The organism is Kitasatospora sp. NPDC057518, assembly GCF_042802075.1.
GTDB lineage: Bacteria > Actinomycetota > Actinomycetes > Streptomycetales > Streptomycetaceae > Kitasatospora.
Genome location: NZ_JBHVEU010000013.1, coordinates 1 through 47,015 on the forward strand (window position 1 = coordinate 1; position 47,015 = coordinate 47,015).

Annotated in this window: 10 protein-coding genes and 1 pseudogene; 8 read left to right on the forward strand and 3 right to left on the reverse strand. The window is 77.0% G+C overall.

The genetic code is table 11. The features are described from left to right. The first annotated feature begins 234 nt into the window (after positions 1 to 234). The 6 genes from ACFU7Z_RS02615 (at position 235) to ACFU7Z_RS02640 (ending at position 42,075) form a co-directional block, all read left to right on the forward strand. Positions 235 to 1,602 (forward strand): serine hydrolase domain-containing protein, encoded by a 1,368-nt coding sequence (locus ACFU7Z_RS02615; RefSeq protein ID WP_380738281.1) that lies wholly within the window; start codon positions 235 to 237, stop codon positions 1,600 to 1,602. Positions 1,603 to 1,729: 127 nt separating this feature from the next. Continuing rightward, on the forward strand, positions 1,730 to 19,114 hold the full coding sequence (locus tag ACFU7Z_RS02620; RefSeq protein ID WP_380775500.1) for a non-ribosomal peptide synthase/polyketide synthase: 17,385 nt from the start codon (positions 1,730 to 1,732) through the stop codon (positions 19,112 to 19,114). A gap of 13 nt (positions 19,115 to 19,127) precedes the next feature. Then, complete coding sequence (locus tag ACFU7Z_RS02625; protein ID WP_380775501.1) at positions 19,128 to 39,014, forward strand: non-ribosomal peptide synthase/polyketide synthase; 19,887 nt, start codon at positions 19,128 to 19,130, stop codon at positions 39,012 to 39,014. Positions 39,015 to 39,123: 109 nt separating this feature from the next. Continuing rightward, on the forward strand, positions 39,124 to 39,327 hold the full coding sequence (locus tag ACFU7Z_RS02630; protein WP_049649584.1) for an MbtH family NRPS accessory protein: 204 nt from the start codon (positions 39,124 to 39,126) through the stop codon (positions 39,325 to 39,327). A 93-nt stretch (positions 39,328 to 39,420) separates the two neighbouring features. Beyond that, a complete protein-coding gene (locus ACFU7Z_RS02635) occupies positions 39,421 to 39,933 on the forward strand; it encodes a GNAT family N-acetyltransferase (protein WP_375873067.1) in 513 nt (170 codons plus the stop codon). An 81-nt stretch (positions 39,934 to 40,014) separates the two neighbouring features. Continuing rightward, complete coding sequence (locus ACFU7Z_RS02640) at positions 40,015 to 42,075, forward strand: DUF2264 domain-containing protein (protein WP_380775503.1); 2,061 nt, start codon at positions 40,015 to 40,017, stop codon at positions 42,073 to 42,075. Positions 42,076 to 42,112: 37 nt separating this feature from the next. Here the strand turns inward: ACFU7Z_RS02640 and pip are convergent, their stop codons facing one another. Both pip and ACFU7Z_RS02650 read right to left on the reverse strand, forming a co-directional pair. After that, the gene (gene pip, locus ACFU7Z_RS02645) at positions 42,113 to 43,072 is read right to left on the reverse strand and encodes a prolyl aminopeptidase (protein ID WP_380775505.1); all 960 of its coding nucleotides are present in this window, start codon (positions 43,070 to 43,072) and stop codon (positions 42,113 to 42,115) included. Between the two features lie 89 nt (positions 43,073 to 43,161). Beyond that, positions 43,162 to 43,605 carry a hypothetical protein gene (locus ACFU7Z_RS02650; RefSeq protein ID WP_380775507.1) on the reverse strand — a complete coding sequence of 148 codons (444 nt, stop codon included), beginning with the start codon at positions 43,603 to 43,605 and terminating at the stop codon, positions 43,162 to 43,164. A 363-nt stretch (positions 43,606 to 43,968) separates the two neighbouring features. Between ACFU7Z_RS02650 and ACFU7Z_RS02655 the strand changes: the two genes are divergently transcribed. Further along, positions 43,969 to 45,024, forward strand: coding sequence for a hypothetical protein (locus tag ACFU7Z_RS02655; RefSeq protein ID WP_380775508.1), 1,056 nt, complete (start codon positions 43,969 to 43,971; stop codon positions 45,022 to 45,024). A 321-nt stretch (positions 45,025 to 45,345) separates the two neighbouring features. Here ACFU7Z_RS02655 and ACFU7Z_RS02660 read toward each other — a convergent pair whose 3' ends face one another. After that, positions 45,346 to 46,536: an alpha/beta hydrolase family protein gene (locus tag ACFU7Z_RS02660; protein WP_380775510.1), complete on the reverse strand. Its 1,191-nt coding sequence runs from the start codon at positions 46,534 to 46,536 to the stop codon at positions 45,346 to 45,348. Between the two features lie 167 nt (positions 46,537 to 46,703). Here ACFU7Z_RS02660 and ACFU7Z_RS02665 point away from each other — a divergent pair. Beyond that, positions 46,704 to 47,015 (forward strand): annotated as a pseudogene (locus ACFU7Z_RS02665) (two-component sensor histidine kinase); the annotation flags it as partial.

Genomic DNA, 47,015 nt, shown 5'->3' on the forward strand with positions numbered 1-47,015 from the left:
CGCCCTCCCGGTCCTGCGGACCGCCGCTCTCGCTGCCGCGGGCGTCCGGGGATTCCCGTTCCCGGGGCCGGACGGCCTCCGCCGGCCGGGCCGACGCCGATTCCCCCCGTTCCCGCGCGTCCTGAAGCAGGCGACGACGGCCGGGAATTCCCGCTGTGCCGCCTCCCAATCCGCGATTCCACCGCGGGCGCCCGGCGCGCCCGCACCCGAGAACCAGTCAACGGGAGTTCCGCCATGCCGTACGCCAGTCCGGCGCCCGCCCGCGAGCGGTCGCCGCTCCTCCTGCGCGGCGAGCTGCAGCACCGGCTCGACACGCTCGCTCGCGCCCACCGGGTGCCCGGCGCCCAACTGGTGCTGGACACCGGCCCGGAGGCCGTCGTCCTGCACACCGGGGTGGCCGACACCGGCACCGGGGCACCGTTCACCGAGGACACCGCCGTTCCGGTCGGATCGCTCACCAAGCCCTACACGGCCGCCCTGGTGATGCTGCTCGCCGACGACGGTGACCTCGACCTCGACGAGCCGGTCGCCGAGCACCTTCCGGAGTTCCGGCAGCTGCCTGAAGTAACGATTCGTCACCTGCTGAGCCACACCGGCGGACTGCCCACCGGACCGGACTCCGACGCCGCCGCCCGCACCACCGCGACCCGCTACCTGTCCGCCGTCTGCACCGCCCCGGACGCGCTGTTCCCGCCCGGGACGGACTTCTCCTACTCCAACGCCGGCTACGTCGCCGCCGGGCGCCTGGTCGAGACGGTGACCGGGATGCCCTGGCACGAGGCGGTGCGCGCCCTGCTGCTCGAACCCTTCGGCACCGGGCCGGTGTTCGTCGACACCGCCGCCCCCGGGCGACCGGTCGCCGCCGGGCACGCGCTCAACGCCGCGACCGGCCTGCCCCGGGCCGTCCGGCAGAACCTGGCCCCGCTGGAGGCCCCGGCCGGCGCCCTGCTGGCCAGCGCCGCGGACCTCGCCGCGCTCGGCGCCGCCCTGGTCGGCCGCGCCAAGGTGCTGCCCCCGGACACCGCCGAGCTGATGCGCCGCCCGGAGCCCGGTGCCCGGCCGGGAGCGCTCGCCGACGGTTGGGGCGCCGGCGCGGCGCTCTACCGGCAGGACGGGCGGCTCTGGTGCGGCCACGACGGCAACGCCATGGGCACCTCCTGCCACCTGCGGGCCGACCCGGACAGCGGCCTCGTGGTCGCCTTCACCGGCAACGCCGGCGCCGCCACCGCCCTCTGGCGCGAACTCGCGGCCGACCTGGAGGAGTTGGCCGGAGTGCGGGTGCCCGCGGGGATCGAACCGGTCGGCGCGGGCGGACCGGTGCTGCTCGCCGCCCCGGCGACCCTGGCCGAGTGCGCGGGCGACTACCGCAACGGCGCCATCCGCTACCGGGTCGAGCCGGCCGGCGCCGGACCGGCCACCCTCTCGGTCGACGGCGACCTCCCGATCCCGCTGCGCTGCTACGCCGACCTCTCCTACGACCTGATCGCCCCCGACACCGGGCGCCCCGAACCCGGCGGGCGCTTCCACCGGGACCCGGCCACCGGCCGGATCGACCGGGTGCAGGTCTCCGGGCGCACCGCCCGCCGGGCCGCCGCCGACTGAGCCGACCGGCCCGGCCGCCGTACGCCCACCCCTGCACCGACACCCCGCACCGTTCCCCGGGTCCGAGGGCCGGCCACCGCCTGCCCCGCCGCCCTCGTCGTCGCCCCCCTCGGAAGGACCTTCCGCCATGGCCGACCGGCCTGCCCAGCCCGTGCGCCCGACCGCCCCGCCGCAGGCGCCGGCCGGTGGCACCACCGCACCGTCGGCGGCGCCCCGGACCCTGGACGCCCTGTTCGCCGCCCAGGCGGCCCGCACGCCGCACGCACCGGCGCTGACCGACGGGCGGCGCAGCTGGACCTACCGCGACCTGGCCGACCGCGTCGAGCGGCTGGCCCGCGACCTGCGCCGGCGCGGCGCCGGGCCGGAGCGGACGGTGGCCCTGGTCCTGCCGCGCTCCATGGAGCTGGTCGCCGCCGAGCTGGCCGTCGTCCGGGCGGGCGCCGCCTTCCTGCCCGTCGACCCGGGCTACCCCGCCGAGCGGCGGGCGCTGATGCTCGCCGACGCCGCCCCCGCGCTCGTCCTGGACGACCCGGCCGCCGTCCGCGCGGTCCTGGAGACGGAGCGCCCCGAGGACCGGGACCACACCGACCTCCCGGCCGCCGACGGCACCGACCACCCCGCGTACGTGATCTACACCTCGGGCTCCACCGGGACGCCCAAGGGCGTGGTCGTCACCCACCGGGGGATCGCGGGCTTCACGGCGGCGGCCGTCGAGAACTACGCGGTCGGGCCGGGGGACCGGGTGCTCCAGTTCTCCTCGCCCAGCTTCGACGCCTCCGTCCTGGAACTGTTCGTCTCCGTCCTCACCGGCGCCACCCTGGTGATCCCCCCGGACGGCCCCTGGCTCGGCGAGGAGCTCGCCGCCGTCCTGGACGGGCAGCGCATCACCCACACCCTGATCCCGCCCGCCGCCCTGGCCACCGTCCCGGCCGGCGCGGGCCGCCACCTGCGCACCCTGATCGTCGGGGCCGAGGCCTGCTCCGCCGAGCTGGTCGACCGCTGGGCGCCCGGCCGGCGCATGGTCAACTCCTACGGCCCGACCGAGGCCACCATCGTCGCCACCTGGACCGGCCCGCTCACCGCCGGCACCGGCGCGCCCACCATCGGCGGCGCCCTGCCGCACGCCCGGGTGTACGTGCTCGACGAGGCCATGCGGCCCCAGCCGGCCGGCACCGACGGCGAGCTGTACCTCGGCGGCGAGGGCGTCGCCCGCGGCTACCTCGGCCGCCCCGGCCTGACCGCCGCCCGCTTCGTCGCCGACCCCTTCGGCCCGCCCGGCGCCCGGCTCTACCGCACCGGCGACCGGGCCCGGTTCACCGCCGACGGGGAGCTGGAGTTCCTCGGCCGGCTCGACCGGCAGGTCAAGGTCCGCGGCTTCCGGATCGAGCCGGGCGAGATCGAGGCCGCGCTGCGCGCCCACCCCGCCGTCGACCAGGCCGTCGTCGTGGTCCGCGAGGACGAACCGGGCCACACCCGGCTGGTCGGCTACGCCACGCCCGCCGACCCGGAACTGCCCCCGGACCCGGTCGCGCTGCGCACCGCCCTGGCCGCCGCGCTGCCCGCCCACCTGGTGCCCGCCGTCGTCGTCGTGCTGCCCGCCTTCCCGCTCACCCCGCAGCTCAAGATCGACCAGCGGGCGCTGCCCGCGCCCGCCCGGCAGGGCGCCGCCGGCGGGCTCGCCCCGCGCACCGAACGGGAGCGCGCCCTGGCCGCCGTCTGGGCCGAGGTCCTCGGCCTCGACGCGGTGGGGGCCGAGGACGACTTCTTCGACCTCGGCGGCGACTCCGTCCTCGCCGCCCGCACCCTGGCCCGGATCACTGAGCGCCTCGGCGTCCGGCTCACCCTGCGGGACGTGTTCACCGCCCGCACCGTCGCCGCCCTCGCCCCGCTGCTCGACCGGCCGGCCGCCGCCGCGCCCACCGGGCCCGTCCCGCCCGCCCCGCGCGGGGAGCCGCTGCCGCTCTCCAGCGCCCAGCGCCGGCTCTGGTTCCTGGAGGACCTCGCCACCGGCGGCACCGGCAACCACACCGGCGTCGCCCTGCGGCTGCGCGGCGACCTCGACCGGGAGGCCCTCGGCCGGGCCCTGCGGCGGCTCACCGCCCGGCACGACGCGCTGCGCACCACCGTCACCGCCGTCGACGGGCGGCTCGAGCAGCACGTCGCCGAGCGGGCCGACCTGCCGCTGCGCACCGAGGACCTCGGCGCCCTGCCCGCCGGAGAGCGCGCCGAGGCGGCCGACCGCCTGCTCGCCGAGGAGCTGGAGCGGCCCTACGACCTGGCGCGGGGCCCGCTCAGCCGGGCGCTGCTGGTCCGGCTCGCCGCCGACGAGCACCTGCTGCTGCTGGCGCAGCACCACATCGTCACCGACGGCTGGTCGGTGGGCGTCCTCACCCGCGAACTGGCCGCCCTCCTGCGGGCGGAGGCCACCGGCGAACCCGACGGCCTGCCCGCCCCCGCCCTCCAGTACCCCGACTACGCCCACTGGGAGCAGCACCGCCCGGCCGACCACGCCCCCGAACTCGCCTACTGGAAGCGCGCCCTGGCCGGCCTGCCCACCCTGCGGCTGCCCACCGACCGCCCCCGGCCCGCCGAGCGCGCCGGCCGCGGCGCGGCGCACCGCCACCACCTCCCGGCCGAGCTGGTCGACCGGCTGCGCCACCTCGCCGCCGGCCGCGGCACCACCGTGTTCACCCTGTTCGCCGGGGCGTCCGCGCTGCTGCTCTCGCGCCACTCCGGCCAGCGGGACGTGGCCCTCGGCACCGTCGTCAACGGGCGGGAGCGGCGCGAGCTGGAGGAGGTGACCGGCTTCTTCGTCAACACCGTGGTGCTGCGCGGCGACGTGGACGAGCGGGCCACCGTCGACCGCTTCGTGGAGTCCATGCGCACCACCCTGCTGGACGCCTTCGCCCACGCCGAGGTGCCCTTCGACCGGGTGGTCGAGGAACTGGCCCCGCCCCGCGACCCCAGCCGCACCCCGCTGGTCCAGGTCGCCGTCGTCCAGCAGACCCCCGCCGCCCCGGCGCCCGCCGGCGGGCTGCGCTTCACCGACCACCCGCTGCCCCGCCCGGCCGCCCGCTTCGACCTGGTGCTGGAGTTCACCCCCGACGAGGCCGACGGCGGCTGCACGCTGACGGTCGAGTACGACACCGACCTGTTCGACCGGCGGACGGTGACCGCGCTGGCCGCCCACCTGCACCGGCTGCTGGCCGGGATGGCGGACGGGCCGCGGCGCACCCTCGCCGAACTGCCGATGATCCCCGAGGAGGAGCAGCGCGCGCTGCTCGCCTCCCGGAAGCCGCCGCGGGAGCTCCCGGGCACCGACCCGGCCCGGCCGGCCGGGTGGAGCCGGGTCCACGTCCTCGACCGCGCTCGGCGCCCCCAACCCGTCGGGGTGCCCGGCGAGTTGTACCTCGCGGGCTACCTCCCGGACCAGCCGGACGAGCGGCTCGTCCCCGACCCGTACGGCGCGCCGGGGGAGGCGATGTACGGCACCGGGGATCTGGTGCGGTGGACCGCCGACGGCGGGCTGGAGCACCTCGGCCGGGTCGAGGAGCGGGCGAAGCCCCGCGGCGGGGAGACCGACCCGGCCCCCGCCCCCGCCGCGGCCGCCCCCCGCCACGTCGCCCCCCGGACCCCCGCCGAACGCGCGCTGGCCGGCATCTGGGCCGAGGTGCTGCGGCTGGAGCGGGTCGGCGCCGACGACAACTTCTTCGACCTCGGCGGCGACTCCATCCTCGGCATCCAGGTGGTGGCCCGCTCCCGGCAGGCCGGGCTGGCGGTGACGTCCCGGGACCTCTACCGCCACCAGACGGTCGCCGCGCTCGCCCTGGCCGCGGAGGACGCCGAGGCGCCCGCCGCGCCCGCGCCGGTGGCCGCCACCGGGGAGGCCGCGTTGACCCCGATCCAGCGCTGGTGGTTCGAGCGGGCCGCCGGCCGGGCCGGCCACTTCGCCCAGGCCGTTTCCCTGCTGCTGCCCGGCGACCTCGACCGGGCGGCCCTGGAGGAGGCCCTGAACGACCTGGTCGCCCACCACGACGCGCTGCGCTCCGCCTTCACCGCCCCGGACGGCGCGGGCGCGGTGCGCTGGCGGATCCAGGAGCCGACGGCCCGCACCACCCTGGCCCGGTACACCGGCCCCGACCAGGACACCCCGCACTTCGGCCCGTACGACCTGGCCGGCGGCGCCCCGCTGCTGCGCGCCGTCCTGCACGAGCGCGCCGGCGGCCGGCCCCCGGTCCTGCACCTGGCCGTCCACCACCTGGTGGTCGACGGGGTCTCCTGGCGGGTCCTGCTGGAGGACCTCGACACCGCGTACCGGGCCCGCCGCGAGGGCCGGGACGGCGCGGCCGCCCTCCCGGCGAAGTCCTCGCCGCTGCGGCAGTGGGCCGAGCGGCTGAGCGCCTTCGCCGCCGCGGGCGGCTTCGAGGACGAGTCCGCGTACTGGGCCGGGGTCGTGCCCGGGCAGTCCGACGACGATCCCGGGAAGCCCGTCGCCGAGCCGTTCCCCGCCGAGCTGGACGGCCCCGACAGCTACGCCACCGAACGCTCCGTCACCGTCCGGCTGAGCCCCGCCGACACCGCCGCCCTGCTGCGCGCCCTGCCCGACACCTACCGCACCCAGGCCAACGACGTGCTGCTGAGCGCGCTGGGCCGGGCGCTGTGCGGGGCGAGCGGGCTGGAGCGGGTCGTGGTGGACGTCGAGGGCCACGGGCGCGAGGAGCTGTTCGCCGACCTCGACCTCGGCCGTACGGTCGGCTGGTTCACCACCCGCCACCCCGTCGCCCTGGCCGTCCCCGCCGGAGCCGGCTGGGACGCCGTCCTCAAGCAGGTCAAGGAGCAGCTGCGCGCCGTCCCCCGGCGCGGCCTCGGCTTCGAGGCGCTGCGCCACCTCGGCCGCCCCGGCACCGCGCCCGAGGTTCCGGCCGCCCGGATCAGCTTCAACTACCTGGGCCGCATCGCCCTGCCGGACGACCCGGACGGGCTGTTCCGCGGCACCTTCCGGCCGCTGGAGCTGGACGCCGACCCGGCGGTCGAGCGCCCCCACCCGCTGGAGGTGGTCGGCCGACTGGACGGCGACGCGCTGGAGTTCACCTGGTTCCACTCCGCCGCCGTCCACGGCAGTGCCACCGTCGAGGCGCTGGCCCGGCGCTTCGCCGAGGAGCTGGCCGACCTCGCCCGCCACGCGACCACCCCCGGCGCCGCCGGGCGCACCCCGTCCGACTTCCCGCTCGCCCGGCTCGACCAGCCGGCGGTGGACCTGATCACCGGCGCCGACCCGGGCGCGGTGGAGGACGTCCTGCCGCTCACCCCGACCCAGTCCGGCATGCTCTTCCACGGCCTCGCCGAGGAGGACAGCGGCGCCTACTTCCAGCAGCTGGACTTCGTCCTCGACGGGGTGCCCGACCCGGCCCGCCTCGCCGAGGCCTGGCAGTGGGTCACCGACCGCACCGCGGTGCTGCGCGCCCACGTCCGCTGGCAGGAGGTGCCCGAGCCGCTGCTGGTGGTGCACCGCCGGGTGGCCGTGCCGGTCAGCCACCTGGACTGGCGCGCGCTGCCCGAGGAGGAGCGCCGCACCCGGCTGGCCGAGCTGCTGGACCGCGACCGGGCCCGCGGCCTCGACCTCGCGCGGGCCCCGCTCCAGCGGCTGCTGCTGATCCGCCTCTCGGAGAGCCGGGTGCGGGTGCTCTGGTCGTTCCACCACCTGGTGCTGGACGGCTGGAGCCTGTTCCAGGTGCTCTCGGACGTCTTCGCGGTGCACGCCGCCCTGGCCGCCCCCGGAGCGGAAGTCCCGTACGGCACCGTGCCGGAGCGCCGGCCCTACCGCGATTACCTGGCCTGGCTGGGCGGCCGCGACCACGCCGAGGCCGAACGGCACTGGCGCACCCGCCTCGCCGGGCTGGTGGAGGCGACGCCGCTGCCGTACGACCGCGAGCCGGTGCAGAGCCACCGCGCGGAGTCCACCCGGGCGGTGCCGTTCACCCTGCCCGCCGCCGCGACCAGGGCGCTGGAGGACCTCGCGCGCGGCTCCGGGCTGACCCTCAACACCCTGGTCCAGGGCGCCTGGGCGGTGCTGCTGGGCCGCCAGGCCGGGCGCGCCGAGGTGGTGTACGGCACCACCTCCTCCGGGCGCCCGCCCGAGCTGCCCGGCGTCGAGTCGATGACCGGCCTGTTCATCACCACCCTGCCGACCCGCACCACGGTGCCCGCCGAGGGCACCCTGCTGGACTGGCTCCAGGCCCTCCAGCGGGAGCAGAGCGAGGACCGGCGGTACGGCTTCGTCCCGCTCACCCGGATGCGGGCCGGCACCGGACTGCCCGAGCAGACCGGCCTGTTCGACAGCCTGGTGGTCTTCGAGAACTACCCGGTCGACGAGGACGCGGCCGACGCCCACGGCCTGCGGCTGCGCGACCTGGACGGCATCGAGACCACCAACTACCCGCTCGCCCTGCTCGCCTACCCCGGCCCGGAGCTGTCCCTGCGGCTCTGCTACGACCCGCGGCTGTTCGACGAGTCCACCGTGCGGCGGCTGGCCGGCCGGCTCACCGCCGCGCTGACCGGCCTGCCCGCCGGCGCCCACCGCCCGCCCGCGCGGCTGCCGCTGCTGACCGCCGAGGAGCGGCACCGCGTCCTGGTCGACTGGAACGCCACCGCCGCCGAGCAGCCCGCGGCCGACATCGCCGAGCTGTTCGCCGAGCAGGTGCTCCGCACCCCCGGGGCGGTCGCCCTGGAGGCCGGCGAAGAGCACCTGACCTACCGCGAACTGGACGCCAGGGCCGCCGAGTTGGCCGGACGGCTGGCCGCGCACGCGGTCCGGGTGGAGCAGCCGGTCGGGGTGCTGATGGAGCGCTCCGTCGAGCTGGTCGTCGCCCAGCTGGCACTGGTCCGCACCGGCGGCGTCTTCGTGCCGCTGGACGGCCGGGCGCCGCGCGAGCGGCTGCACCGGATGCTGGCCGAGGCGGGCGCCGAGCTGCTGCTCACCGACGCCCGCTGGGCGGACACCGCCGCCGAGCTGCGCCCCGCCGAGCGGGTGCTGCGCGTCGACCGGCCGGACCGTACCGGGGCGCCGGCCGCGCCCCCGGCGGCCGTCCACCCCGACAACGTCCAGTACCTGATGTTCACCTCGGGCTCCACCGGCACCCCCAAGGGCGTCGCGGTGCGCCGCCGGGACGTCGCCGCGCTCGCCCTGGACCGCGCCTTCACCGGCCACGACCGGGTGCTGGTGCACTCCCCGCACGCCTTCGACGCCGCCACCTACGAGCTGTGGGTGCCGCTGCTGCGCGGCGGCACCGCCGTCCTCGCCCCGCCGGAGGACCTGGACGCCGCCGCCGTCCGGCACGCCGTCACCGAACGGGGCGTGACCTGCCTGTGGCTGACGGCCGGGCTGTTCCGGTTGCTCGCCCAGGAGGACCCGGGCTGCCTGCGCGGCGCCCGCGAGGTGTGGACCGGCGGCGAGGCGGTGCCCGGCGCCGCCGTTCGCAAGGTCCTGGCGGCCTGCCCCGGCCTCACCGTGGTCGACGGCTACGGGCCGACCGAGACCACCACCTTCGCCACCCGCCGGGCCTTCCGCGAGGGCGACGAGCTGCCCGCCACGCTGCCGATCGGCCGCCCGCTGGACAACACCCGGGTGTACGTCCTGGACGCTGCGCTCCAGCCCCAACCGCCGGGCATCACCGGTGAGCTGTACATCGCCGGGGCCGGGCTCGCGCGCGGCTACGCGGGCCGCCCCGGCGAGACCGCCGCCCGCTACCTCGCCGACCCCTTCGGCCCGCCCGGCGCCCGGATGTACCGCACCGGCGACACCGTCCGGTGGAGCGCGGACGGCGAACTGCACTTCGTCGGCCGCGCCGACGACCAGATAAAGATCCGCGGCTTCCGGATCGAACCCGCCGAGATCGAGGCCCGGCTCACCGCCCACCCGGCCGTCGCCGAGGCCGTGGTCTCGCTCCACCAGGACGCCGGACGCAAGCGCCTCGCCGCCCACCTGGTGCCGGCCGAGGGCGCCGAGCCGCCCGCCGCCGAGTTGCGCGCCCACCTGGCCGCCGACCTGCCCGACTACATGCTGCCCGCGGCCTTCGTCACGCTGCCCGAACTCCCGCTCACCGCCAACGGCAAGGTGGACCGCCGCCGGCTGCCCGCCCCCGACTGGTCGGCGGCGGGCGGCGACCGCCCCCACCGCGCCCCCGGCACCGACCGCGAGCGCCTGCTCGCCGCGATCTGGGCCGAGCTGCTCGGGGTCGAACGGGTCGGGCTGGACGACGACTTCTTCCTGCTCGGCGGCGACTCCATCCTGAGCATCCAGGTGGTCTCCCGGGCCCGCGCCGCCGGCCTCGCGCTCTCCCCGCGCGACCTGTTCCGGCACCCCACCGTCGCCGCCCTGGCCGCGGCCGCCGGCAGCGCCGTCACCGTCGCGGGCACCGAACCGGTCGGCGGCGAGGTCGGCCTGACGCCGATCCAGCACTGGTTCCTCGACCCGAACCCGCCGTACGCCCACCACTTCGACCAGTCCCTGGTGGTGGAGGCCCCCGGCGCCGTCGACCCCCGGGCCCTGCGCCGCGCCCTGGCCGCCCTGTGGGCCCACCACGACGCGCTGCGCTCCCGCTTCACCCGCGCCGAGGACGGCACCTGGCGGCAGCACTGCGCCCCCGCCGAGGAGGCCGCGCCCGAGCTGCTGGAGGTCCACGGCCACGGCGCCGAGGAGGCGGTGACCGCGGCCGCCCACGCCTCCTTCCGGCCGGCCGACGGCCCGCTGCTCACCGCCCGCCTGTTCAGCGGCGACGCGGACCGCCCCGACCGGCTGCTGCTGGCCGTCCACCACCTGGTGGTCGACGGCGTCTCCTGGCGGGTGCTGCTGGAGGACCTGGAGACCGCCTACCGGCAGGCCGTCGAGGGCCGCCCGCTGCGGCTGCCCGCCCGCACCAGTTCCGTCCGGGAGTGGGCCCGCCGCCTGGCCGCGCACACCGAAGCCGGCGGCTTCGACGGGCAGCGCGACCACTGGGCGGCCGCCGCCCGGGCCTGCGCCACCCCGCTGCCGGTGGACGGCGACGGTACCAACACCGCCGCCGACCTGCGCGAGGTGACCGTCCGGCTGGACCGCGACCGCACCGACGCCCTGCTGCGGCAGGTCCCCGCGGTCTACCGCACCCGGATCGACGACGTGCTGCTCACCGCGCTCGGCCGGGTGCTCGCCGACTGGACCGGGCGCGGCACCGTCGCCGTCGGCCTGGAGGGCCACGGCCGCGAGGACCGGCTGTTCGACGGCCTCGACCTGTCCCGCACGGTCGGCTGGCTCACCTCGCTCTTCCCCGTCGCCCTCGACGTCCCGGCGGGGGACTGGGGCACCGCCCTGAAGGCCGTCAAGGAGCAGCTGCGGGCGGTGCCCGACCGCGGCCTCGGGTACGGCGCGCTGCGCCACCTCGCCCGGGACGCGGCGCTCGCCGACGCGCCCGCCCCCGGCATCGCCTTCAACTACCTGGGCCGCTTCGACTGGTCCGCCGACGGCGCCGCCCTGGTCCGCGCCGTCCCCGGCGGCCTCGGCGGCGCGGAGGCGCCCGGCACCGAGCGCCCCCACCTGCTGGACGTGGTCGCCCGGGTCGAGGACGGCGAGCTGGAGATCGGCTGGTACTACAGCGCCGGCCGGCACCGCGCCGACACCGTCACCGGGCTCGCCCACGCCATGCTGGGCGCCCTGGAGGAGATCGTCGCCCACTGCGCCGAGCCCGGCTCGGGCGGCCGCACCCCCGCCGACTTCCCGCTCGCCCGGCTCGACCAGGCGGCGGTGGACCGGATCGCCGGGGACGGCCGAACGGTCGCCGACGTCTACCCGCTGACCCCGATGCAGGCCGGGATGCTCTTCCACAGCCTGCTCGACCCGGACGGCGACACCTACGTCAACCAGGTCCAGCTGGTGCTGGACGGGGTCACCGACCCGCACGCGCTGGCCGAGGCCTGGCAGCGGACCGCCGACGCCAACGCGATCCTGCGCACCCGGCTCAGCTGGCAGGACGGCGCCGAACCGCTCCAGGTCGTCCAGCACCGGGCCGCCGTCCCGGTCGCCCACCACGACTGGACCGGCCGCCCCGCCGAACAGGTCGAGCGGGACACCGCCCGGCTGCTCGCCGAGGACCGGGCGGCCGGCATCGACCTCGGCGGCGCGCCGCTGCTGCGCCTCGCCCTGATCCGGCTGACACCGACCCGGGTCCGGGTGGTGTGGACCTTCCACCACGTGCTGCTCGACGGCTGGAGCGCCGCCCAGGTCTTCGACGAGGTGTGCGAGCGCTACGCCGCCCTGACCGCCGGACGCGCCCCCGCTCCGGCCGAACGGGCGCCCTACGCCGACTACCTGCGCTGGCTGGCCGGCCAGGACGGGGCGGAGGCCGAGCGGTACTGGCGCGACACCCTGGCCGGCTTCCCCGCCCCCACCGAACTGCCCCGGGACCGCCGCCCGGCCGGCGCCCACCGCGCCTCCTCCTCGGCCTCGGTGCGGGTCGCCCTCGGCGCCGAGCTGTCCGAGCGGCTGCGCGACACCGCCCGGCAGGCCGGGCTGACCGTCAACACCGTGCTCCAGGGCGCCTGGGCGCTGCTGCTCTCCCGCTACGGCGGCGGGGACGACGTGGTGTTCGGCACCATCGTCTCCGGCCGGCCCGCCGAACTCCCCGGCGTCACCTCGATGGTGGGGCTGTTCATCAACGCCCTGCCGACCCGGGTGCGGATCGACCCCCGGCGCCCGCTGCGGGAGCTGCTGCGGGAGGTCCAGGACCACCAGTCCGAGGCCCGCCGGCACGACGCCGTCTCGCTGGCCCAGCTCCAGGGCTGGAGCGAACTGCCCGGCGGCACCGCCCTGTTCGACAGCCTGGTGGTCTTCGAGAACTACCCCTTCGACGCCCAGTCGCTGACCCGGCACGGCCTCGGCGTGGAGACCGAGCAGGTGCTGGAGCCGACCAGCTACCCGCTCAGCGTGGTGGTGGCGCCCGGCGAGTCCATCGAGGTCGGCCTGGACCACGACCCGGCCCTCTTCGACACCGCCACCGTCGAGGGGCTCGGCGCGGGCCTGCGCACCCTGCTCGCCGGGATGGCGGCCGGCCTCGACCGGCCGGTGGGCGAACTGCCGCTGCTGGACCCGGCCGAGGGGCGCGCACTGGTGGCCCGCCTCGGCGGGGCGTTCACCGAGGCACCGGACGGCACCCTGCCCGAGGCCTTCGCCCGGCAGGCCGCCCGCACCCCCGACGCCCCGGCGGTCCGCTCCGGCGACGAGCAGCTGACCTACCGCGAGCTCGACGAGCGCTCCAACCGGCTGGCCCGGCTGCTGATCGCGGCCGGGGCCGGCCCCGAGCGCTTCGTCGCGCTCGCGCTGCCCCGCACCGTCGAACTCGCCGTGGCACTGCTCGCGGTGCTCAAGAGCGGCGCCGCGTACCTGCCCGTCGACCCCGGCTACCCGGCCGAGCGGATCGCCTACCTCTTCGAGGACGTCCGGCCCGACGCCGTCGTCACCGGCACGGCGACCGCCGGCCGGCTGCCCGACGGCCCGTCCACCCGGATCGTGCTGGACGACCCCGCCTGCCGCGAGCGCCTGGCCGCCGCCCGCGCCGACGCCGTCCGCGACGAGGAGCGGCACGGCGCCCTGCGCCCGGAGCACCCCGCGTACGTCATCCACACCTCCGGCTCGACCGGCCGCCCCAAGGGCGTCGTGGTCGCCCACAGCTCGGTGCTCGCCCTGACCGACTGGGCCGCCGCCGAGTTCGCCGACGGCGGCCTGGCCCACGTGCTCGCCGCCACCTCGCTCAACTTCGACGTGTCGGTGTTCGAGATCTTCGCGCCGCTGCTCTCCGGCGGCCGCGTGGAACTCCTGCGCGACCTGCTGGCCCTGGCCGAGCGCCCCGGCCCCTGGCGGGCCGGCCTGCTCAGCGCGGTGCCCTCGGCCCTCGGCGGACTGCTCGCCGACGGCGCCGTGCACCTCGCGGCGGACACCGTGGTGCTGGCCGGCGAGGCACTGCCCGCCCGCACCGTCCGGCAGGTCCGCGAGGCCGTCCCCGGCTGCCGGGTGCTGAACGTCTACGGCCCCACCGAGGCCACCGTCTACGCCACCGCCCACACCTGCGACCCCGCCGACCCGGACCGCGACCCGCCGATCGGCCGCCCGGTCGGCGGCGCCCGGGCCTACGTCCTGGACGAGCGGCTGCGCCCGGTGCCCGTCGGCGCGCCCGGGGAGCTGTACCTGGCCGGCACCGGCGTGGCCCGCGGCTACCTGCGCCGCCCCGGCCTGACCGCCGCCCGCTTCCTGCCCGACCCGTACGGCCCGCCCGGCGCCCGGATGTACCGCACCGGCGACCGGGTGCGCTGGAGCGCCGACGGCGGCCTCGACTACCTCGGCCGCGCCGACGACCAGGTCAAGGTGCGCGGCTTCCGGATCGAACTCGGCGAGGTCGAGGCCGCGCTGGCCCGCCACCCCCGGGTGACGGCGGCCGCCGCCCGGGTGGTCGACCAGGACGGCCACAAGCGGCTGGTGGGCTACGCGGTGCCGCGCGACGGCGCCCTGCCCGACCAGGCCGAGTGGCGGGCCTTCCTCGGCGACACCCTCCCCGGCCACCTGGTGCCCGCCCTGGTGGTGCCGCTGGAGCGGCTGCCGCTCGGCGCGACCGGCAAGCTGGACCGGCGCGCCCTGCCCGAGCCGGTGTGGGCCGCGCCCGCGACGGAGGCCGGCCGGCCCCCGCGCACCGACACCGAGCGCGCCCTCGCCGCCATCTGGCGCGAGGTGCTCGGGGTGCCCGAGGTCAGCGCGGACGACAACTACTTCGCCCTCGGCGGGGACTCCATCCTCGGCATCCAGATCGTCTCGGCGGCCCGCCGGGACGGCCTGGCGCTGACCCCCCGGCACCTGTTCGCCCACCAGACCCTGGCCGAACTCGCCCGCGCCGCCGAGGGCTCACCGCGCCCCGAGCCCGCCGCCGACCAGGGCGCGGTGGTCGGCGAGGCCCCGCTCACCCCCGTCCAGCACTGGCTGCTGGACACCCTGGACGGCGACCCGGCCCGGCTCACCCAGTCCGTCTCCTTCACCCTCGCCCCGGACACCGACGAGGAAAGCCTGCGGGCCGCGCTGGCCGCCGTCCTGGACCACCACGACGCGCTGCGGCTGCGCTACGAACCGCTCGCCGACGGCCGGTGGCGCCAGCACAGCACCGCCCCCGGCCAGGCCCCCGAACTGCGTCCGCACGAGCTGCCCGCCGCCGAGGGTGAGCAGCGCGCGACCGTCCTGCGGGACCTCGGCGAGCGGCTGGCCGAGGGCTTCGACCTGGCCGCCGGACCGCTGCTGCGGGCCGCGCTCTGCCGCTTCGCCGAAGACCCCCGCCCGGTGCTGCTGCTGGCCGCGCACCACCTGGTGGTGGACGCGGTGTCCTGGCGGATCCTGCTGGAGGACCTGGAGCGCGCCCACAACGCGCTGGGCGCGGGCGAGCGGCCCGACCTCGGCGCCAAGAGCACCTCCTTCCGGGCCTGGGCCGAACGGCTCGCCGCGCACACCGCGGCCGGCGGCTTCGACGCGGAACTCCCGTACTGGCAGGGCCTGGTGGACGGCGACCTGCCGGTGGACCTGGACGGCGCCAATACGGCGGAGAGCGAGGAGTCGCTGACCTTCGCCCTGGACGCCGAGTCCACCCGCCGGCTGCTCCAGGACGTCCCGGAGGCCTACCGCACCCGGGTCAACGACGTCCTGCTCTGCGCCCTCGGCCGGGTGCTGGCCCGCTGGACCGGACGCGGCCGGGTGCTGGTCGCCCTGGAGGGCCACGGCCGCGAGGAGCCCTTCGACGGCGTCGACCTCTCCCGCACCGTCGGCTGGTTCACCACGATGTACCCCGTCGCCCTGGACGTGCCCCCGGACGCCGACCCCGGCACCGCCCTGAAGGCCGTCAAGGAGAGCCTGCGCGCCGTCCCCGGCGGCGGCCTCGGCCACGGCGCCCTGCGCCACCTCAAGCCGGAGCCGGGCCTGGCGCTGCCGCGGATCGGCTTCAACTACCTGGGCCGGCAGGACTGGAGCGCCACCCCCGGCGGCCTACTGCACGCCCCGGCCGGCCCGCTCACCGGCGGCATGGACCGCACCGCCCGCCGCCCCCACCTGCTGGACGTGCTCGGCCTGGTCGCCGAGGGCCGGCTCTCCTTCACCTGGTCCTACTCCCGCGCGGTGCACCACAGCGGGACGGTCGCCCGGCTGGCCGCCGAACTGCTGGACGAGCTGCGGGAGCTCGTCCGCCACTGCGCCGAACCCGGCGCCGGCGGCCGCACCCCATCCGACTTCCCGCTGGCCGGCCTCGACCAGGCCGGCGTCGACCGGCTGGCCGGCACCGGACGGGAGGTGACGGAGATCCAGCCGCTCACCCCCACCCAGACCGGCATGGTGGTGCACGGCCTGGACGAGGCCGAACACGGCCTCTACGTCGAGCAGATCACCTTCGTCCTGGACGGCGCCCGCGACCCGGGCCTGCTGGCCGCCGCCTGGCAGCACGTCGTCGACCGCACCCCGGTGCTGCGCACCTCGGTGGTGCTGCGCGACGTGCCGGTGCCGCTCCAGGTGGTCCACCGCCAGGCGGTGCTGCCGGTCACCGAGCACGACTGGAGCGAGCTGGGCGAGGCCGAGCGCGCCGCCCGGCTGGAGGAACTGCTCGCCGAGCAGCGGGCCCGCCCGCTGGTCCTGGACCGGCCCCCGCTGCTGCGGCTCGACCTGGTCCGGCTCGGCCCGGACCAGGTCCGGGTGGTCTGGGCCTTCCACCACGTGCTGCTGGACGGCTGGAGCGTCTTCCACGTCCTCGCCGACGTGCTGGCCGCCCACGCCGCCCTCGCCCGGGGCGAGCGCCCCGAGCTGCCCGAGCGCCGCCCCTTCGCCGAGTACGTCCGCTGGCTCGCCGCCCGCGACACCGGTGCCGCCGTCGAGCACTGGCGCGGCGTGCTGGCCGACCTCGCCGCCCCCACCCCGCTGCCCTACGACCGCCGGCCCGCTCAGGGCGACACCGCCCGCTCCGGCGACTGGCTCTCGCACCGGCTGGACGAGGCCGCGACCGCGCGGCTCCAGGAGTTCGCCCGCCGCCACCGCCTCACCCTCAACACCGTGGTGCAGGGCGCCTGGGCGCTGCTGCTGTCGCGCTGGAGCGGGGAGCAGCGGGTCTGCTTCGGCACCACCGTCTCCGGCCGGCCCGCCGACCTGGCCGGCTCCGACGGGATCGTCGGCCTGTTCATCACCACCCTGCCCGCCCGGGTCGCCGTCGACGGCCGGCAGCCCTGCGCCGACTGGCTGCGCACCCTCCAGGAGGAGCAGGCCGAGGACCGCCGCTTCGACCACCTGCCGCTGGCCAGGATGCACGGGCTGAGTCAGGTCCCGCCGGGCACCGAGCTGTTCGACAGCCTGGTGGTCTTCGAGAACTACCCGGTCGGCGACGCCACGGCCGGCGCGTACGGCCTGCTGGTACGCGACCTGGACGCCCGGGAGGCCACCAACTACCCGCTCACCGTGGTCGTCTCGCCCGGCGAGCGGCTCGCCGTGGAACTCGGCCACGACCCGCGCTTCCTCGACCGGCGGACCGCCGGGCGGCTCGCCGACCAGCTGCTGCACACCCTGAACGCGCTGGCCGCCTCGGACGGCGCCACCCCGCTGGACGGGCTCGACCTGCTGCCGCCCGGTGAACGGGAGCGGCTGCTGCACGGCCCCGCCCGCCCGGCGCTCGCCCCGGTGCCCCCGGCGACCCTGCCCGCCCTGGTCGAGGCCGCCGCGGACCGGTGGCCGGAGGCCGTCGCGCTGAGCGCGGACGGCCTGGAGCTGACCTACGCCGAGGCCGAGGCGCACGCGAACCGCCTCGCCCACCGGCTGATCGCGCGCGGCGCCGGCCCCGGGGAGACCGTCGCCCTGCTGCTGCCCCGCTCGGCGGACACCGTGCTCGCCGAACTGGCGGTGGCGAAGACCGGCGCCGCCTTCCTGCCCGTCGACCCGCACTACCCCGAGGAGCGGATCGGGGCGATGCTGCGCGACGCGGCGCCCGCGCTGACCCTGGACGCCAAGGAGGTCGCCGAGCTGCTCGCCGCCGACCCCGACGGCGCCCCCGGCCACCGCCCCACCGACGCCGACCGCACCCGCCCGCTCGACCCGGACGACCCCGCCTACGTCATCTTCACCTCCGGCTCCACCGGCACCCCGAAGGGCGTCGTGGTCACCCACCGGGGCCTCGCCGCCTTCGCCGCCGCCGAGGCCGCCCACTACCAGGTGGCCCCGGGGGACCGGGTGCTGGCCTTCGCGACCCCCAGCTTCGACGCCTCCGTGCTCGAACTGTGCCTGGCCCTGCCGCACGGCGCCCGGCTGGTGGTGCCCGAGCCCGGACCGCTGCTCGGCGCCCACCTGGCCGGACTGCTCCGGGCGGAGCGGATCACCCACACCCTGCTGCCGCCCGCCGCCCTCGCCACCCTGCCGGCCGACACCCCCGGCAGCCTGCCCGCGCTGAAGACCCTGATCGTCGGCGCGGAGGCCTGCGGCCCCGACCTGGTCGCCCGCTGGGCCCCGCACCACCGGATGGTCAACTCCTACGGCCCCACCGAGGCCACCGTCGTCGCCACCTGGTCCGCGCCGCTCACCGCCGACGGCGCCGCCCCGCCGATCGGCCGCCCGCTGCCCGGCACCGGCGCGTACGTCCTGGACGCCCGGCTGCGGCCGGTGCCCGACGGCGTCCCCGGCGAACTGTGGCTGAGCGGACCTGCCCTGGCCCGCGGCTACCTCGGCCGCCCCGGGCTGACCGCCGCCCGCTTCACCGCCGACCCGTACGGGCCGCCCGGCGGCCGGATGTACCGCACCGGCGACCTGGTGCGCCGAGACCGCCACGGCGAACTGCACTACCTGGGCCGCACCGACCACCAGCTCAAGCTGCGCGGCCACCGGATCGAGGCGGGCGAGGTGGAGGCCGTGCTGGCGCGCCACCCGGCCGTCCTGGACGCGGTGGTGAGCATCCGGGAGGACGAGCCCGGACTGCCCCGGCTGGTCGCCCACCTGCTGGCCGCCCCTGGCGCCGAACCGCCGACCGCCGCCGAACTGCGCGCCCTGGCCGCCCGCGCCCTGCCCGGCCCGATGGTCCCCACGGCCTTCGCGGTGCTGGAGCGCTTCCCGCTCACCGCGAGCGGCAAGACCGACCGCGCGGCCCTGCCCGCCCCCGACCCGGCCGAGGCCGAGCCGGCCGGACGGGTGGCCCCGCGCACCCCCACCGAGGAGGCGGTGGCGGAGATCTGGGCCGAGGCCCTGCGCACCGCCGTCGGCGCCACCGACGACTTCTTCCAGCTGGGCGGCGACTCCATGCGCGCCCTGCTGATCGCCTCCCGGGCCAACGACGCCTTCGGCGTCACGCTCACCCCCCGCGACGTGCTGGTCTCCCGCACCGTGGCCGCCCTGGCCGACCTGGTGGAGGACCTGGTGCTCAGCGAACTCGAAGCCGCCGCGCTGGACGGCCCCGACGAACCCGCCGCCCCCGGCAGCCCCGACGATGACGAACGGTGAGGACCCGACGACCATGACGCCTTCGACGCCTCCGACGCCCTCGAAGCGGGACCGCGCCGCGGCCCTGCCCGCCGACCTGCGCGAAGCCCTGCGCCGGCGGCTGGCCGGCCGGTCCGGCGGCGACGGGGCCGCCGCCGAGCGGGCCATCCCGCGCGCCGACCGCGGCCGTCCGCTGCCGCCGTCCTTCGTCCAGCAGCGGCTCTGGTTCCTCGACCGGCTGCGCCCCGGGGACCCGCGCTACAACAGCGCCGTCGCCCTGCGCTTCACCGGCGAGCTGGACCGCACCGCGCTCGCCGCGGCGCTGACCGCCGTGGTGGCGCGCCACGAGGCGCTGCGCACCACCTTCGCGGAGAGCGACGGCCGGCCGGTGCCGACCGTCCGGGAGCCCGGGCCGGTGGAGCTGCCGGTCCGCGAACCGGCCGAGGGCGAGAGCCTGGACGCCGTCCTGCTCCAGGAGTACTCCCGGCCCTTCGACCTCGAACGGGGGCCGCTGCTGCGCGCCCTGCTGGTCGCCGAGACGCCGCACGCCCACGTCCTGCAGCTGACCGCCCACCACATCGTCACCGACGGCTGGTCGATGGGCGTCGTCCTGGACGAACTGTGCACCGCCTACGAGGCCCTGGTCCGTGGCGCCGACCCCGCACTGCCCGAAGTCGCCGCCCAGTACCCGGACTTCGCGGCCTGGCAGCGCGAGCAGCTCGCCGGCGACCGGCTGGAGCGGCAGCTCGCCCACTGGCGGGAGAAGCTGGCCGGCGCCGTGCCGTCCGACCTGCCGCTGGACCACCCGCGGCGCGGCGAGGAGGCCGGCCCCGGCGGCCTGCACACCTTCACCGTCCCCGCGCCGCTCACCGCCCGGCTGCGCGCCCTCGCGACCGAGCAGCACGGCACCCTCAACACCGCGCTGGTGGCCGGCACCCAGGCGCTGCTCGCCCGCTGGTCCGGCCAGCAGGACGTCACCGTCGGCTCGCTGATGGCCGGGCGCACCCGCACCGAGCTGGAACGGGCCGTCGGCTGCTTCGTCAACACGGTGGTGCTGCGCACCCGGGTGGCGCCCGACGCCTCCTTCCGCGAGCTGCTCGCCGCCGCCACCGAGACCGGCAACGACGCCCTCGCGCACGGCGACACGCCCTTCGAACGGATCGTCGAGGCGGTCGGCGCGCCCCGCGAGGCCGGCCGCAACCCGCTGTTCGACGTCCTGGTGCTGCTGCACCCCGCCCCGCCCACCGCCGGGGACCGGCCCGGACTCGCCACCGCCCCGGTCACCGTGCCCCGGCAGGCCGCCACCTTCGACCTCAGCGTGGAGTTCGTCCCCGACGGCGAGGCGCTCACCGGCGTCCTGGAGTACCGCGCCGACCTCTTCGACGCCCCCACCGCGGGCCGGATGGCCGAGCAGCTGCTGCGCCTGCTGGAGGGCGCCGCCGCCGAACCGGACCGCCCGCTCGCCACCCTGCCGCTGCTCTCCGCGCGGGAGACCGAGCAGGTCACCCGGGGCTGGAACGCCACCGAGCTGCCCGTCGAGGCCGTCAGCCTGCCGGAGCTGCTCCGGCGCCGGGCCGAACGGACCCCGCACGCCCTGGCCCTGGTCGCGGGGGAGGAGCGCCTCGACTACGCCGAACTGGACGCCCGCGCCGAACGGCTCGCCCGCCGGCTGGCCACCACCGGCGCCGGCCCCGAACGGCTGGTCGCGCTGCGACTGCCGCGCACCGCCGACCTGGTGGTGGCCGTCCTCGCGGTCTGGAAGGTCGGCGCCGGCTACCTGCCGCTCGACCCGGCGCTGCCCTGGGAGCGGGTCGTCTACGTGCTCGAGGACGCCGGGCCGGCCCTGTTCCTGGACGAGGACACCCTGCGCGACCTGCTGGGCAACGACGACCCGGTCGACGTCGTCCTTCCCACGCCGGACCTCGCGACCCCCGCGTACGTGCTCTACACCTCCGGCTCCACCGGTCGCCCCAAGGGCGTCAGCGTCCCGCACCGCGCCCTGGCCCACCTGCTCGCCGCCCACCGGGCCGGCTTCGTCGCCGACGCGGGCGGCGGCCCGCTGAACGTCGCCCTGACCGCCTCCTTCTCCTTCGACACCTCGCTGGAGGGCCTGCTGCTGCTCGCGGACGGCCACCCGCTGCACCTCGTCGACGAGACCACCCGGATGGACCCGGCCGCCCTGGTCGAGTACGTCGTCCGCCACCGGATCGACTTCCTCGACCTCACCCCCTCCTACCTGCGCCAACTGCTGCCCGCCGGGCTGCTCGACGACCCCCGCCACCGCCCCCGGGTGCTGATGCTCGGCGGCGAGGCGGTCGCCCCCCGGCTCTGGCGCGAGCTCGCCGCCCGCCCGGAGACGGCCGCCTACAACTACTACGGCCCCACCGAGTGCACCGTCGACGCCATCGCCTGCCGGATCGACGGCGGGGACCGGCCGCTGATCGGCCGCCCGCTGCCCAACGTCCGCGCCTACGTCCTGGACGGCCGGCTCCAGCCCGTGCCGCCCGGGGTCAGCGGTGAGCTCCACCTGGCCGGCGAGCAGGTCGCCCGCGGCTACGACGGCCGCCCCGGCCTGACCGCCGCCCGCTTCACCGCCGACCCGTACGGCCCGCCCGGCACCCGGATGTACCGCACCGGCGACCTGGCCCGCTGGACGGCCGACGGGCGCCTGGAGTACCTCGGCCGCGCCGACGACCAGGTCAAGGTGCGCGGCCACCGGATCGAACCCGGCGAGATCGAGGCGGCCCTGCTCGACCTGCCCGAGGTCCGCGCCGCCGCCGTGGCCGCCGTCCCCGACGCCCACGGCCACCACCGGCTGGCCGCCTACCTGGTCTTCGCCGACGGCGCCGCCCGCCCCGCCGCCGCCCTGCGCGCCGCCCTGCGCCGGGTGCTGCCCGACCACCTGGTGCCGTCCTCCTTCACCGTGCTCGACGCCCTGCCGCTCGGCACCAGCGGCAAGCTCGACCGCCGCGCCCTGCCCGCCCCCGAAACCGACGTCCGGGAAGGGGAGTTCACCGCCCCGCGCACCCCCGAGGAGGAGACCCTCGCCGCCATCTGGGCCGAGGTGCTGGGCGTGCCCAGGGTCGGCGTCACCGACAACTTCTTCGAACTCGGCGGCGACTCGATCCTGAGCATCCAGGCCGTCTCCCGGGCCCGTGCGGCGGGCCTGCGGATCGGCTCCCAGGACGTCTTCCGCCACCAGACCGTCGCCGACCTGGCCGCCGCGGCCCGCACCGCCGAGCCGCCGGCCGCCCCCGCGCCGCGCCACCACCAGGACGGGCCCGCCCCGCTGACCCCCGTCCAGGAGTGGTTCTTCGCCGCCCACGGCCCGCTGCGGCACTTCACCATGTCGATGCTGCTCGACCTGCCGTACGGGCTGGACGAAGCCGCGCTGGACCGGGCACTGGGCGCGCTGGTGGCCGCCCACCCGGCGCTGCGCACCTGCTTCACCCGCACCGGGGACGGCTGGCGGCAGGAGCCGGCCGCGGACGCCGGAGCGCTGCTGACCGCCCTCGACCCGGCCACCGACCCCGCCGGCGACCGGGAGGCGGAACGGGAGGCGGCCGCCGAGGCCGCCCGCGCCGAGCTGGACCCGGCCACCGGGGCGCTGCTGCGCGCCGTCCTGTTCCGGCCCGCCGACGGTGCCCGGCCCCAACTCCTCCTGACCGCCCACCACCTGGCCGTCGACAGCGTGTCCTGGCGGGTCCTGCTCGCCGACCTGGCACAGGCCTACCGGCAGGCCGCCGAGGGCCGCACCCCCGACCCGGCGCCCGAGCCCACCGCCTTCACCGACTGGGCCCACCGGCTCGCCGAACTCGTCCGGACCGGCGGCCTGGACGCGGACCTGCCGTACTGGACCGCCGAGACCGCCGCCCCCGCCGGGCCGCTGCCCGTCGACCTGCCCGGCACCCCCACCGCCGGCTCGGTGCGCACCCTGCGCCACCGGCTCGACCGGGCCACCACCGAGGCGCTGCTGCGGAAGGTCCCCGAGGCCTACCGGACCCAGGTCAACGACGTGCTGCTCAGCGCGCTGGGCCGGGCCCTCGCCGACTGGACCGGCACCGGGCGGGTCGCCGTCGCCCTGGAGGGCCACGGCCGCGAGGACCTCTTCGACGGCCTCGACCTCTCCCGCACCGTCGGCTGGTTCACCACCCAGTACCCCGTCACCCTGGACCTGCCGGAAGGGACGGACTGGGCCGCCACCCTCAAGCGGGTCAAGGAGCGGCTGCGCGCCGTGCCCCGCCGGGGCCTGGGCTACGAGGCCCTCGCCCGGCTCGGCTCGGCCGCCGCGCTGAGGGACCGTCCGCTGCCGCAGGTCTGCTTCAACTACCACGGCCAGTGGACCGCCCCCGAGGGCGGCGACTTCGCCCCCGCCGGGCAGGCCCCCGGCCGCGACCTCGCCCCCGACGAGCCGCTGGACCACCTGCTCGACGTCTCCGCCGTCGTCGCCGACGGCGAGCTGGAACTCACCTGGCACTACAGCGACCGGGTGCACCGGGAGGAGACCGTCCGGGCCCTGGCCGAGGCCACCGCCGCCGCGCTCACCGGCATCGTCGAGCACTGCGCGAGCCCCGGCGCCGGCGGCCGCACCCCCTCCGACTTCCCGCTGGCCGGCCTCGACCAGGCCGCGCTGGACCGGCTGGTCGGCGACGGCCGGGACGTGACGGACCTGCTGCCGCTCACCCCGCTCCAGGAGGGCATGCTCTTCCACCGCCTGGTCGGCGGCGAGGACGACGTCTACCTCGACCAGGCCGCCCTGCTGCTGGAGGGCGTCGCCGACCCGCACGCCCTCGCCCTGGCCTGGCAGCGGGTCGCCGACCGTACGCCCGCGCTGCGCACCTCCGTGGTCTGGGAGGGCGTGCCCGCCCCGCTCCAGGTGGTGCGCCGGGGCGTCCGGCTGCCGGTGACCCACCTCGACCTGCGGGCCGTCGACCCGGCCGAGCGCGCCGAACGGCTGGAGCGGCTGAAGGCCGAGGACCTCGCCCTCGGCCTGGACATCGCCACCGCCCCGCTCACCCGGCTCACCCTGGTCCGGCTGCCCGAGGCCCGGGTCCAGCTGCTGTGGACCTCCCACCACCTGGTCCTGGACGGCTGGAGCCTCGCCCAGGTGCTCACCGACGTGTTCGCCGAGTACGCGGCGCTCACCACCGGCGCCGCCCCCGCCCCGGCGGTGCGCCGGCCCTTCGCCGACTACGTGCACTGGCTGGCCGGGCAGGACGCCGGGGCCGCCCGGGCCCACTGGCGGTCCGTCCTGGACGGCTTCGCCACCGCCACCCCGCTGCCCGCCGACCGGGCGCGGCGCGAGGCCCACCGGGCCCGCTCGGCGGGCAGCCTCAGCGCCGCCCTGTCCGAGCAGGTCTCCGAGCAACTCGCCCGCACCGCACGGCAGTCCGGGCTTACCCTCGGCACCGTGGTGCAGGGCGCCTGGGCGCTGCTGCTGTCCCGCTACAGCGGCGAGCCGGACGTGCTGTTCGGCACCACCGTCTCCGGCCGGCCCGAGGAGCTGCCCGGCGTCGAGTCGATGATCGGCATGTTCATCAACACCCTGCCCACCCGGGTCCGGGTGGACGGCGAGCGCACCGCCGCCGACTGGCTGCGGGAGCTCCAGGCGGACCAGGCCGAGGCCCGCCGGCACTCGGCGGTCTCGCTCGCCGAACTCACCGGCTTCAGCGACGTCCCCTCTGGCAGCGCGCTGTTCGACAGCATCGTCGCCTTCGAGAACTACCCCTTCGACGACGCCCGCGCCGCCGGCACCGGGGTGCGCCTGGCCGAGGTCTCCTCCCGGGACGCCACCAGCTTCCCGCTGGTGCTGCGCGCCTACCAGGGCGGGCAGGTCGGCTTCGACCTCGCCTACGACCCGGAGCTGTTCGACGCCGCGACGGTGGACGCCCTCGCCGGGCGGCTGCGGCTGCTGCTCACCGAGCTGGCCGCCGGGCTGGACCGCCCGCTGCGCGCGCTGGCCTGGACCACCGAGGAGGAGCGCCGCCGGCTGCTGGTCGACTGGAACGGCACCGCGCAGGGCCGGCCCGCGCGCACCCTGGTCGACCTGTTCGAGGAGCGGGCCGCCCGCACCCCGCGGGCCGAGGCCGTCACCTGCGGCGGGGAGCACCTCGACTACGCCGAGCTGGACGCCCGGGCCGACCGGCTCGCCCACCGGCTGGCCGGGTTCGGCGCCGCCCGCGAGCGGTACGTCGCCCTGGCGCTGCCCCGCACCGCCGACCTCGTGGTGGCCGTCCTCGCCGTCCTCAAGACCGGCGCGGCCTACCTGCCGCTCGACCCGGGCCTGCCCGCCGAACGCCGCGCCGAACTGCTGCGCGACGCCGCCCCGGTGGCCCTGGTCACCCTGGAGCCCCCGGCGGATCCGACCGGCGTCGAGGTCCCCGTCCTCGCCCTGGCCGACCCCGCGGTGCGCGCCGACCTGGCCCGCCGCCCGGCCGGCCCGCTCGGCGCCGGGCACCGCCCGCTGCCCGACAGCCCCGCCTACGCCATCTTCACCTCCGGCTCCACCGGCCGCCCCAAGGGCGTCGTGGTGCCGCACGCCAACGTGGTCCGGCTGTTCGAGCAGACCCGCGAGCTGTTCGGCTTCGGCGCCGAGGACGTCTGGACGCTCTTCCACTCCTACACCTTCGACTTCTCGGTCTGGGAGCTGTGGGGCCCGCTGCTGCACGGCGGCCGGCTCGTCGTGGTGCCCGAGGACACCGCCCGCTCCCCGGAGGACTTCCTGCGGCTGCTCGCCGACGAGCGGGTCACCGTCCTCAACCAGACCCCGTCCGCGTTCCACCAGCTGGCCCGCGCCGACGCCGAACTCCCGGACATATCAGCCCGCTTGGCGTTGCGCACGGTGGTCTTCGGCGGCGAGGCGCTGGACGTCACCCGGCTCGCCGACTGGTACCGGCGCCACCCCGAGGACGCGCCGCGCCTGGTGAACATGTACGGCATCACCGAGACCACCGTGCACGTCACCCACACCGCGCTGGACCCGGCGACCGCCACCGCCGGCGGCCCCGGCCCGATCGGCACCGGCATCGCCGACCTGCGGCTGTACGTGCTCGACGGCGACCTCGCCCCGGTGCCCCCGGGCGCCGTCGGCGAACTGTACGTGGCGGGCGAGGGGCTGGCCCGCGGCTACCTCAACCGGCCCGGCCTGACCGCCGGCCGCTTCCTCGCCGACCCCTTCGGCGCCCCCGGCACCCGGATGTACCGCACCGGCGACCGGGCCCGCTGGCAGGCCGACGGCACCCTGCGCTACCTGGGCCGCGCCGACCAGCAGGTCAAGATCCGCGGCTACCGGATCGAACCCGGCGAGATCGAGGCCGCCCTCCAGACCCACCCGGGCGTCGCCCTGGCCACCGTCGGCGTCCACGAGGACGCCACCGGCACCCGCCGGCTGGTCGCCCACCTCGTCGGGGAGGACCCGGCCCGGCCGCCCGGCGCCGCCGAGCTGCGCGCCCACCTGGAACGCCTGCTCCCCGCCTACCTGGTGCCCGCCGCCTACGTCCCGCTGGCCGCCCTGCCGCTCACCCCCAACGGCAAGCTCGACCGGCGCGCCCTGCCGGTGCCCGGCCCGGACGGCTTCGCGGCCGGCCGCGAGCGCACCGCGCCCCGCACCCCCGCCGAGCGGCTGGTCGCCGAGGCCTGGGCGGAGGTCCTGGACACCGGCGCGGTCGGCGCCGAGGACGACTTCTTCGCCCTCGGCGGGGACTCCATCCTCGCCGTACGGGTCACCGCCCGGCTGCGCGCCGCCTTCGGCGCCGCCGACCTCTCGCCCCGGGTGCTGTTCACCCACCCCGTGCTCGCCGACCTGGCCGAGGCGCTCGGCGCACCCCGCCCCGGCGCCGCACCGGCCGTCATCCCCGCCGCCGACCCGGCGGCCGAGGCGCCGCTCTCCTACGCCCAGCAGCGGCTCTGGTTCCTCGACCGCTTCGAGCCCGGCAGCACCGAGTACACCTCGCTGTCCGTGCTGCGGCTGCGCGGCGCCCTCGACCGGGCCGCCCTGGGCGCCGCCCTGGACGCCCTGGTCGAGCGGCACGAGGCGCTGCGCACCACGTACGCCGAACGGGACGGCCGGGCCCGGCAGGTGGTGCGCCCGCCGCACCCCGTCGAGCTGCCCTGCGCGGACGTCCCGGCGGCGGAGCTGGACGCCCACCTGGAGCGGATCGCCACCGCCCCCTTCGACCTCGCCGAAGGCCCCGTGCTCCGCGCCCACCTGGCCCGGACGGCCGCCGAGGAGCACGTCCTCGCCCTGGCGGTGCACCACATCGCCACCGACGGCTGGTCGATGGGCGTACTCGGCCGCGACCTCGGCGAGCTGTACGCCGCCGCCCTCGAACGGCGGAGCCCGCGGCTGCCCGCGCTGCCCGTCCGGTACACCGACTACGCGGCCTGGCAGCGCACCCGCACCGCCGCCGCCGAGGCCGACCTCGACCACTGGCGCCGGGCCCTGGACGGCCTGGCCCCGCTGGAACTGCCCACCGACCGGCCGCGCCCCGCGGTGCGCACCCGGGAGGGCGCGCTGACGACCTTCACGCTTCCCGCCGAGCTCACCGCCCGGCTGCGCGAGCGCGGCCGCGAGGCCGACGGCACCCTCTACACCGTCCTGCTGGCCGCCTGCCAGGTGCTGCTGGCCCGCTGGTCCGGGCAGCGCGACGTCGCCGTCGGCACCGTCACCTCCGGCCGCGAGCAGGGCGAACTCCACGACGTGGTCGGCATGTTCGTCAACACCCTGGTGCTGCGCGGCGACGTCCGCCCCGAACTGACCTTCCACGAGCTGCTGACCGCCGCCCAGCACACCGTGCTGGACGCCCTGGCCCACCAGGAGGTGCCCTTCGAACGGCTGGTGGACGCCCTCCAGCCGGAGCGCGACACCAGCCGCACCCCGCTGTTCCAGGTGATGGTGGCACTGCACAACCTCGGCGCCGAGACGCCCCCGCTGCCCGGCCTGACGGTCGAACCCGTCACCCCGCCGGTCCGCAGCGCCGCCTTCGACCTCTCCTTCGACTTCGCCGAGCACGACGGCGGCCTGACCGGCTACCTGGAGTACAGCACCGGGCTGTTCGACGCGCGGACCGCCGAGCAGCTGGCCGACCGGCTGACCACCCTGCTGGCGGCCGTCGCCGAGGCGCCCGGGACGGCCGTCGGCGAGCTGCCGCTGATGAGCGGGGACGAGCGGCGGCAGGTGCTGCGCCAGGGCCGGGGCGAGCCGCTGCCCGGGCCGGACACCACCTTCACCGCCCTGTTCGAGGAGCAGGCCGCCCGCACCCCGGACGCCACCGCGCTGGTCGCCCGGGACGCCACGCTGGACTACGCCGCCCTCAACGCCCGGGCCAACCGGCTCGCCCGCCACCTGACGGCCCTCGGCGCCGGCCCGGAGCAGGTGGTCGCCGTCCGGCTGCCGCGCACCTCCGACCTGGTGGTGGCGCTGTTCGCGGTGCTCAAGGCCGGGGCCGTCCTCCAGTTCGTCGACCCGGACCTGCCCGAGGAGCGGGCCGCCCTGCTGCTGGCGGACACCCGGCCGCGCACGGTGCTGACCGAGCGGGACCTGCGCGAGGTGCCCTGGGACGCCCTGCCCGGCCACGACCTGACCGACGCCGAGCGGACCGCCCCGCTCCTGCCGGGGAACGCCGCTTACCTGATCCACACCTCCGGCTCCACCGGCCGCCCCAAGGGCGTGGTCGTCGAGCACCGCCAGCTGGTCAACCTCTGCCGCGACCACCGGGAGGGGATGCTCGCCCCGCACACCGCCGACGGCGCCCGGCTGAAGGTCGCCCTCAGCGCCTCCCTCTCCTTCGACACCAGCTGGGAGGGCCCGCTGCTGCTGGTCTCCGGCCAGGAGCTCCACCTGATCGACGAGGACGTCCGGCTGGACCCGCAGGCCTTCTGCGCCAGGATCGTCGAGCAGCGGCTCGACGTCGTCAACGTCACCCCCTCCTACCTGCGCGAACTCACCGCCGCCGGACTGTTCGGCCCCGCCCCGCACCACCCCCGGCTGCTCCAGCTCGGCGGCGAGGCGATCCCCGCCGCCACCTGGCGGGAGCTGGCCGAGGTCCGGGCCCGACTCGGCGTCACCGTCTACAACCTGTACGGGCCCACCGAGTGCACCGTCGACGCCGCCTACGCCCGCTGCGCCGACCACCCCGGGCGCCCGGTGATCGGCCAGCCGGGCCGCGGCGTCACCGCCTACGTACTGGACGACGCGCTGCGCCCGGTGCCGCCCGGCATGCCGGGGGAGCTGTACCTGGCCGGTCGGCAGGTCGCCCGCGGCTACCTCGGCCGGCCCGGGCTCACCGCCGGCCGCTTCCTCGCCGACCCGTACGGCGCCCCCGGCACCCGGATGTACCGCACCGGCGACCTCGCCCGCTGGGACGCCGCCGGGCAGCTGGAGTTCCTCGGCCGGGCCGACGACCAGGTCAAGATCCGCGGCTTCCGGATCGAGCCCGGCGAGGTCGAGGCCGCCCTGCTGACCCACCCCGACCTCGCGGACTGCGCCGTCGCCGCCCGCGAACAGGGCGGCCGGACCCTGTTGGTCGGCTACCCGGTGCCGGCCGGCGACCGGGTGCCGCCCGCCGAGGAGCTGCGCGCCTGGCTGCGGCGCACCCTGCCCGACCACCTGGTGCCCACCGCGTTCGTCCCGCTCGCCCGCGTCCCGCGCACCACCAGCGGCAAGACCGACCGGCGCGCCCTGCCCGCCCCGCCCGCCCAGCCGGACCGCACCACCCCGTACGTCGCCCCGCGCCCCGGCACCGAGGAGCGGCTCGCCGCGATCTGGGCCGAGGTGCTGGGCGTGCGGCGGGTCGGCGCCCGGGACAACTTCTTCGCGCTCGGCGGCGACTCCATCCTCAGCATCCAGATCGTCTCCCGGGCCCGCGCCGCCGGACTCGCCCTCACCACCAAGGACGTCTTCCGCTACCAGAACGTCGCCGAACTCGCCCTCTGCGCCGGGGAGTCGACCGTACGGACGGAAGCGGACGAGGCCGAGCCCGCCGAGGCCCCGCTCACCCCGATCCAGCACTGGTACCTCGACGGGCGCCGCCCCGGCGAGGCGCTGCGCTTCACCATGACCCAGCGGCTGGTGCTGGCCCCGGACACCGACCCGGCGGCGCTGCGGCAGGCGGTGCTCGCGCTGGTGGAGCACCACCCGGCGCTGCGCACCCGCTTCCGCCACGGCGAGGGAGGCTGGCACCAGGAGGTCCGGGAGCAGGCGCCGGACGGTGTCTTCACCCACCACCGGACCGTCCTGGAGACGGAGGTGCAGCGGGCCGCCGAGGAGGCCCAGCGCTCCCTCGACCCGCTCCAGGGCCGGATGCTGCGCGCCCTGTACTTCGACGGCGGCGCCGGCCGGCCCGGCCAGCTCGTGCTGACGATCCACCACCTGGCCGTGGACGGCGTCTCCTGGCGCATCCTGCTGGCCGACCTCGAAGCCGCCCACCAGGCCGCCCGCACCGGCGCGCCCGTCCGGCTGCCGGAGCCGGGCACCTCCTACACCCGGTGGGCCGCCCGGCTGGAGCGGCACACCCGCTCCGGCGCCCTGGACGGCGACACCGCGTACTGGACCCGCACCGGCGAGGCCCCGGCCGGACTGCCCGCCGGGCGCCCGGGCGCCAACACCCACGGCGCCGCCGCCACCGTCACCGTGACGCTGGACGAGGCGACCACCGGGGCGCTGCTGCGCCGCGTCCCGGAGGTCTACCGCACCCAGGTCAACGACGTCCTGCTCAGCGCCCTCGGCCGCACCCTGGCCCGCTGGTGCGGCCGGGACACGGTGCTGATCGGGGTGGAGGGCCACGGCCGCGAGGACCTCTTCCCCGACCAGGACCTCTCCCGGACGGTCGGCTGGTTCACCGCCGAGTTCCCGCTCGCCCTGTGCGTCGACCCCGAGGCGGGCTGGCACCACACCCTGCGCTCGGTCAAGGAGCAGCTGCGCGCCGTCCCGCTGCGCGGACTCAGCCACGGCGCGCTGCGCCACCTGCTCCCGTCCGCCCTCCCGGAGGGCGCGGCCGCGCCGCAGGTCGGCTTCAACTACCACGGCCAGTGGGACACCCGCACCGGCGCCGACGGGCTGCTGCGCGGCTCGCTGCCCCCGGCCGGGCGCGACACCGACCCCGATGAGCCCCGCCCCTACCTGCTCGACGTCATCGGGGCCGTCCAGGACGGCCGGCTCGAACTGGGCTGGACCTACCCGGCGGAGGTCTACGAGGAGGCCGCCGTCCGCGCCCTCGCCGAGCAGACCCTCCAGGCGCTGCGCGAGCTGGCCGAGCACTGCGCGGGCCCCGGCGCCGGCGGCCGCACCCCGTCCGACTTCCCGCTGGCCGGCCTCGACCAGGAACGGCTGGACGGCCTGGTCGGCGACGGCCGCGAGGTCGCGGACGTGCTGCCGCTGACCCCGCTCCAGTCGGGCATGCTCTTCCACGGCCTGGTCGACGAGGACGGCGCCTACGTGGACCGGATCGCCGTCCGGCTGGCCGGCGTCGGCGACCCGGCGGCCTTCGCCGCCGCCTGGCAGCAGGTCGCCGACCGCACCCCGGCGCTGCGCACCGCCGTGCACTGGCGCGGCCTGCCGCACCCCGTCCAGCTGGTCGCGCGCCGCGCCGCCCTGCCCGTCCGCCACCTCGACTGGCGCGCCCTGACGCCCGAACGGCGGGCCGAGGAGACCGAGCGGCTGCTCGCCGAGGAGCGGGCCGCCGGCCTGGACCTGGGCACCGCGCCGCTCACCCGCCTCGTCCTGGCCGCGCTGCCCGACGAGGAGGTGCTGCTGCTCTGGTCCACCCACCACGTGATCCTGGACGGCTGGAGCACCGGCCAGCTGCTCACCGAGGTCTGCGAGGAGTACGCCGCGCTGACCGGCGGCCCGCAGGCGCCCCGCCCCGTCCGCCGCCCGTTCGCGGACTTCCTGGCCTGGCTGCGCGAGCAGGACGGGCGGGCCGCCGAGGAGCACTGGAGCGCCGCGCTGGCCGGGTTCACCGAACGGACCGCGCTGCCCTACGACCGCCGCCCCGCCGGGGCCCACCGGGCCCGCTCCACTGCCGCCGTCCACCGCGTCCTGGACGAGGCGGCCTCCGCCCGGCTGCGGGAGAACGCCGCCGCCGCCGGACTGACCGTCAACACCCTGGTCGAGGGCGCCTGGGCGCTGCTGCTGGCCCGCTACGGCGGCACCGCGGACGTCGTCTTCGGCACCACCGTCTCCGGGCGCCCGGCCGAACTGCCCGGCGTCGAGACGATGATCGGGCTGTTCATCAACACCGTGCCCGCCCGGGTCCGCATCCCCTCGGGCGGCGTGCTGCCCTGGCTGCGCGACCTCCAGGACCGCCAGAGCGAGGGCCGCGGCCACGACCACCTGGCGCTGACCCGGATCCAGGGCCTGAGCGAACTGCCCGCCGGGGAGCCGCTGTTCGACAGCATGCTGGTGTTCGAGAACTACCCCGTCGACGAGTCCGCCGCGGACCGCACCGGCGTCCGGGTGGTCGAGGTGCGCGCCGACGACGCCACCACCTTCCCCTGGTGCCTGCGCGCCCACCTGAGCGGACAGCTCGCCTTCGACCTGGCGTACGACCCCGCGCTCTTCGACCAGCGGACGGCCCGGGACGCCGCCGACCGCCTCGCCCTGCTGCTGACCGCCCTCGCCGACGGCCTGGACGGCGACCTCGCCGCACTGGACCCGCTCACCCCGGCCGACCGCGACCTGCTCGCCTCCTGGCACGCCACCGCCCGCCCGCCGGAGCCGCGCAGCCCGCTGCGGATCTTCGCCGAACAGGTCCGCCGCACCCCCGACGCCCCCGCCGTGCGCGAGGGCGGGCGCGAGCTGAGCTACCGCGGGCTGGACGACTGGTCCGACCGGCTGGCCGCCCGGCTGCTCGCCGACGGCCTGGCCCCCGAGGACCGGGTCGCACTGGCGATGGACCGCGGCACCGAACTCGTCGTCGCCCAGCTGGCCGTCCTCAAGGCCGGCGGCGCCTACCTGCCCGTCGACCGGCGCGCCCCCGAGGAGCGCCGCCGCACCCTGCTGGAGCGGGCCGGCGCGGCCGTGACCCTGACCGCCGGACAGGTCGCCGCCGCCCGCGACGGGGCGGCCGCCCCGGACCTGCCGCCCGCAGACCCGGACCGGCTGGCGTACGTGATGTACACCTCCGGCTCCACCGGCGAGCCCAAGGCCGTCGCCGTCCGCCACCGCGACGTCGCCTCGCTCGCCACCGACAGCCGCTTCACCGGCGGCCGCTGCGCCCGGGTGCTGCTGCACTCGCCGGTCGCCTTCGACGCCGCCACCTTCGAGGTCTGGGCGCCGCTGCTGAACGGCGGCTGCGTGCTCGTCGCCCCCGACGGGCCGGTGGACGCCGCGCTGCTGCGCCGCCTCGCCGGCCCCGACGGGCCCACGGCGCTCTGGCTCACCGCAGGGCTGTTCCGGCTGCTCGCCCAGGACGCGCCGGACTGCTTCGGCGGCCTGCGGACCCTGTGGACCGGCGGCGACGTGGTACCCGCCGCCGCCGTGCGCCGCGTTTTGGCGGCCTGCCCCGGGCTGACCGTGGTGGACGGCTACGGGCCCACCGAGACCACCACCTTCGCCACCGCCCACGCCCTGTCGGACGCCGCCGCGGTGCCCGACACCGTCCCGATCGGCCGCCCGCTGGACGACCGCCGGGCGCACGTCCTGGACGCCCGGCTGCGGCCCGTCCCGCCGGGCTGCGCGGGCGAGCTCTACCTGGCCGGCGAGGGCCTGGCCCGCGGCTACCTGGGCCGCCCCGGCGCGACCGCCGCCCGCTTCCTCGCCGACCCCTCCGGCCCGCCCGGCGCCCGGATGTACCGCACCGGGGACCTCGCCCGGCGCCGCCCGGACGGCACCGTGGAGTTCCTCGGCCGCGCGGACGACCAGGTGAAGATCCGCGGCTTCCGGGTCGAGCCCGCCGAGGTGGAGGCCGCCCTGGCCGCCCACCCGCTGGTCGCCGATGTCGCCGTGGTCGTCCGCGAGGACCGGCCCGGCGCCCGCCGGCTGGTCGCCTACGCCGTCGGCACCGACGGCGCCCCCGACCCCGGCGAACTGCGGGACTTCGCCGCCCGCGCCCTGCCCGACTACCTCGTCCCGGCCGCCTTCGTCCCGCTCGACGCCCTCCCGCTCAGCCGCAACGGCAAGGTCGACCGCGCCGCCCTCCCGGCCCCCGAGGAGCGGCCCGGCGGGCGCCGCGAGCGGGTCGAACCGCGCACCGCGGCCGAACGCCGCACCACCGAGCTCTTCGCCGAGGTCCTCGGCATCCGCCCGCCCGGCACCGACGAGGGCTTCTTCGACCTCGGCGGCGACTCCATCCTCAGCATCCGGCTCGCCGCCCGCCTCACCGAGGCCTTCGGCACCGAGCTCGGCCCGCGCGCCGTCTTCGACCACCCCACCCCGGCCGGCCTGGCCCGGCTGCTCACCGAGGAGCCCGCCGCCCCGGCCCGCCCGCCCGTCGTCCCGGTGCCCCGCACGGGCGCCGCCCCGATGTCCCACGCCCAGCAGCGCCTCTGGTTCCTGGAGGAGTTCACGCCCGGCGTCTCCGAGAACGTCGCGCTCGCGCTGCGGTTGCGCGGCACCCTCGACACCGGCGCCCTCGGCGCGGCCCTGGACGCCCTGACGGCCCGGCACGAGTCGCTGCGCACCACCTTCGACAGCGTCGACGGCCACGGCGTCCAACTGGTCCACCCGCCGCACGCCGTGCCGCTGCCGCTGCACGACCTCTCCGGGCGGCCCGCCGACGAACGGCCGCGGGCCCTGCGCGACCTGCTCGCCGCCGACCGCGCCCGCCCCTTCGACCTGCGCCGCGGGCCACTGCTGCGCGCCACCCTGGCCCGGCTGGCCGACCGCGAGCACGTGCTGGCGCTGACCCTGCACCACATGGTCACCGACGGCTGGTCCACCGGCGTGCTGCTCACCGACCTGGCCCACCTCTACCGCGCCGAACTCGGCGCCACCGAAGCCGAGTTGGCGCCCCTGCCGGTGCAGTACGCCGACTACGCCCACTGGCAGCGCACCGCCGGGGCGCCCACCGGGGACCAGCTCGCCTACTGGAAGGGCCGACTGACCGGCGTGGTCCCGCCGCAGCTGCCCACCGACCGGCCCCGGCCCGCGGTGCGCACCGCCAACGCCGCCAACGCCGCCACCGTCCGACTGGAGCTGCCCGCCGACACCGCCCGCCGGCTGGCCGAGGTCGGCCGGCGGCGCGGCGCCACCCTGTTCACCACCCTGGTCGCCGCCGCCCAGGCCTACCTGGCCCGGCTCTGCGGGGACACCGACATCACCGTCGGCACCATCACCTCCGGCCGGCACCGGCCCGAGGTCCAGCGGCTCGTCGGATTCTTCGTCAACACCCTGGTGCTGCGCTCCCGGGTCGAGCCCGGACAGCCCTTCGACGCCCTCCTCGGCGAGGTCCGGCAGACCGTCCTGGACGCCTTCGCCCACCAGGACGTGCCCTTCGAGAAGGTGGTCGACGAAGTCCAGCCGGTGCGCGACACCAGCCGCAGCCCGCTGTTCCAGGTCCACGTGGTGCTCCAGAACGCGCCGTCCGCCGAACCCGACCTCCCGGGCCTCGACGTGACCGGCATCGAGCCCGACGCGGTACGGACGCCCTTCGAGCTGGTGCTGGAGTTCGTCGAGACCGCGAGCGGCGCCCTGCACGGCCTGTTCACCTACGACACCGACCTGTTCGACCCGGCCACCGTCGAGCGGATGGCCGGCCAGCTCGCCACCCTGCTCACCGCCGTCGCCGAGGACCCGTCCCGCGCCGTCGGCGCGCTGCCGCTGGCCGGCCCGGACGAGTCGCCCGCCGAGCCGCACGGCGGCTTCCGGCCGGTGGCGGAGGCGACCCTGCCCGAGCTGTTCGAGCGCCGGGCCGCCGCCACCCCCGGGGCACCGGCCCTGCTCGACGGCGAACGGGAGCTGAGCTTCGCCGACCTCGACCGGGCCGCCAACCGGCTGGCCCACCAGCTCATCCGGCGCGGCGTCGGCCCCGAGCGGCTGGTCGCCCTCGCCCTGCCCCGCTCGGCGGCCATGGTGGTCGCCCAGCTCGCCGTCGCGAAGGCCGGCGGCGCCTTCCTCCCCGTCGACCCCGACTACCCGGCGCCCCGGCGGGAGTTCATGGTCCGCGACGCCGCCGCCCACCTGCTGCTCGACGACCCGGCCCAGGTCTGGTCCGCCGAGGGCCCGGACACCGCGCCCACCGACGCCGACCGCACCAGCGCCCTCACCCCCGCCCACCCCGCCTACGCCGTCTACACCTCCGGCTCCACCGGAACGCCCAAGGGCGTCCTGGTCACCCACCGAGGCCTCGCCGTCTTCGCGGCCGCCGCCGCCGAGCAGTACGCCGTCGGCCCCGGCGACCGGGTGCTCCAGTTCGCCTCGCCCAGCTTCGACGCCTCCGTCCTGGAACTGTGCATCTCGCTGCTCTCCGGCGCCGCCCTCGTCACCGGCGAGGAGGGGCCGCTGGTCGGCGAACGGCTCGCCGAGGCCCTGACCGCCCGCCGGATCAGCCACACCCTGATCCCCCCGGCCGCCCTGGCCACCCTGGAACCCGAGACCGCCGCGGCCCTGACCGGGCTGCGCACCCTGGTCGTCGGCGCCGAGGCCTGCCCGGCCGACCTGGTCGACACCTGGGCCCCTGGCCGGCGCATGGTCAACTCCTACGGCCCCACCGAGGCCACCGTCGTCGCCACCTGGACCGGCCCGCTCGCCCCCGGCAGCGGCAGCCCCGCGATCGGCCGCCCCAGCGGCGCCACCCGCGCGTACGTCCTGGACACCGCCCTGCGGCCGGTGCCGCCCGGCGTCACCGGGGAGCTCTACCTGGCCGGCCCCGGCCTCGCCCGCGGCTACCTCGGCCGCCCCGGCCTCACCGCCCGGAGCTTCCTCCCCGACCCGTACGGCGCCCCCGGCGAGCGGATGTACCGCACCGGCGACCTCGCCCGCCGCGCCGCCGACGGCCAGCTCCGGTTCGCCGGCCGCGCCGACGAGCAGATCAAGCTGCGCGGCTTCCGGATCGAACCCGGCGAGATCGAGAGCGCCCTGCGCCGCAGCCCCCTGGTGCGCGACGCCGTCGTCACCGTCCGCGCCGACGGCCCGGGCGGCGGCCGGCTGGTCGGCTACGTCGTCCCCGCCGACGCCACCGCCGGCGCCCCAGCCCTCGACCTGCGGCTCCACCTCGCCGAGACGCTGCCGCCGCACCTCGTCCCCTCGGCCTTCGTCGCGCTGGAGCGGCTCCCGCTCACCCCCAACGGCAAGCTCGACCGGCGGGCCCTGCCCGACCCCGGTCCCGCCCAGGCCGCGGCCGGCCCCGGCCGGGCGCCGGAGACCGACCTCGAACGCCGGATCGCCCGGATCTGGGCCGACGTCCTCGGCCTCGACGAGGTCGGCGCCGACGACAACTTCTTCCTGCTCGGCGGCGACTCCATCCTCAGCATGCAGGTGGTCTCCCGGCTGCGCCGCGACGGCCTGCACCTGGCCACCCGCGACCTGTTCAGCCACCAGACGGTGGCCGAACTGGCCACCGTCGTACGCACCGCCACCGAGCGCGCCGACGACGGCCCGGTGACCGGCGGCGTCCCGCTCACCCCCATCCAGGAGTGGTTCCTGACCACCCCGCGCGCCGCCCACCACCACTTCAACCAGTCCACCCTGCTCGAACTCGCCGCCGACCCCGACCCGGCGGCGCTGCGCACCGCGCTCGACGCCCTGCTGGAACACCACGACGCCCTGCGGATGCGCTTCACCCGCGACGAGGCCGGCTGGCACCAGTTCAACCCGCCGCCCGCCCCCGCCGAGGACCTCCTGGTCCACCACGACCTGACCGGGCAGGACGCCGGGGCCGCCGACGCGGCCATGGCCAAGGCCGCCGACGAGCTGCACGCCGGCTTCGACCTGGCCCGCGGCCCGCTGCTGCGCGCAGCCCTGTTCACCGGCCACCCGGAGCACCCGGCCCTGCTGCTCCTGGTCGCCCACCACCTGGTCGTCGACGCCGTCTCCTGGCGGGTGCTGCGCGACGACCTGGAGAGCGCCCACCGCCAGGCCGTCCAGGGCGGGCCGGTCACCCTGGGGGAGCGCGGCACCTCCTTCCGGGACTGGGCGCAGCGGCTCGCCGCCCATGTCGCCGAGGGCGGCCTGGACCACGAACTCCCGTACTGGGAGGAGGCGGTGGGCGCCCGGGCGGCCCTGCCCGGCAGCCCGTCCGGGACCGGCGGTCCGTCCGGTCCCGGCGGCCCTTCCGGTGCCGGCGGTGCCGAGACCGCGGCGGTCACCGTCGAACTCGACGAGGCCGACACCGAGGCGCTGCTGCGCGCCGCCCCCGCCGCCTACCGCACCCGGGTCAACGACGTGCTGCTGGCCGCCCTCGCCCTCGCCCTGGCCCGCTGGAGCGGGCAGCAGCGGATCGGCCTGGACCTGGAGGGGCACGGCCGCGAGGACCTGCTGGACGGCGTCGACCTGTCCCGTACGGTCGGCTGGTTCACCACCGTCCACCCCGTCACCTTCCACGTCCCCGACCCCGCCGAGCCCGGCCCGGACCGCGACTGGCGCGCCCTGGTGAAGTCCGTCCGCCGCCAGCTGCGCGCGGTGCCCGGCAACGGCCTGGGCTTCGGCGCCCTGCGCACCTTCGGGACGCCCGAGGTCCGCGAGCGCCTCGCCGCCGGCGGCCACGGCCAGGTCGTCTTCAACTACCTCGGCCAGTGGGACGCCCGGCCCGAGGCCGCCGGCGACGGCCTGGTCCGCGCCGAACTCGGCTCCTTCGGCCAGGACCACGACCCGCGGGACGGCGGCTCCCACCCGCTGGAGGTGGTCGGCGCGGCCCAGCACGGACGCCTCGCCTTCACCTGGCACCACCGGCCCGCCGTCCACGGCACCGGGGCCGTCCGCCGGGCCGCCGAGGACTTCGCCGCCGCCCTGCGGCAGATCGCCCGGCACGCCCGGGAAGGACGGTGACGACACCGCCCACCCGCACCGGACCCGCCGACCCGTACCGACCCGTACCGACCCTGCCCACCCGTACCGACCCCGCCGAGACCGACCCGCGATGACGAAGGAGCCCGACATGGACGAGAACACCCGCTACCAGGTGCTGCGCAACGACGAGGAGCAGTACTCCCTCTGGCCCGCCGACCTCGACGTCCCGGCCGGCTGGCAGCCCGTCGGCACCGAGGGCACCGAGGCCGAGTGCACCGCCTACGTCGACGAGGTGTGGACCGACATGCGCCCGAAGAGCCTGCGCGAGCGCATGGAGAACGCCCGAGCCTGACCGGCCGCGGGGACGGGGCCGCCGGCCGCGCCGACCGGCCCCGCCCCACGGCTGCCGCACCACCGAACCACCACGACCCAAGAGGAGAGCGGCATGACCCCTCAGCTGCGCACCGAGCACCTGGAGTTCATCCCCTACCGGCCCGAGGACGAGGACGCCTTCGTCTCCCTGCTCCGCAACGCGGACGTGTGCCGCTGGATGGGCCAGGACCTGGTGCCCGAGCCGGACATCCGCACGCTGTTCCGCGCGATCCTGACCGACGTCTACCCGCAGCACCTCTTCGACATCTGGGGCCTCTGGCTGGACGGCGCGTACGCCGGCCACGCCGAGGTCAAGCGCACCGGGAACGTCGACGGCCACGAGCTGGTCACCGCGCTGGCCCCGGAGTTCTGGGGCCGGGGCCTGGGCGCCGAGGTGGTCCGCGGCCTGATCCGCTACGCCGGCGACGAACTGGGGCTCAAGGAGGTCTACGGCATGGTCGGCGCGGAGAACACCCCGAGTCTGGCGATGTGCCGGCGGCTCGGCTTCCGCCACCTGCGCGACGTGGTCGGGGACGACGGCTCGGTGACCAAGCTGCTCGCCGTCTCCACCGCCGACCCGGCCTGAGCCGCCCGGGCCCGCGGCGCGCCCGGCCGTACGGTGAGGGTGCCGGAGCCGCCGGCACCGTCGCCACCAGGAGGCCGCCGTATGCGGGACCGACCGACCGCGGGGCTCGACCTGCCGCCCGAGGACCGGGCGGGCGCGCCGGTGACGGGCTGGACCCGGCGGCACTGGATCGCCGTCGCGGACCACCTGCTGGCGTCCCTGCGGCCCTACCGCAGCCCGCTCGGGGCGCGGATCTCGCCACCGGGGCGCGGCAGTTGGTCGGGCGGCGACACCGACGGCCTGGAGGGCTTCGCGCGGACGGCGGTGCTGGCCGCCGTCCGGCTGGCGGCCGGCGACGAGCCGGCGCGCGGCAGCCTCGGAGAGCTGGCCGACCAGGTCACCGCCGGGCTGCTCGCCGGCACGGACCCCGGCGGGCCGGAGCGCTGGCCGGCCGTCACCGACTACTCCCAGCAGATCGTCGAGGCCGCGTCGCTCGCGGTGGCCCTGCACGAGTCCCGCCCGTGGATCTGGGAGCGGCTGACCCCCGGTCAGCGCGAGCAGGTGGCGGGCTGGCTCGGCGGGACGGTCGGCCGGGGCGTCCGGGAGAACAACCACGTGCTCTTCCAGGCGGTGGTCGGCGAGTTCCTCGCCTCCGTCGGCGCCGGGCACGACCGAGGCGAGATCGAGGACCGGCTGGACCGGATCGAGCCGTGGTACTCCGGCGACGGCTGGTACCTGGACGGGCCGGAGACCCGCCACGACTACCGCTCGGGCGGCCCGCGGGAGTTCGCCGTCGGCCCGGGAGCGGCCTACGACGCCGGCCGCCGCTTCGACCACTACAACGCCTGGGGGTTCCACCTCTACCCGCTGCTCTGGGCGCGGATCGCCGGGGAACGCGCCGGGGCCAGGGCGGCGCTGTACCGCGAACGGCTGCACCGCTTCCTCGCCCAGTACCGCTGGCTGTTCGGGCCGGACGGCGCGGTGCTCCACCAGGGGCGGTCGCTGAGCTACCGCTTCGCCTGCCTGGCCCCGTTCTGGCTCGGGGCGCTGGACGGCGCGACCCCGCTCACCCCGGGGCAGACCCGCCGCCTGGCCTCCGGCGTGCTGCGGCACTTCACCGAGCGGGGCGCGCCCGACCCGCGCGGCCTGCTCCCGCTCGGCTGGTACGGGGAGCAGAGCGCGGCCGCCCAGGTCTACAGCTCGCCCGGCTCCCCGTACGCGGCGGCCATGGGGTTCCTGGGGCTGCTGCTCCCGGCCGGCCACCCGGTGTGGACGGCGCCCGAGGAGCCGCTCGCGGGGGAGCGCGCCGACCTGACGGCCGCGCTGCCCGTCCCCGGCTTCCTCGTCCACCGGACCGCCGCCGACGGGCTCGTCCGGGTGCTCAACCACGGCTCCTGCTACCTGACCGCCCCGCCGGCCGTCGAACGCGACGAGCCGCACTACGCCAGGCTCGCCTACTCGACCCGCACCGGGCCGGTGATCGGCCCGGAGGCGCCACGGATCGACAACCACCTGGCGCTGCTCCTGCCCGACGGCACCGCCACCCGCCGCGAGCGCATCCACCCGCTCGCCGTGACCGACCGGTACGCCGCCTCCTGGCACCGGCCGCTGCCCCCCGGCGGGCCCGTCCCCGGCGCGGCCCCGCCGCCCGTGGTGAGCGTCTCGGTGCCGGCCGGGCCCTGGGAGATCAGGGTGCACGGGCTGCGCCGGCCGCCCGGCTGGGGCCTGCGCGAGGGGGGTTACGCGCTGGCGGCCGAGGCGGAGCCGGAGACGGTCCTGCGGGAGCTTCCGGGCGCGGCCGTCCGGACGGCACCCGGCGCGAACGGGCCGGGGCTGGTCAGCGCGGTGCTCGGGCTGCACGGCTGGACGGCGGCGGAGGTGCACCGCCGCGAGCGGGCGAACGCCTTCGGCCACCGCTGCGCCGTGCCCCTCCTCGTGCTCCCGCCCGCTCCGGCGCCGGTATGTGACGACTCGTCAGAACAGTTCGAGGTGGTGGTCGGCGCCGTGCTGCTGACCGGTGCGCCGGGGGCGCCCCCGGCACCGGAGGTGACGGTCCGGGTGGCGGGCACCGAGGTCCGACTGACGTGGCCGGACGGGCGGACACTGCTGGTCCGCCCGGTCCTGCCGTGGCAGGCTCCGGTCGACCGCGGTCCGGCGACCTGAGTTCGGGGCCGGCGAGGTCGCCTCCGAGGCCTGGGGGTCAGCGGTTCTTGAACTCCTCGATGGCGGTCCGGGTCGCCTGCCCCATCGCCTCGCTGCCGGCGTGCCCGGAGTCCTCGATGATGTGGAGCCGTGCCCCCGGCCACGCCTTCGCGAGCTCCCAGGCCGTCTGCACCGGGCAGCCCATGTCGTGCCGGCCGTGGACGAGCACACCCGGGATGCCGGCCAACAGGTGGGCGTCGCGCAGCAGTTGGTCCTCCTCCAGCCAGGCGCCGTGGCTGAAGAAGTGGGCGCAGATCCGGACGAAGGCGATCCGTTCGTCCACCTCGCGGTCGCTGTACATGCCGGGTGAACCGTTGGGCTCGTTGGAGACGACCGCGTCCTCCCAGGCGAGCCAGTCGGCGGCGGCCTTCTCCCGGACGGCGCGGTCGGGGTTCTCCATCAGCCGCGCGTACGCCGCCAACAGGTCGCCGTCCCGCTCCTCCTCCGGGACGCCGTCGCGGAACCGGTCCCACGCCTCCGGGTGGAACCGTCCGGCACCCCGGTAGAGCCAGTCGATCTCGGCCCGCCGGGCCGTCGTCACGGCCGGGATGACGATCTCGGTGACCCGCTCGGGATGCCGCTGCGCGTAGGCCAGGACGAGGGTCGACCCCCAGGAGGCGCCGTTCAGCAACCACCGCTCCACACCGAGGTGTTCGCGCAGCCGCTCCATGTCGTCGATCAGATGCCGCGTCGTGTTCAGGCTCATGTCCGCCGCCGGGTCACTGGCGTGCGGGGTGCTGCGGCCGCAGTTGCGCTGGTCGAAGCGGATCACCCGGTAGCGCTCCGGGTCCCAGGCCCGGGTCGGCCGTCGCGGCGCCCCCGCACCCGGGCCGCCGTGGACGTTCAGGGCGGGCTTGCCGTCCGGGTTGCCGAGCTGCTCGTAGTAGAGGCGGTTGCCGTCTCCGGTATCCAGGACCCCGGTGTCGTACGGCTCGGTCGGAGGATAGAGGTCAACCATGAGCGCCGATCGTACGCGGGGGCCGCAACGGGCGGAAGGCACCGCTGGCGCTCCGCCCCGGGGCCGGTTCGCACTCGACTGGCTTCGGGTCAGGTCCGCTTGCGGCTCGCGATCTCGTCGGAGAGCCGCTGCACGTGGGCGGGGTCCGCGTCCCGGGCAAGGGCGACGTAGTGGTCCATGACGGCCGGCCGGTAGCGCACGGGAAACGTCTGCCCCGGGGCGAGTCGGGCGATCTCGGTGATCGTGAGGTTCTCGTCCGCGATACCGCGGAACGAGATGCCGCCGATGGTCTCCACGTCGAGCATCAGGGCCACGCGTGGGCTGCCGCCGCTGCTGATCTCCCGCCAGTCGACGAGAACGCCGAGCGCGAGCGCCCCCGTGCGCAGTTCCGCATTGCGCTTCCGTGCGTCCCTGCTCAGGACCGGGTTCGGGGCGATGCCCGGGAAGTCCGGCCCGACGCCGAGCGCTTCCCGACTCAGGTCGGGCCTGAGCCGCGCCGCCATGTCGTTGAGCTTCTTCTCCGAACCGAACATCCTGTCCCCTCCCTCACGCCGGTGCCGGAATCCCGGCCTGGCGCTTCGTTTTCGCCGCGATTGTACGTCGCGGCCGTTCCCGGCCTCCGGCGCATCACCCCGTCCCGACGGGGTCACCGTGGACGCGACACATCAACATGCGAGCTCACCAGTCTCGACCCCCGAGGACCGGAGGCCTCAGCGGGGGCCGCATCGGCTCGCGGCCCTCGGCGAGGGGGCGCTGTCTGGTGACGGTGACCGGCATTCATCCGAACAGGTGGTTTGAATGTGCCGTGATCTAGTGGGCGGGGTTCCGCACCGCACACTCGACGAGCCCCCCGGCTAGGGAGGGCGTCGTTTTCAGTGGCACGTGAAGGGGCTCGAATGATGCACGGGATCCGCCTCGCCCTCGCAGGGGTGCTGGCAGCCGGCGCGGTGTTAGCGGCAGGCCCGTCCGCCGGGGCGGTGGACGGGCCCGCCCCGGCAGTGAAGATCGTGGCCTCCGCCTGGTCGCAGGACGGGTGGATCGCCAAGGCCACCTGTCCCAGCGGCTACGGCCTGGTCGGCGGCGGGCAGGACGCCAACCTCTACGTCAACGCGACCTTCAAGACGGTCGTCGACAGCGTCGAGGCCAACGGGCCCGCCCCCGACAGCGCCAACACCTGGATGGTCCAGGCCAGCAGGGGCCAGGCCCGCGCCTTCGCCGTGTGTGCCCAGGGCGCGCCCGTGCCCACCGTCGTCGCCTCCGACTGGTCCCAGGCCGGATGGATCGCCAAGGCCACCTGCCCGGCGGGCCAGCGTCTGATCGGCGGCGGCCGGGACACCCGGCTGGAGACACTGATCAACGGGGACGTCAACGACGACATCGAACTCAACGCCCCCGACGCGACCGTCTCCGACACCTGGTCCGCGCAGGCCAAGAAGGGCCAGGCACGCGCGATGGCGCTGTGTGCCGCCGGAGCCCCCGCGCTGACCATCGTCGCCTCCGACTGGTCCCAGGCCGGGTGGATCGCCAAGGCCACCTGCCCCAGCGGCTACGGGCTGGTCGGCGGCGGCCAGGACGCCCGCATCGGAACCAACTTCACCGGCGCGCTCAGCGACGGCGTCGAGGCCAACGGGCCCGCCCCCGACAGCGCCAACACCTGGATGGTCCAGGCCAAGAGCGGCCAGACCCGCGCCTACGCCATGTGCGCCCAGGGCGCGCCCGTGCCCACCGTCGTCGCCTCCGACTGGTCCCAGAAGGGCCAGGTGGCCCGCGCCACTTGCCCCCAGGGCACACAGATCGCAGGCGGCGGACGGGACAGCCGTCTGGGCCTCGACGGTTTCGGCGCCATCGACGACGAGATCGAGCTGGACGCCCCCGACCCGCAGAACGCCAACTCCTGGACAACCCGCTCCCACATCGGCCAGAGTCGCGCCCTGGTCATGTGCAGGGCCTGACCAAGCCCACCCTCCGCCCCTCTGTGACACCACTCCGTCAACAGGAGTGGCGCCGCAGAGGGGCGTTCCGGTGCGGAGGCGTAGCCACATCTCCGCCTCCGCGCTCAGCCGCCGCCTCGCCGCCCACCACATCCCCGTGAGGCCGGGTCGCACCACTGCGCTGGTCCAGCTCGCCCAGGACCTGCCCCCAACCGTCCTCGCCCCGACGCCGAAGCCGCCGGGAAGGCGTCCTTCCGGCACAAGGACTGACCCCGGCCCGCATTCGCCGCCCCGCGGGATTCCCCGGGTCGTGATCCCCGTGCGAGGCCGGAGCCAAGGCGTTCACCGGGCGTAGTCGACCTCGGGGAAGTCAGGGGACGGGCCGTCGAGCAGCCGCCCCTGGTCGCGGAGGTGGAGGTCGAAGAAGGCTCGCGGGTAGGCGCGTTGGAACGCCTGTGCCCGGTGCCCGGGAATCGTCCCGACATCCTCCTCCAGATCGGACGCCGACCTGCCCAGGAGGGGGGCGAGCAGCGGCAGGATCAGCACGTCGTCGCCGAACGACTGGTGCGCGGCTCCCCGTACGGTCAGGTGCAGGCGCCAGCCGCGCAGGTGCGACCAGAACACGCGCAGGGCGGGGTTGTTCTCCATGCCGCCCTTGCCGAGGGTGTCCACGACCAGGAACGGACGGTCGAGCCCGGCGTCCACCACCGGGCCCGCCGCGCCCCCGTCCAGGCTCATGCCCGCAGTGATCCGCCCGTCGCTGAGCATCGTCGCGGCGGTGGTGGCGCCGCCCAGGGAGTGGCCGAGCATCCCGACGCGCCGCGGGTCGAGCGCCCCGCGCAGGCCGGTGGGCAGCGGGGTGCGGCAGACGCCGGGGTGGCCACCCGCGCGGAGGACGGCGAGCCGGTCCAGGACGAAGCGGATGTCGTCGGTACGGACCGCGAGGGCCTTGGCGTAGTCGCTGATCCCGCCCGTCGGGTTCGTCTCGACGCGTCCGCCGGGGAAGGCGACCGCCGCCGCGTCGTAGGTGTGGTCGACGGTGACCACCACGAAGCCGTGGCTGGCGAGGTCCTCCACGACGCCGGTGCCGAACGACCGTGACGCGTCGGCGCCGGGGGAGTAGAGCACGACGGGCAGGGGGCCGGGCGGGCCGCCGACGGGAGCGCCCTCGTGGCCATGGGTGGCTCCCAGCCGTACCCGGCCGGGAGGCAGGCCGAGGATGCTCAGGTACCGGTCGGCCGCCGCCGGAGGCATCCAGGGAACGGTGGGGCGGTCCGCGCGGCCGCGGGCGGGGTACCAGACGCTGATCATCAGCTCACGGCAGGGGCGGGAGGGCACCCAGGGGTCCGGCCGCGCGGTGTCGGCCAGGTGCAGCGCGACCGTACCCAACGGGTACGGGCCGTTCGGGGCGGGCAGCTGGAACCGCACGGGTTCCTCCTGCCCCGCTTGCGCGACGGCCGCCGGCGCGAGCGGACCCGGGATCAGGGCGGCGGCCAGTGCGGCGCCCGAGGACAGCAGTGTTCTCCGATTCATGCGTTCCACTGTTTCGGCCGACGAGCCGGGCGGCTTCGCCCCCGGGGAGGAACCAGGTGTCAGCCCAGGAGGGTACGACGGGCATCGGTCGTGCGGATGACTCAGCCCGTGAGATGACGTCCTCCGGGCTGACGGGTCCTGGGCCCCGCTTGGATAGCGTGGCCGGCATGGGTGACGGTGAGTCACGGCCGCTGGTGGCCGGACGTCTGCGGGACGGACAGTGGCAGGGCGTGGACACGGTCGCGGCCGTACTCCTCGCCCTGGCGTTCGGCGTGAGCGAGACGCTGAGCGGTGGCTGGGGCGCGGGGGCCGTGGCGGCGGTGGTCTGGCTGCCGGTCGCGGTACGGCGCAGGTGGCCCGTCCGGGTTCTGTACACGGTCCTGGCCGGAGCGGTCCTCGCCGTGGTGTCCACCGGTTGGGAGGCCTCCTGGGTCCCGGTCGGGACCGCCCTGTACACGGTGGCGGCGCGGGAACCGCGG

Excerpts from the sequence above, each read along its gene's own strand:
- ACFU7Z_RS02615 (WP_380738281.1), top strand. The coding sequence starts at position 235 with ATGCCGTACGCCAGTCCGGCGCCCGCCCGCGAGCGGTCGCCGCTCCTC.
- ACFU7Z_RS02620 (WP_380775500.1), top strand. The coding sequence starts at position 1,730 with ATGGCCGACCGGCCTGCCCAGCCCGTGCGCCCGACCGCCCCGCCGCAG.
- ACFU7Z_RS02625 (WP_380775501.1), top strand. The coding sequence starts at position 19,128 with ATGACGCCTTCGACGCCTCCGACGCCCTCGAAGCGGGACCGCGCCGCG.
- ACFU7Z_RS02630 (WP_049649584.1), top strand. The coding sequence starts at position 39,124 with ATGGACGAGAACACCCGCTACCAGGTGCTGCGCAACGACGAGGAGCAG.
- ACFU7Z_RS02635 (WP_375873067.1), top strand. The coding sequence starts at position 39,421 with ATGACCCCTCAGCTGCGCACCGAGCACCTGGAGTTCATCCCCTACCGG.
- ACFU7Z_RS02640 (WP_380775503.1), top strand. The coding sequence starts at position 40,015 with ATGCGGGACCGACCGACCGCGGGGCTCGACCTGCCGCCCGAGGACCGG.
- pip (WP_380775505.1), bottom strand. The coding sequence starts at position 43,072 with ATGGTTGACCTCTATCCTCCGACCGAGCCGTACGACACCGGGGTCCTG.
- ACFU7Z_RS02650 (WP_380775507.1), bottom strand. The coding sequence starts at position 43,605 with ATGTTCGGTTCGGAGAAGAAGCTCAACGACATGGCGGCGCGGCTCAGG.
- ACFU7Z_RS02655 (WP_380775508.1), top strand. The coding sequence starts at position 43,969 with ATGATGCACGGGATCCGCCTCGCCCTCGCAGGGGTGCTGGCAGCCGGC.
- ACFU7Z_RS02660 (WP_380775510.1), bottom strand. The coding sequence starts at position 46,536 with ATGAATCGGAGAACACTGCTGTCCTCGGGCGCCGCACTGGCCGCCGCC.